This window comes from Anaerotalea alkaliphila, from assembly GCF_010179735.1.
GTDB lineage: Bacteria > Bacillota > Clostridia > Lachnospirales > Vallitaleaceae > Anaerotalea > Anaerotalea alkaliphila.
In genome coordinates this window covers 1-56,706 of sequence record NZ_JAAEEH010000016.1, presented here as the reverse complement: position 1 = coordinate 56,706, position 56,706 = coordinate 1, and the positions used below count along the sequence as shown (strand labels likewise).

The window sequence follows — 56,706 nt, the reverse complement described above, 5'->3', positions numbered from 1 at the left end:
GAGAAAACAATGAAGTGCTTATGGATCCGATCATCTATTCCGACAGGAGGAGCATCCGCCAGGCGGAGCGGATCCAACGGAGCGTGGACCTGGATGCGGTGTTCGAGAAGACGGCAAACAATGTGATGTCCGGCGCGATTTCGGTCACATCCATGTTGTGGATCAAGGAGGAGCATCCGTACATCTATGAAAAGACCCGGTACTTCGGTCATGTGAACACGTTGATGGGGATGCTGCTCACCGGACAGTACGGCATCGACCACACCAACGCCTCCTACACAGCCTTGTTCGAGACGGTCGGCTCGAAACAATGGTCCAAGGAACTGTGCGACCTTTTTGGCATCGACATGGAAAAGCTGCCCCCGGTCCTGCTGTCGACCGACACCGTAGGGCATCTGGACAACAAGGAATTCATCGGCCTGGGCCTGCCGGAGGGGATTCCGGTCATCATCGGAGGGGCGGACACACCCTGTGCCTCCATCACATGCGGCGTGACACGACATGGCGACGCATGCGAATCCGCAGGAACCTCGAATGTGATCACCATCTGTACGGACAAGCCGCGGTTTAGCAAAGGCTTCATCAACCGGTGCCATGTGGTGGAAGGCACATGGGTCTACCAGGGGGCGATGTCGAACACGGGCGCCTCCCTCCGGTGGGCCCGGGACGAACTCTGCAAGGACCTGACGGAAGCGGCAAGCCGTTCGGGAAAAAACGCCTTTGAACTGATAAACGAGGAGGTGGAAGCATCCGCCCCGGGGTCCAACGGCATCGTGTTCCTTCCCTACATGGCGGGAGAACGCTGTCCCATCTGGGACCCCTATGCGAGAGGCGTTTTCTTCGGGGTCTCCCTGGACAGCAAACGCGGCGACCTGCTGCGGTCCATCATGGAAGGATGCGGTTACGGACTCAGGCAGTTGATCGGCATCGCGGAAGACCTGACAGGTACGGAGTACCAGAGCTTTGTCTCCGTGGGCGGTGGTGCGAACAGCATCATCTGGTCCCAAATCAAGGCGGACATCACCGGAAAAAAAGTACTTGTTCTGGACATCAAGGAGGCGGCATCCATCGGAGCCGCGCTGTTGGCCGGCGTGGGATGCGGGATCTTCGGCAGCATCCAGGAAGCGGCCGACAAGGTGAAAAGAAACGTGACACACGTCATCCTGCCCAATGGGGCAACGGAAAGCGTCTATGAAAAAGGATACAGAACCTATCTGGAGCTGTATCCAAGGATTAAAGATTTGTACCAGAATTACCAGAATTGCTAGTGAAACCAATGACTTAAGACAATGAAAACGGGGGTATGGTTCTTATGAAGAAAATTTCTTTTCTGTTGGTTTGCTGTTTGATGGTGGCGTTGTTTACGGGTTGCGGTCAGAAAAGCGATGGAAACACTGCGGTGGCACCGGGTGGGTCCAACGGGCAGGCTCCGGAGGAACAGGCGAAACCGGACAAAGTGTATGAATTGAACCTGTCCGTACCGGATTCGGAAACGTCTTCCGTAACCGTGGCGGCGGAGGAGTTCGCGAAGCAACTGAACGAACGCAGCCAAGGGGCCTTGAAGGTCACCGTATTCCCCAACGGCTCCCTGTATGGAGGCGACGGGTCTGCAGCCATCAAGCAAGTGGGTGCAGGCGGCCTGGACATGCTGGTCCTTGCCGGATCCCTCTATGCGAACTTCAAACCGGAGTTCAACGTGGTGAGCATCCCCTACATGTTCGACGATTTCGACCAGCTTGTGGATTACGTGAACAGCGATGTGGGAAATGAATTGAAGGATTCCGTCAGCACCCTGAACATCGAGCCCCTGGCCCTGTGGACGAGAAGCTTTAGGCAGATCACAAACTCCAAAAGGCCGATCACGGAGCCGGAGGACCTGAAGGGCGTCATCCTGCGGGTGCCGAACAACCCCCTTTGGGTGGAGTTCTTCACCGCCTGCGGCGCCACGGCGACTCCCATGTCCTTCAGCGAGGTCTACAACGCGCTCCAGCTGAAGACGCTGGACGGCCAGGAGAATCCGGTGGACGTGCCCATGTCTGCGAAGTTCTATGAGGTCCAATCCTACATAACGATGTCCAACCATATGGCCGACACCTGGGTGGTGGGGATGAGCTCGACCAAGTTCAACGGCCTTCCCGAGGACCTCCAGCAGCTGGTCACGGAAACCGCCCAAGAGATGCAGACATGGAAGATCGATTACGACACCGAGCAAGATGCGTTGGCGCTGCAGCTCCTCATCGACAACGGCATGGAAATGAACGAGTTGACGGCGGAAGGCCAGGCGAAGTTCGTGGAAGTGTCCAAGGGCTTGTATGACAGCGTGTTCAAAGGTCTGGTCAGCAACGATGACCTCTTCAACAAGACACTGGAGTTTGTTGGCAAGAACTAGAGAAAAGGGGGGATACTGTGGAAAGACTGCGTTCAAGTCAAAGGCTGAAAGTCTTCTTCGAAGTTGTCAACGCCCTGGCTGAGAAGATCCTTCTTCTTACGCTGGGAGGACTGTTCGTGACGGTCATCATCCAAATCATTGGCAGAATCGTCGGAATGCCGGCGCCTTGGACGGAAGAAGGGACAAGATATCTCTTCCTGTGGATGATGTTCATCGCATTGGCCTACGGCTTCCGGTTCGGGGAATCGGCAAGGGTCAACGTGTTCATGGACCTGTTGCCGGCACCGGTCAGGAAACTGTCGGGTTACATCTATCTGGTCGCAACCATCGGATTCTTTGTGTTCATCGCCGTCTATGGGGGCGAGCTGGTCATCCAGCAGGTCGCCATGAACGAAAAAGGAGCAGCCATCATGATTCCGATGGCTGCCATCGGAATGACGCTTCCGGTCTCCGGTGTCCTGGGTGTGATCACCACATTCCAATGCCTGATTGAAACACCGGAAAAAATCTTTGGAGGTATCGACCTATGAGTATTGCCCTGCTTGCCATGTTTTTCGTACTCATGATGGTGGGCGTTCCCATTGCGGTGGCTTTGGGAATAGCCTCGGTCTTCACCATCATGGTCTTTACCGAAATCCCTTTGAGTTCGGTCATCCAATCCATGTTCACCTCCATGAACAGCTTCGTGATGGTGGGCGTGCCCCTCTTCATCCTGGCGGGCAGCCTGATGGATGAGGGTGGGGTCGCCGACAAGATCTACAACTTCTGCGATGCGTCCGTCGGCTGGATCTACGGTGGGCTCGGACATGTGTCGGTAATGACCAGCATGCTTTTTGCGGGGATGTCGGGGTCCTCGGTGGCGTCGATCGCCAGCATCGGGAAAATGAGCATCAATGCCCTGGAAAAAAAGGGCTATCCCAAAGAGTATGCCACCGCAATCAACCTCATCGGCTCCATGCTGGCGTCCATCATACCGCCCAGCATCCTCATGATCATCGCGGCGTCCGTAGCGGACATCTCGGTGGGACGTGCGCTGGTTGCGGGACTGATCCCGGGGATCATGATCGGCCTCATCTTCATGATCTACAATTACATTTACTGCAAAAGGACAGGGATTGGGGACAAGTCGGAATTCGACTGGAAGCGGCTGGGAAAGGCCTTCGTATTGGCGGTCCCGTCCCTATTGGTTCCGGTCATCCTGCTGGTCGGCATGTTCACCGGCATCTACACTCCGACGGAAGCCGCCGGAATCGCCGTGGCCTATACGATCTTCATTTCCATCTATGTCTACAAGGGGCTGCGGTGGGCTGACATTCCAAGAATCATCATATCTAGGGCGAGGGCTACCGGTTCGATCCTGTTTGTGGCCATCACGGCCAAACCCGCCAGTTTCATCTTCAACCTGGACGGGCTGCCTGCAAAAGTGGCTGCCGGCATCTCCTCCCTCTCCACAAACAAGATCGTGATCATGCTGCTGGTATTCGTGTTCCTGATCCTGGTGGGGATGTTCATGGATGCCACTGCCGCCATCTACATCCTGGTGCCCATCCTGCTGCCTGCGGTTGTTGCCGTCGGCATCGACCCCCTGTTCTTCGTGGTGTTCATGATCATCACCCTCTCCTTCGGTCTGATCACGCCGCCTGTGGGTGTCTGCCTGTATGCGGCGGAGAATGTCACCGGACTGAAAATCGAGACGATCGTCAAAGCTACGATTCCGTGGCTGGTCCTTACGACGATCATCATCCTGGTCCTGATCCTTGTTCCACAAATAATAACGGCACCCGTGAACCTCATCTTCAACTTGATTTAGGCTAAGGAAAGGCAAAGGACGGTAGGAAGAATGAAAATTGTCATATTGGATGGATATACGGAGAACCCCGGGGACCTGTCCTGGGAAGGGTTCGAGGTGCTGGGGGAGTTCCAGTGCCATGACCGGACACCTGCAGAAGAGATTGTGAAAAGGATCGGGGACGCGGAGGTCGTCATCGTGAACAAGACCCCCATCACCAGAGAAACCCTGGCCCAGTGCCCCAATGTAAAGTACATCGGCGTCCTGGCAACGGGATACAACATCGTGGACGTGCAGGCGGCGAGGGAGCATGGCATCCCCGTCTGCAACATCCCCACCTACGGCACGGCCGCGGTCGCCCAGTTCGTCATGGCCATGTTGCTGGAGATCTGCCACCATGTGGGCCACCACAGCGATGCGGTGCATGAAGGCCGGTGGGAAAAGAACGCAGACTGGTGCTTCTGGGACCATCCGCTGATCGAGCTGGCGGACAAGACCATGGGGATCATCGGCTTCGGACGGATCGGCCAGACCACGGCCAGGCTGGCCCAGGCCTTCGGGATGAAGGTCCTGGCATACGACGCCTACAGGAATCCCGCCCTGGAGACGGAAACCTGCAGATATGTGGAGCTGGACGAGCTGTACGCCCAATCCGACGTCATCACCCTTCACTGCCCTCTTTTTCCGGAGACGGAAGGGATCATCAACAAGGGGAGCATAGCCAAGATGAAGGACGGCGTGATCATCCTGAACAACTCCCGGGGACCCCTGATCGTGGAGCAGGACCTGTGCGACGCCCTGAACAGCGGCAAAGTGTCCGCAGCAGGAGTGGACGTGGTGTCCTCGGAGCCGATCAAGGGGGACAACCCGCTTCTCAAGGCCAAGAACTGCCTCATCACCCCCCACATCTCCTGGGCGCCCAAGGAGTCCCGGCAACGGCTGATGGACATCGCGGTGGACAACCTGAAACGGTTCCTGGACGGGACCCCCGTCAATGTGGTAAATTGAATGAAAGACCTGCACTTCCCAAGACGGCCCAGGGGCTGTCGACAGCGGGGTGCAGGTCTTTCTTCTGCCGATCGGCAGGAAAGGAGGCAATAGGATGAAGATCGTCATAGCAGTGGATTCGTTCAAAGGAAGCATGTCTTCCCTGGAGGCCGGGGAAGCGGTGAAGGAAGGCATCCTGCGGGCCATGGATGCGGACATCGTCGTGAAGCCCATCGCGGACGGCGGGGAGGGGACCACGGACGCCCTGGTGGCAGGCCTGGGGGGAGAGAAGGTCCCCATCACCGTCACGGGCCCCAGGGGCAACAAGGTGGAGGCGAGCTACGGCTGGCTGCGGGAGACCGGCACCGCCATCATCGAAATGGCGGAGGCGGCGGGCATCGTCCTGCTGGGCTCCGAAAAGAAGGAGCCCCTAAAGGCCACCTCCTATGGGGTGGGGGAGATGATCCGGGACGCCATGGACCGGGGGTGCAGGGACTTCCTCATCGGAATCGGCGGCAGCGCCACCAACGACGGCGGGGTGGGGATGCTCCAGGCCCTGGGCTTCGGATTTTATGACGGGGAAGGGAAGGACGTGGGCCTGGGGGCCCAGTGTCTGGAAAGGATTGTCCGGGTGGACACTGCCCGGCGACATCCGGGCCTTGGGGAATGCACCTTCCGGGTGGCCTGCGACGTGAAGAACCCCCTCACCGGGGAGAATGGCGCCACCCGTGTCTACGGGCCCCAGAAAGGAGTGTCCGGAGACATGCTCCAGGAGCTGGACCGGGCCATGGGGCACTATGCGGAAGTGACCAAGGCCGCAACCGGCAGGGACGAGGCCTTGACCGCGGGGGCCGGAGCCGCAGGGGGCATGGGCTTCGCCTTCCTCAGCTATCTGGACGGGGCCCTGGAACCGGGGGTCGACCTGGTCCTGGAGGCCCTGGAGCTGGAGGAATCCATGCGGGATGCGGATTTCGTGGTCACCGGGGAGGGCTGCCTGGACCACCAGACCGCCATGGGCAAGGTGCCTGTGGGCGTGGCCAGGCTGGCCAAGAAGCACGGGGCGAAGGTGGTCGCCCTGGCGGGCGGGGTCAAGGAAGGGGCCCAGGCCTGCAACAGGGAGGGGATCGACGCGTTCTTTTCCATCAATCCCCTGCTGGTGCCCCTGGAGGAGGCCATGCGGCCGGAGGTGGCCCGGAAGAACATGGCTACGGTGGCGGAGCAAGTCTTCCGGCTGGTGGCGGCCATGCGGTAGCCGATGCTGGATGACGGGAACAAGACGAATTGAAGAAAGGCATCAACAGCGGGATCAGGCCTGCCCTTCGGGGACGGGGGCTGGTCCCTTTTTTGTGGGAGGCCCATCATAATGGCGTGGCCAAAAGTGAACAAATGTGCAAAATAAAATAGATACTGCACAAATGAGTAAAAAAGGTGTATGATAATAGCATCAACTACAAAACACCATGCAATATGAATCAGGAGGATGAATCATGAAAATTCAGAAAACTGTCCTTGGAGAACTGGACCGTGCGTATGCGACGACAATCATGGAGGTGAACGGAAAAACCAAGTACATAGTCGCATCCGAGGGGGAAAGCCAGTGTGTGTCCTATGACATGGAAACCCATGAGAAAACGGTCGTATGGGACGGGCCTGGAGGCACGATGAACATCGTCCCTGTACCAGGAAGGGAAAACGAGTTCATCGCAACACAGAAATTCATCCCCACCTTCAACGCGGCGGAATGCCGGATCGTGCATGCGAAGGCGGACGCGGAAGGCCGGTGGAGTGTTGTGCCGATCATGACCATACCTTACCTGCACAGGTTCGACCTGCTGGAGATTGAAGGCCGGCTGCATCTGATTGGCGGGGTATTGTGCAACAGCAAACAGTTCAAGGACGACTGGTCTGATCCGGGCAGGATCATCGTGGGAAGGTTCAACGAAGACATCACGCAACCGTTCGAACTGACGACCATCCATGATGGAATCACAAAGAACCACGGCTTCTGCGCAAGCGAGTGGAAAGGCAAGAAGGCGTTTTTTGTGACCGGTGTAGAAGGGATGTTCGTCGCATATCCCCCAGAGAAGTTGGAGGGAAAGTGGCAGGTGGAGCAGCTGTTCGACCACGAGATCAGCGATTGCGCACTGTGCGACATCGATGGGGACGGCAAGCCTGAAATCGCCACCATCGAGGCGTTCCATGGCGAAAAAGGGAAGATCTACAAGGAGACCGAGGACGGATGGAAGGTCATCCATGAACACACGTATGAATTCGGACACGTGGTCTGGGGAGGAAAGCTGCTCGGAAAACCGGCCTTCATCATTGCGGGGCGCAAGGGAAAGATGGAGCTGGTGGTCTATACCCTGGATGATAAGGGGAACTTCGTTGAAACGGTCGTGGACAATACGGGAGGCCCCAGCAACATCGCGGTTGCGCATAAGGGAGATACGGATGTGATTCTGGCCGCAAACCGGCAAATAGGCGAAATAGCCATATATGAGCTGAGTCAAGAGGCGTAAGCGGACGAAGTGAACAAACAGGAAGTGAACAATTGTTCAATATATACAGAAGCATAGACAAATGTTCTTGCGAGTGGTATGATATTACTATCAGGAGGACGTCCTTGATAACGTAGAAATGAAAGGGGATAACATGGATTTTATTATTCAATTGTTTTTGGACTTTGTTAACAAGTTTTTAGGCCAGGCGCCCCTGTTGCTTGGAACGGTCGTTTTCATCGGTTATATCCTGCTCGGGAAAAAGGTGTATGAAGCTTTGGCAGGATTCGTAAAGACCTTCGTCGGTTTCAAGATTCTGCAAGTAGGTACCGGCGGACTGGTTTCTACATTCAGGCCGATCATCGAGAGTCTTTCCCAAAAGTACGGAATTGAAGCGTTGGTGATCGACCCCTATTTCGGACAGACATCGGCAACGGAATTCTTGACCACGGTCAACTCCCTCGCATTTGTAGGCTATGTCATGATGATTGCGTTTGCCTTCAACATCCTCTTGGTTGCATTCAGAAAATACACAAAAATCCGCTCCCTGTTCATTACCGGACATATCATGTACCAGCAATCAGCCGTCCTGCTGTGGGCACTGTATTGGGTGATTGAAGGATCCGGAAGGCAACCTGCTACTGTGCAGCTTGTAATCATCACCGGATTGCTCATGGGAACCTACTGGTCCGTGATGTCGAACCTGATTATTGAAGCGACGCAGGAAGTCACGGACGGCGCAGGCTTCACCGTCGGCCACCAGCAGATGTTCGGCGCATGGCTGGCGTACCGGCTTGGAGGAAAAGTCGGCAATAAGGAGCATAACGTCGACCATGTCGAAACACCGGGATTCCTGGCCATACTGAACGACAATGTGGTGGCCAATGCGCTGATCATGACCATCTTCATTGGAACGATCATGGTCTTGCTGGGTAAGGAGACCTTTGCCTATGATGAAAGCAAATATTTCTTTGGATCCTACATTTGGGAAACCTGTGCGTTCTTTGCAGTGTACATTACAATCCTGTTGACCGGTGTCCGGATGTTCGTTGCAGAACTCACGGCATCCTTCCAGGGGATTTCCGACAAGCTGTTGCAGGGGTCCGTTCCGGCGGTGGACTGTGCGGTAACATTCGGGTTTTCTCCCCAAGCACCCACGTTCGGCTTCATTTTCGGCTTCTTCGGTCAACTAGTCGCCATTTTCACGCTAATCCTATTGAAGTCCCCCGTGCTGATCGTTGCCGGCTTCATCTGCCTTTTCTTCGACAACGGCACATTGGCGGTATTTGCCAACAAGTCAGGCGGCAGACGGGCGGCGGCAATCATTCCCTTCATCGCAGGACTCATCCAGGTGTTCGGATCGGCGCTTGTGCTGACTTTCCTTGTGGGACCGCCGGAGGTCATCGGATGGATGGGCATGTTTGACTGGGCCACATTGTTCATGGGAACCACAATCATTTCAAAATACGTCGGGATCGCAGCCCCGGTGGCGCTGATCGTCCTGATGCTGATCATTCCCCAGGTGCAATACAAACGCCATGCGGCGACATACTTTACGACCATGCGGGATGAATAGGATAGAAACAAACGGGAGGTACCATATGATTGAAGGATTCGAATTGACAGAGGAGTTCATCCAATTCTATGATGAAATAGACACATGGGAGGATGCCATCCGGTATTCCTCCGACCCGCTCCTGCAGAAGGGGTATGTCAGACAATCCTACATCGACGGGATGATCGAGTCGGTGAAGGAACACGGCCCCTATGTGGTCATCGCGCCGAACATCGCATTGCCCCATGCAAGGCCGGAAACAGGATCGGTGAAGGTGGGGTACAGCATCATGAAGGTGGAAAAGCCCGTGTCGTTCACACCGGACGGCAACAATGATGCCACGTTTTTCATAGCGTTGTCCTGTGTGGACGCAACGACGCATCTGGAAATGCTGCAGAGGATCGTCACCGTCTTGTCCGATCAAGAGAAGCATGACGCCATCTTCGAGGCGAAAACAAAAAAAGAGATGATTGAGATCTTCAATAATTGATAATCGAACCAACCAAATACGAGAGGAGATTCAAATGGGCAAGATTGATGAGATAACAAGGGAAAGTTGGATTTTGAGCACGTTTCCGGAATGGGGAAGCTGGCTGAATGAAGAGATAGAGCAGACGGTGGTCGAGCCGGGAACATTTTCCATGTGGTGGCTAGGATGCACAGGGATTTGGCTGAAAAGCGAAGGGAACGCGAACCTTTGTGTGGACCTATGGGTGAAGACAGGCAAGAGGAATCATGGAAACGGCTTGATGGCAGACCAACACCAGCACCAGAGGATGATCGGCTGCCTGGCGATGCAGCCCAATCTGCGGAACGTCCCGGTTGTAATCGACCCGTTCAGGATCAAGGATATCGATGCCGTGCTTTCTACCCATGACCACGGCGACCATATCGATGAAAATGTCGCCGCGGCAATCTGCCAGAACACAGACGAGAGCGTCAAGTTCATCGGACCCAAAGCTTGTGTGGACCTGTGGAGGAAATGGGGAGTGCCGGAAGCCCGGCTGGTGACCTTGAAACCGGGAGAGACCTACACGGTCAAGGACGTGGAAATCGTCGCGCTGGATTCGTTCGACCGCACGGAATTGGTCACAGCACCCAAGGGGGTAACGCTCAAAGGGAAGATGCCCCAGGAAATGGACGATCTGGCACTGAACTACCTGTTCAAGACTCCGGGGGGGAGCCTGTACCACAGCGGCGATTCCCACTACTCCAATTATTTCGCAAAACATGGAAACGACCACGAGATCGATGTTGCCCTGGGGTCTTTTGGAGAAAACCCGAGGGGAATGACGGACAAAATGACGGCGGAATGCATCCTGCGGATGGCCGAATGCCTCAATACAAAAGTCGTCATTCCAATCCATCACGACATCTGGACAAACTTCACCGCAGACCCAAAGGAAATCACCACGCTTTGGAACATGAAGAAGGACCGGTTGAAATACCAGTTCAAACCATTCATCTGGCAGGTAGGCGGAAAGTTCACATGGCCGGAGGACAAGGATTCGATGGAATATATGTATGACCGCGGTTTCCATGACGCCTTCGCCATAGAGCCCGACCTTCCCTTCAAATCAGTGCTGTAAGTAAAAAATTGGAAACCATAGCAACGGACGATGCTGTGAAAAGGAGACAAAACCATGTTGAAAGTATTGGCTGCATGCGGTAATGGAATGGGATCAAGCCTCATCATCAAAATGAAGATCGAAAAGGTGCTCAAGGCGATGGGCCTGGAATGCGAGGTGCACCACGCCAGTGTCGGACAGGCAAAGGCCGAGGCCGTGAACTTCGACCTGGTGCTTGTTTCCGAACAGCTTGTAAAGGAATTCAATCCGAAAGGGAAAGCGAAAATCGTCGGCTTGATCAACCTGTTGTCGGAAGAGGAAATCAGGACCAAGGTGGAGAAAGCGCTGCAGTAAAATGAAAATGGAGAGACCTATGTTCAAGTTGACGGACAATCCGCTGGGCATTTACGAAAAGGCGATACCGGAGAAGTTTGACTGGGCAACAAAAATCAAGATCGCAAAGGAAGCCGGCTATGACTTTCTGGAAATGTCCATAGACGAAAGCGACCAGAAATTGCACAGGCTGGACTGGAGCAGGGAGAAGCGGGAATACATCAAGGGGTTGTTGGCCGACCAGGAGATGTACATCAATTCCATCTGCCTGAGCGGCCACCGGAAATACCCCTTTGGAAGCAGGGATGCGAAGACAAGACGAAAAGCGTACGAGATCATGGACAAGGCGATTGTGTTGGCCAAAGACCTGGGTGTGAGGAACATACAGCTTGCCGGATATGATGTGTACTACGAAGGGTCGGACGAAGGGACAAAGGCCGGATTCCTGGAGGGTCTTAGGCATGCGGTGAAAAAGGCTTCCAGTGCCAGCGTCATGCTTTCGATTGAAATCATGGACACGGAATTCATCGGCACCATAACAAGATGCATGGAGTATGTCCGAGCCGTCGATTCGCCCTGGCTGCAGGTCTACCCGGATTTCGGGAACCTCAGCCAATGGACGGATGAACCCGAACGGGAACTGGAGGTGGGGATTGGCCATATCGTCGGCATCCACCTGAAGGATACGCTGCCGGGCAAATTCAAATGTGTCCCCTTCGGTGAAGGGACGGTGGATTTCGGGAAACTGTTTTCAAAACTGGACGCATTGGAATATCAGGGCCCCTTTCTGGTGGAGATGTGGGCGGACAACACCCAGGATGCGACGGTGGAAGAAAGCATCGACCATATCAGAAGCGCCGGCGAGTGGCTGAAAGGAAAGGCGGGTGACAGGTTCAATGTCTTTGGGAAACAAGCTTGATGTGCTGAAGGAACAGGTATTTGAGGCGAACCTGGAATTGGTCAGGCAGGGGTTGGTCATCTATACCTGGGGGAACGTGAGCGGGATCGAACGGGAACTGGGATTGGTTGTGATCAAGCCGAGTGGTGTGGACTATGATTCCATGAAGAAAGAGGACATGGTTGTCCTGGACCTTGAAGGGAATGTCAGGGAAGGGAAACTGAACCCGTCCTCCGACACGCCGACGCACCTTGCTCTTTATAGGGAATATGATACAATTGGAAGTGTCGTACATACGCATTCCGCCTGGGCCACATCGTGGGCCCAAGCCGGAAAGGAAATCCCGTGCTACGGCACAACCCATGCGGACTATTTTTACGGGGACATCTTGTGCACCAGGGTGCTGACGGAGGATGAGATCGGCCGGGAATACGAGCTGAATACAGGCCTTGTCATCATCGAAACGCTGAAGGAGAACAATCGGATGCCGCTGGAAATGCCAGGAATCATCGTGTCCAACCACGGGCCCTTCGGATGGGGCAGCAACCCGGACCAGGCAGTGCACAATGCCAGGGTCATGGAAGAGGTGGCGAAGATGGCATACCGTACCGAAAGGATCAACGGCCAAATCGGGACAATCAGCCAGGCGTTGCTGGACAAGCATTATCTGCGGAAGCACGGGAGCGGCGCGTACTACGGCCAAAACAGATAGATGAAGAGGTGAGTTGGATGTCGGATTATGAGGAGCATCAATTGATGGTCAATGCATCGGTGCTGTATTACCTGGAGGGGATGAACCAAAACCAGATTGCGAAGGAACTGTTCATTTCAAGGCCCAAGGTGTCGAGGTTGCTCAAGAAGGCCAGGGAACAGCAGGTTGTAGACATAACCATCAATTATCAGAACTATGGATTTGACAATCTGCAAGGGGAACTGCGTCGAAGATTCAATGTTCCCAATGTTATCATCGTAAAGACCCTGACCGACGCGAACGAGACGCTGCGCCAGGTGGGGAAGGCGGCGGCAAAGGAAGTCGGCCTGCTCCTAAAGGATGACATGACCCTCGGCATTTCCTGGGGCAAGCACATGCGTGCCATGGCGTCCTACTTGCAGCCCCACCGCTACAATGATATGCGGATTGTGGAACTGTTCGGAGCCATCAGCTATGACTTGGACAACAACGACATGTTGAGCATCGGGAGGACGATTTCCAGGGCACTGAACGGCAAACTGTATCCGCTTCCCTCGCCGATCTATATCAAGGACCCGGCTGCAAGAAATGCGATCATCGAGACGCCGCTCATCAAGAACACACTGGACATGATCGAGAAGTGCGACCTGATCCTGACGGGAATCGGCGCCATCGACGGGGATGCGATGCAAACCCTCTGGGACAGCTATGTCGAACCGGACATGCAGGATACGATCAAACAAAAAGGTGGGGTGGGCTTCATCCTGGCCCATTTTTTCGACGAAAACGGAGACTTCCTGGATATCGATGTCAACGACTGCGTCATCGGAATCCGGACGGAGACCATCAAGAGGAAGAAAATCGTCGCCATCGCTTCGGAAAAGAAGAAGGCGAAGGCGGTACTGGCGGCCTTGCGGGGCGGATTCCTGCATACCTTGGTGTCGGATGAGGAGACGCTGAAGGAAGTGCTGCGGATGGCAGGGAAGTGAATGGAATGAATGGACCTGGAGGATCTAAACAATGATTCAAGGAATCGGAGCCAGCAACGGCATCAGCATTGCGCGGGTCAGAAGATACGAAAAACCCGAAATCACCGTCGTTGAAGACCACAACATAGACATCGAAAATCAGATCGACCGTTTCGAGAAGAGCATGGAGCGCAGCATCGATGATCTGGAAGGCATCCGCAAACGGATGCTGGAAAGTGCGAACCAGGAGACGGCCGACATCTTTGAGGCCCACATCGAAATACTGAAGGACCAGGAACTGGTTTCCGGTGTACGGAACAAAATCAGGGACGAAGCGGTGAATGCAGACTATGCGTTCCAGAGCATCCTGGACACCTACATCACAATGTTCGAAAACATGGACAACGACTATTTTCGCGAACGTGCCGCCGACATGAAGGATTTGGGCCAGCGGGTGGTGATGCACCTGCAGGGGATCGAAATGGAGCCGTTGTCGAACATCCAAGAGGAAGTGGTTTTGGTCGCAAAAGACCTGACGCCCTCGGACACGGCCCAATTGGACCGGAAGATGATCAAGGGTTTTGTCACGGATGTCGGCGGGCGCACGAGCCACAGCGCCATCATGGCAAGGTCCCTGGAAATCCCCGCGGTCGTGGGGACGAAGAATGCCTTTGCACTCCTGCAGGACGGCGACATGGTCATCTTGGACGGGACCGAAGGCGTTGTTCTTGTGAACCCAGGGGAGCATGTCGTCGAGGAGTACCAGGAGAAAATCCTTGCCTTGGGGGAAGAGAAGCATTATTTCAAGACCTTCAGGGACAAAAAGAGCATGACGATGGATGGGCGCCATGTTGAGCTCGGCGCCAACATCGGCGGTGTGGAGGATGTGGACTCCGCCCTTGCCAACGGCGCGGAATGCATCGGACTGTTCCGGACGGAATTCCTGTACATGGAAAGCAAGGTGCATCCAAGCGAAGAGGTGCAGTACGAGGCTTACCGCAGGGTTCTGGAGAAGATGGGGGACAAACCGGTGGTCGTCCGGACGCTGGACATCGGAGGCGACAAGGAGCTGGATTATCTGAAGATGGAGCACGAGTTGAATCCGTTTCTGGGGAACCGGGCCCTGCGCCTGTGCCTTAACACACCGGAACTGTTCCGGACCCAGCTGCGGGCCCTGTTGAAGGCCAGCCGCTGGGGGAACCTGCACATCATGCTTCCGATGGTCGCCACCATCGACGAGCTGCGGGAAGTGAAGGGGCTGCTGGAGGAAATCGAAAAGGAGCTGCTGGAAGAGGACGCGTCCCTGGGAATCGGGTACAAGCTGGGCATCATGGTTGAAATTCCGGCCACGGCAATCCTTGCGGATGTCTTTGCGAAGGAAGTGGACTTCTTTTCCATAGGAACCAACGACCTGATCCAATACACCTTCGCCGCAGACCGGATGAACGAGAAGGTGGCCTACCTTTACCAACCCTACAACCCTTCGCTGCTGCGGCTGATCAAGATGGTTGCCGATGCGGCGCACAAGGAAGGGAAGTGGGTGGGCATGTGCGGTGAGATGGCGGGGGAAGTGCAGGCCCTGCCCCTGTTGATGGGCCTGGGCTTGGATGAATTCAGCATGAGCGCCCCCAGCATCCTGAGAATCCGGGCCCTGCTCTCCAAAGTGCGGATGGAGGATGCCGCGCAGCTTGCGGAGGCTGCGCTTGGGATGGAAAATCAGGAGCAGGTCGGGACGATGATCAAACAGTACATGGATAAATTGGAGGATAGCAATGGTTAGAGAGAGCGTTGTAATTACAAATGAAACAGGTTTGCATGCGCGTCCGGCTTCGGAGTTCATCAAGCTCGCAAACAAGATGTCCGGTGCGGTTTCCATAGTCAAGGAAGGTGTCAAAGTCAATGCGAAAAGCATGCTTGCCTTGCTGTCGCTTGGCATCTGCAAGGGCACGGAAATCGAAATTTGCGTAGACGGAGGCGACGAGTCGGAGGCGCTGGGCATCTTGACGGATTATATCCGGAACCTGGCGGAATGACCCGATGGAAAGAGGAAGCATGGAGCAAAAAACAATAGCAAACATCCGCCTGTTGTCCGCCCAAATGGTGGAGCAGGCCAAGTCGGGCCACCCCGGGCTGCCCTTGGGGGCGGCGCCCATGGCCCACATCCTGTGGTCCAGGCATCTGCAGTTCGATCCAAAGGACACCCTGTGGCCAAACAGGGACCGGTTCGTATTGTCCGCCGGTCATGGGTCCCCGCTGCTGTATGCGCTGCTGCATCTGTACGGCTATGGGCTGAACCGGCAGGACCTGAAGGATTTCAGGCAATTCGGAAGCAAGACTCCGGGACATCCCGAGTACGGCCATACGGAGGGGGTCGAAGCGACCACAGGCCCTTTGGGGCAAGGAATCGCCAATGGTGTGGGGATGGCCATGGCGGAACGCCATCTGGCCGCGAAGTTCAACCGGCCGGGATACCCCGTCGTGGACCACCATACCTTTGTGCTCTCCGGGGACGGGTGCATGATGGAGGGTGTGGCGTCCGAAGCGGCTTCCCTTGCGGGAACCTTGGGGCTTGGCAAACTGATTGTACTCTACGACTCCAACAAGATCACCATCGAAGGGGATACGGACATCGCCTTCCGGGAAGATGTGGGCAAGCGGTATGAAGCCTATGGCTTCCAATACCTCCTGGTGGAGGACGGCGATGACCTGGAGGCCATCGACCGGGCCATCGGGCAGACGAAGGAAAACCAGGAGCAGCCGTCGCTGATAGAAATCCGGACCCGGATCGGTGCGGGCTGCAAAGCCAAGGAGGGAAAAGCTTCCGCCCATGGGGAGCCTTTGGGGGAATGCAATGTGACGCAGATGAAGAAGGACTTCGGCATGGAAGCGCTTCCCGATTTCGAGGTCCTGCCGGAAGTGCGCGCCCATCTGGACGGACCGGTCCGGTCCAAAACGGACCGGCGGGCGGCTTGGCAGGCCTTGTTCGAGGCGTATGCCGAGGCGCATCCGGAACTTGCAAAGGAATGGGAGAAATGGCATGGACCGGTGGACATCCGGGCGCTGCTGGACAATCCCCAGCTATGGGAGTTCGAAGGCTCCGTCGCCACCAGGAGCCGGTCGGAAGCGGTGATCAACAGATTGGCGGATTACATCCCGAATCTGATCGGCGGATCTGCGGATCTGGCCCCTTCCACGAAAACCCTCATGAAAAACAGGGGGGATTACCTGCCCGGCGCCTTCGGAGGGTCGAACCTCCACTTCGGGGTCCGGGAACACGGCATGGCGGGCATCCTGAACGGCATGGCCCTCCACGGGGGACTGCAGGTCTATGGGGCCACCTTCTTCGTCTTCTGCGACTACATGCGCCCCTCCATGCGGCTGGCGGCCCTGATGGGTCTCCCCGTGACCTATGTGCTGACCCATGACAGCATCGGGGTGGGGGAAGACGGACCGACCCACCAGCCGGTGGAGCAGCTGGCGTCCTTGCGGTGCATCCCCAATATGACCGTCTTCAGGCCCGCCGATGGGAAGGAAACGGTTGCGGCCTGGATCCATGCGGTCGGACAGACCGGGGGGCCCACCAGCATCGTCCTGACAAGGCAGAACCTGCCGGAGCTGGAAGGAAGCGGCATCGGCGCCCTGAAAGGCGCCTACGTCCTGGGCCAATGGGGCACTCCCGATTTGGCCATCATCGCCTCAGGCTCGGAAGTCAGCCTGGCCATGGAGGCGGCGGAACAGCTCCACCGGGAAGGACATGGCGTCCGGGTGGTGAGCATGCCCTCCCTGGAACTTTTCGAAAAGCAGCCGGAAGAATACAGGGAAGAGGTCCTTCCCGGCAGCCTGGAGAAAAGGATTGTGATCGAGGCCGGCAGTTCCTTCGGGTGGCATAAAATCGCCGGCGGGAAAGGCAAAACCATCACGATGGACGGCTTTGGAGCTTCCGGGCCGGCGGGGATCCTGTTCAAGGAGTACGGATTCACGGTGGAAAACATTGTGGCACAAGCAAAAGGCATCCTGTAGGAAGGATGCCAGCGGGATCAGGCCTGCCCTTCGGGGACGGGGCTGGTCCCTTTTTCGTGCCCCTTTTTCGGGGGCTTGTTGACCAGGACCACCCCGGCGCTGACCAGTAGGAGGCTGAGCAGGATGTGGGCCGTGAGGTTCTCCTCCGGAAAAAGGAGGGAGGAGAGGATGGACCCGAAGACGGGGATCAGGAAGACGTAGATGGCCACCCGGGAGGCCCCGTAGGTGTGGATCAGCTTGTACCAGACCACGAAGGCCACCGCCGACAGGAGGGCGGAGTAGGTGAGCAGCAGGACGGCGGGGCCGGTCATCTGCAGGTGGAAGCCCCCGGCCCCCGCCAGGCCGATGACCAGCAGGAGGAGGGCCCCCAGCAGGAACTGGTACATGTTCATGACCACCGAGGAGACCCGGCCCATGAGATGTTTGCCGTAGATCACCGCCACGGCGTTGGCCAGGGAGGAGGCGATCAGGGAGCCTTCCCCGATCCAGGTGGAGGAGAGGCTGAGGCCTCCCGCCCCGATGCCCTCCAGGTTGGCCACCAGGATGCCGGCGAAGCCCAAGGCAAGGCCCAGGACCTTGTTCCAGGAGAGCCGGTCCCCCTTGGTGAAGTAGTGGGCCAGGACCACCACGAACAGGGGCTTGGAGGTGTCCAGGAGGACGGCCTTGATGGCTCCGGTGTTGGCGGTCCCCATGTAGAAGAACAGGTACTGGAGGGTGGTGTTCAGGATGCCGAAGAGGAGGATCTGGCGCAGGAGGCTTTTGTCCACCCGGGGGGCCTTGCGGGTCTTGTACATGTGGAACAGGACCAGCAGGACCCCAGAGAGGAAGAAGCGCATCCCCGCCAGGACCATCCGGTTGAAGAAGTCGTCCGCCGGCATCTGCAGGGCGGCGTAGGTGAACTTCAGGGTGGGGATGGCTGTGGCCCAGAGGAGGGCGCAGAATCCGGCCTGGAGGATGAGGTTCAGGTTTTTTTTAGACATTGTATGGCTCCATTTGGTCTGTTGTCGGACAAATTTGGGGTGCTCCCTCTATCATACAATGGAACCGGAGATTTTGCAAACGGGGAGACTGCGTGAAAATAAGGAATAATCAGGGAAAAACGGGGGAATTTTCTATTTTTTCGGGGGCAAATCGGGGAAGTTGTGCTATAATGGGTAGAAGAAAAAACAACCGGCGGTGTTCCGGAAGGGGACCGGGAGTGGCCGCGGGGGATAGAGAGAGAAAAGTGCAGCAAAATGATGGGGCTATAGGGGGACCGGAGTATGGAGATACAGGTCAGGAATTCCTCAAGGGTTGAGAATAGAAGAGGTGCCGGGGTTGCCGGCGGAGAGCAGGGTTTGTGTCCGGGAGGGCATAGGCCCGTTTTGGCGTGGGGAAGGGGGGAGGAGGGGAACCTGCTGCTGGACATGAAGTTCCAGCCTTATCTCCAGGAGAGCCCTCTTTTTACGGAGGGGGACACGGGGCGGATCTGGCAGTACATCCGGAACCACGTGGACAAAGGGGAGGGGATGGAGATCCTGGATCATATCCAGACCTCCATCCCCAGGCCCAGCAGGAAGCTGATCCGGCACATCAATTCCATACTGGACGCCAAGGCGGAGTTCATCCTGATGGAGCAGCAGCTGGTGGTCTACGACCGGGTGATGCAGCTGGTCCGGGAGAAGGCGCTGGACGGCAGCGACGGCCGGTATGTGGTGCTGGTGAAGGGCGGCCCGGGGACGGGGAAGTCTGTGGTGGGACTGAACCTGCTGGGGAAGATCCTGCAGGAGGGGAAGGAGTGCATCTATCTGGCGCCCAACGCGGCCTTCAGGAACGGCATGGCGGCCAGGCTGGATCCGGAGCGGGCCAGGAGGGTTTTCAAACACCCCTACTTCTACAACAAGGAGCTGACCCTTTCGGGGGAGAGCTTCCAGACGGCCATCGTGGACGAGGCCCACAGGATCAGCCTGTCGCCGCCGCCCATGCAGAGAAAGCTTGGGAAAAGCCTGGTGGAGGAAATCATCGACAAGACCTGGCTGTCCGTTTTCTTTACGGACGACAACCAGATGATCCGGCCTTCCGACATCGGTTCCTACGACCATGTGAAGGAGCGGGCAAAGGCCCTGGGCTGCACGGTCTACGAGTACGAGCTGGAGGCCCAGTTCCGCTGCGCGGGGTCCCAAGGATACCTGAACTGGATCGACGACGTGCTGGGGATCCGGGAGACGGCCAATGCCAGCGGCTGGGAGAATATGGACGGCCTGGAGTTCAGGATCCTGGAGGACCCCAACGAGATGCTGCGCATCCTCCAGGAGAGGCAGGAGGAGGGCTATGACGCCCGGATGGTGGCGGGTTACGCCTGGCCTTGGAGCAAGGAGCTGGAGATGGACGGGAACCTGGTGAAGGACGTGGAGATCTTCGAGGACGGGAAGCGGGTATTCGGGATGCCTTGGAATCCCCAGGATTCCTACAAGACCCGGCGGGGGAAGGGGATTCCCGCCAATGGGGGGGACTGGGCCGTGAATCCGGACGGGATCAACCAGGTGGGGTGCATCCACACCTGCCAGGGGCTGGAGTTCGACTATGTGGGGGTGATCATCGGGGAGGAGTTCACCTACGACCCGGAGAGGGGCGGATGGACCGCGGATGTGAAGAAGTGCCATGACAGGAAGATCGGGGCCAACAGCCGGGACAAGTTCCTGCGGCTGGCGCAGAACACCTACAAGACCCTGATGACCCGGGGGATGAAGGGGGTCTACGTGTACAGCGTGGATCCGGCCACCCGGGAGCATCTGAAGCAGCGGCTGAAGGTGGTGCAGGAGTTGGAGGAGAACCGCTTCTACCGGAGGAAGAAGACGACTTTGAGGAAGCTGCTGCTGGGGGATTTCGCCTCGGATGCGGCAGGGGGTTATGTGGGTGAGAAGACAATCCGGATCCAGGACTTCCAGGTGAAGCCCATGGACGGCAGCCATTATTTCTGCGACATCCACCAGGAGCAACAGTTCCTCCAGGAGGTCCGGGAGGTGGCCGGGAACAGGGAGTTGGAGCTGGACCGGGAGCTGGAGGCCCGCTTCAACGGGACACCGCAGATCCGGGGCTACGCCCCGGGGGTGGAGGGGCTGGTGGTGGACATCGGGATCATGAAGATCCGGCCCAAGGCGGTGGTGAAGCGGATGAGCGGGGGGAAGGAACGGATTGCGGTGGTGTTTGGGGGGTAAGTAAGACTTGAGGTTTGCATCCGGTTTTCATGAAAACGAGCTGAAGCGATTCAAGAGAAAAAAGGAACGTGCCGCGCGAAGGCAACGCAGCGCGTTGAAGAGGCTGCGCAGGAGCTGCAGTCCGGGCATCAACTGGCTGGGGGTCCGGCATGTTGTGGTTGTGGCCATCGCCGTCTTCCTGGCGGTGCAACTCTTGATTGCCTATGCCCCCAACATGGTGATGCAGGCGGGGGTTCCTTTGGAGAAGTGGAGCCGCTTCAACAGTGCGGTGATCGGATTCAGGGCGAAGACGTCTTTGGATTTCAGGACGGATGTGGTGCACGAAATCACGAAGATCAATGATCTGGCATGGGAAGTGGATTATCAGGCGATGGATTCGCTGGCCCGTGCAAGGGAAGGATTGGAGGGGATGGCTCTTGAATATGCGGAACCGCTGCGGAAGTTCGACATGGAGATGTACGGCAGGTACCTGGAGTACCACAGGAGCGGAGACCTGGAGCGGAAGGATCAGCTGGGCAGGGCGCTGGTTGGTTCCGCGGAGGAGCGGTTGAAGGTCATCAGGGAAATCTGTTCGGGTCATGGGATCATCGTCACGCAGGAGGAGTATGTGGATGATGAGGGCAGGGACGGGACGATGCTCACGTATAGTTGGTAGGAGGAGCGAAGGGCTTTAGGGCCTGGCCCCAAAATGCAGCAGCCATGTGCTGTAGAATCGGCAAGGGAGGAATCAGATATGAAGTTGGGACCAAGGATGCCAAGCCTCGGCAAGCGGATTGGGGCGCGGACAAGTGTGAAGCGGCAGGCGGTCCATCGGCTGGGGTTGAAGATGCCCCGTGGGTTGGGGTGGATGCGGAACCCGAAGAAGTACGCCTACAACAAGGTGTACAACAGGACGAGCTTCGATGTGTTCGGGATGCTGAAGAAATTGTTCAAGTGAAGGCGGTAGAAACAAATGACCAGTAGAAACCTTATCTACGGCCAGACAAATCCTTTGTTTCCGGAGTTGCAGAGCCGATTCAAAACAGCAGATCGAATCGACATCATCGTCTCCTTCGTGATGAAGGGAGGCGTCCGTCTGCTGTCTGCCGAAATCGGCGCTGCGGTCCGGCGGGGGGTACCCGTGCGGGTCCTGACCAGCACCTATATGGACGTGAGCGACCCGACAGCCCTGGCCATGCTGAAGGAGCTGGTGGGCGAACGGGGGGAGGTCCGGCTGTACAACGGTCCTGCGGGCAGTTTCCATCCCAAGGCCTATATCTTTCATGCAGGAGACGGTGGATGTGTCTATGTGGGCTCCTCCAACGTGTCCAACTCCGCCCTGACGGACGGGGTGGAATGGAACTACCGGATCCTGCGGGAGACGGACCCGGAGGCCTTCGCAGCCTTCACGGGGCGGTTCGACCATCTCTACAGGGAAGAGTCCATGGAATTGTCGGACCAGGTCCTGAAGGAGTACCGGGACAATTATGTGGAGCGGGAGAGGTCTGGTTCCAGGACCAACGCCCACTATAGGAAGTACAAACGGCCTGCGGTGGTTTACCCGGAAGGGGTGCCTTCGTGGGATCAGGCGGCTGATGGGATGTGGAGCCCCAACGATCCCCAGCTGGAGGCCCTCATCGAACTCCGCAAGACAAGGATGGAAGGGAGCGGGAAGGCCCTGGTGGTGGCGGCCACGGGGCTGGGGAAGACCTTCCTTGCGGCCTTCGACTACAAGCAGTTCCGGGAGGAAAAAGGAGAGGGGAGGACGAAGGGGATCCTCTTCCTAGCCCACCGGGAGGAGATCCTGAACCAGGCCCACGAGACCTTCGGGAAGGTGCTGGGACTGGAGGGAATGGGGAAGCTGTACGACGGACAGGAACCGGAGGAGGGGAATCCCTCCCGGGTGCTGTTTGCTTCCATCCAGACGATGGCAAGGCAGGGGCGGCTGGAGAGGTTCGGTTCCGGCGACTTCGCCTACATTGTGGTGGACGAGTTCCACCATGCGGCGGCGGACAGCTACCGCAGGATCCTGGAGCATTTCCGGCCGGAGTTCCTGTTGGGCATCACGGCGACCCCTTTCCGGAACGACCAGAAGGACATCCACGGGCTGTACGACTACAACCTGGTCTACGAGGCGGACCTGTTCACGGCCATCAACCGGGACTGGCTCTGTCCCTTTTCCTATTACGGAATCCACGACTATACCGTGAACTACGACAACATCACCTGGCTGGGCGGGAAATATGTGGAGAAGGAACTGGAGGCGGGGCTGAACATCGGGAAGCGGCACGCGCTGGTGTTCGAGCACTTCCAGAAGTGGCGGGGACACAAGGGACTTGGTTTCTGCGTCAGCATCCGGCATGCGGACGGTCTGGCGGCCTATTTCAACAGCCGGGGCGTCAAGGCCGCGGCGGTCCATTCCGGACAGGGAGGCCCCTTCGTCCTGGACAGGAAGGCTGCGGTGGAGGGACTAAAGAACGGGGAGGTGGAGGTCATCTTCTCCGTGGACATCTTCAACGAAGGGGTGGACATTCCGGAACTGGACCTGCTGCTCTTCCTGCGGCCCACGGAGTCCCCGGTGGTCTTCCTGCAGCAGCTGGGGAGGGGGCTTAGGAAGGCGGAAGGGAAAGAGCGTGTCCGCATCCTGGACTTCATCGGCAACTTCAAGAAGGTGTCCATGATCCCCTTCCTGCTGGGGAGGAAACGGCCGGGAGGGAGCCGAAGGGTTTTGGATACGATCCGGAAGGAGCTGGAGGAGGACGGGTTCCTGCCGGCGGACTGCCGGGTGGAGTTCGAGTTCCAGGTGGTGGACCTGTTGGACAGGATGCTCACGCAGAAGGTCAAGGTCCGGGATCAGATCCGGGAGAGCTTCGACGTGTTGGCGGAGGAGCTGGGCCGTACGCCCTCCAGGATGGAATTCTACGAGTCCATGGACACGGAGTTCTACCGGTCGGTGAAGGCCACCAGGATGAACCCGTTCAGGGATTACATCGGGTTCGCCGGGAATCCGGGCATCTCCCCGGAGGGGATCCGGTTCATCCGCATGCTGGAGCAGACAAACATGTCCCAGCTCTACAAGCTGCCGGTGTTCCTGGCCTTCCACAACCAGGGGGACTTCCGGAGGGAGGTGGGGCCGGAAGAGCTCATAGCTTCCTTCAGGGAATTCTACCAGGACCCGCAGAACGCCAGGGACCTGCTCAGGAACAAGTCGGGCAGGGACTTCAGGAGCTGGGGGGACGACCGGTACGGGAAGCTGGCCTACGACAATCCTGTCCACTTCCTGACGAAGACCCATTCGGACATTTTCGTCCTGGAAGGGAAGCGGATGCGGATCCGGGTGGAGATGGAGGAGGATTTGGGGAACCCGGTTTTTACGGACCAGGTGCTGGATGTGATCCGGTTCAGGAGGAGCGACTTCCTGAACACGCGGGTGGAGAAGTGGGAAGGGAACGAAATTTGAGGAGAGAAGAGGGGGGACTGGAGAATGAAAAAGATATCGGCGTTGGTGTTGGCGTTCATCATGGTTGCGGGATTGACGGGGTGCGGCCTGTTCGGGGTGCGTGCGGAAGATGCGGCGAAGGAGTTCCTGGAGGCGGTGAAAGCGGCCGACAAGGAGGCGATATCCAAGTATGTCAGCTACGAAGAGCTCATGGAGATTTCGGATGAGGAAGCCGCCGACGAGGAGGATGCCACCCAAAGCGAAGAGTTCATCAAGCTCATGCTGAACGGAATGACGTATGCGATTCTGGAGTCTAAGGAGGACGGGGCCGAGGCGACCGTCAAGGTGGAAATCACAAACATCGACATGAAGAATGTGATGGGCGAGTACATCAAAGAGGCGTTCGGGCTTGCATTTGCCAATGCGTTTTCGGAAGAAATGGACGAGGAGGCGATGGAGAAGGAATTGACCGACATGCTGGTGCGGATGATGGAAGAGAACAAGGACAAGACGGTCACCAACACGGTCGACATGAAAATGAAGAAGGTCGACAAGCAATGGAAGGTGGATGCGGACGAGGAGTTACAGAATGCCATCCTGGGGGACCTGGCGAAGGTGGTGGAGGACTTTGCAGATTGGGGAGAGGACGAGACCGCTGGACTGCAGTAGGCTCCATCATGGTGGGGGAAGACGGTGCGAATGAGGTGTATGCGATTGGGTTAAAGCAGAGGGAAGGTTTCGATTCCGAAAGGAGGTGTAGGGGATGTTCAAGGTGTTGTTGTATATCGTGGCGCTGCCGATAATCGTATTGGCTAGATTGATTAAAAGGGCATGATGGGAGATGGGGACTTCGGCAGTATTTTAATTCTATAAGGGAGGAATTGGGATGGAGCGTCTGATCACAGTAAAGGGGATAGGGAAGATAAGCATCAAGCCAGACCTGATTGTCATCACCATGGAACTGGAGTCCACTGCAGATGAGTATGAGAAAACCATGGCACTTGCTGCTAATTCCATAGCAGTCGTTCAAGCGGCAGTCCAATCGGTAGGCTTCGACAAACAAGATTTGAAAACGACGAGCTTCAACATCGGGACCAATTACGAAAACTATCGGGACAAGGAGCAGAACTATAAGAGCAGATTCTGCGGATATATTTGTGAGCAAGGATTGAAACTGGAATTTGAGTTCAACACGGAAATCATGGCGAAGGTGTTGGCTGCAATTGCAAGGGCAACTGTATACCCGAAGTTGAACATACAATTCTCTGTCAAAAACAAGGCTGCCGTCAGTGAGCGGCTTCTGGTCGACGCGACCGAGAACGCGAAGCGGAAGGCGGAGATTCTTGTGGCAGCTTCCGGGGCAGCCCTTGGCGATCTTGTCAGCATCAATTATGATTGGGGAGAACTGCATCTTTACTCGCAGATGAGGTATCATGTGGCAGAGAGTTGCATGTCGAAGTCGGAATCCTTTGCTCCGGACATCGAGCCGGAGGACATTGATGTCCAAGATTCGGTATCCTTTGTATGGGAGATAAAATGACCTTTGGAATCCGTCTGTCAAAGGGCTGATACATGCACAAATTGGATAAGATTAAGGGTGAGGTTGTTGGGGAGGCGAGGGCGTTGACAAGACAATAGAGAGAGTATGAATGAACGGAGGGAAGAGTATGTTTCTGAATGTTGACCAGAAAAGGATTGTAGAGGCGGAGCCCAACGGGCAGATACTCGTCCGGGGCGTTGCAGGGAGCGGAAAAACCACAGTGGCTGTGGGTAGGCTGCCCCTGCTACTAACGCATTATGAACAAGCTTCGTCGGGGCTTTGCATCTTTCGCACGGCCACAGTAAAGGGCCCCTCCTCAGCAAAAGGGTCTGGCCCCGTTACAAAAGCATGACACCTAATGATTTTTCTGTTGATTCAGATGAAGTTTTGATGAATGGATGCGGTGAGAGTTGCGAAAATGAGGCGGAAATCATAAATGCAAACATGAGAAATTAGGTAAAGGGTCCGGGAAAGTGCTGAGGGCAATCCAGTGGGCCATCAAGCAATTGAGAAAGGCAAACAAATGAAGAAAGAGATGATAAGCGTTTTAGCGTTAGCCTTAATAAGTACCCTTTCTCTTATCAGAGGATTTTTGCACTATATTAAGGGGGGGATGCCGGATGCGTTGCAAACCCTTTTGAGTGTGGCTTGCATCATATTTTGGCTTGCTGCATCCTATTATTATGGAAAAGCCGGCAGAAGAAAATTCCTGATCTTCGCTATTTTCTTCTGGCTTTTTGGGCTGACAATCATTTCACTAAACTATTATACAGAGGGATTCCTTTTGATGGGATATATGACATATGTTGTTGTATGGTTGCCAATGTATGGAATAAGTCGCTATTTTCGTTCGATTTCGCTGATGGCCGAACCGATGATTACCACTGTCATTGTTTTGCTTCCAACAATATTTGCCTATCTATTGGGAAGAGGATCTGGCCCCGCTGCAAAGGCATGACACCTAATTTCCGATTGATTTTCACGGATGAAAGTCATCCCTATGGTGCTATTCTGAAGAAAAGGGTGTGTAAGATATGACAGATAAAACACTTAAGCTATACAGCATTATTATTGCCGTGATTGTTGTGCTAACCGCAGCATGCAATATGATCTATGCTTCAATCCAGGTCATACCTGAGCCACTGTTTACGGCAATCAACGATGAGATTGTCTACAGTGAGACGTATGATGAAACGTTGACCATCTCTTATATTACCAATAACAGTGATACAAGGCGGCTTGAATCACTTAGCTTTGATGGATTAGAAACAGTACAGTTGGTAAGTCAAACCGGTTACTTCGACGGAGGCGGTTTTTCGAACGATACAAATGATAATCCCTTTAACGATATTGTTGGCAGATATTATACGTTGAAAAGCGGGTATATTGAGTTGCATTTGACAGAAGCCGATATTGACCGATTGAAAGAAAAGGGCAGCGTGACTTTAGGAACAGGCACCGCAATGATGAGTGATGGTACAGCCTTGCCGGTTTCGTTAGGTCGCATTACCATTCATACCATGGAACACTGGGATGAATGCAGGTTAAGAGAAGGTGGTGGAGGGAGCAATGACCATTTCACTGTTGATTTCAAGACAGAGAAACCAATCCTCATGACATCACTGGACCTGTCGACCTTTGAACAGCATCAGGATGCACTAGATATGGAACTTACTGTGGATTCTGATGAGGTTTATACGTATGATGAACTGATTAATCGAACAGAGCCCATATTGATTAACAGAAATTTTCAAATGGCATGTACTGCTGTGGACCCTGACCTTGCAAGTCAATGGCGATTCAATATGATTTCTATGGAAATGACCTATGAAAAAAACGGTGAATCGTATGATTCTTGGATTTACTACCCTTTTTATGGTACAGGGATGGATGAGACTTCAGTTGAAGAGTATGTAGAATTTTGGAGGACTCAAAATGAACAATAGCTATAAACATCTTTTCAGTGGTTTCCTGCTGGTGATGTTAGATATAAATATTGGAAGTTTTGACATATTGCCGGATGTGGTCGGCTACCTATTGGTTTGGTCGGGACTTGGGGAACTTCGTTCTAATACTAAGATCCCGTCTTTTAGAGTTGCCAGAGGATTGTCAATCGTATTGGCTATAGGTGCTGCTTTTGAAATTGTTAAGGGAACCTTTGGATTGGTTCATTTGAGTGCCTTTATAAGTTATGCTGTGACTATTTTCGGCGGACTTAGCGGGCTGTTGCTAGTGGTTTGCATCTATCATGGCATGACAACGCATATGATGATACTGGAAGAAATCTCATTGTCCAATAGATTCGGCAATGAAAACAAAAGATTTGCGGTGATACAAGGATTGTCCCTGATCGCAATGAGTTTTTCGCTGAATATGCCTAAAGATGGCAGTGGCACCTATATGGTTGCGCTGTTGGCAGTAAGCATTATTATGCACGCAAGGCTGCTCGTCAATCTGAATTATGTGAAGAAACTATTGATTATTGATGAGACAAAGGGGAGTTGATTATGTATAAAAAAACATCAATTATTATTTTTGCAGCATTGCTTTTTTTCTCAGGATGTACAAATGAGTCGGATATAAGTCATATATGGGCGAATGACCATTCGATCATAGAGGATTTGCGTGGAACATATTTTGATTTTGCCATTGAAAATCGCTTGGATTATATTCCTGTTTTTGATGAAGGAAATCCTCCAACAAGTAGTAGCGAATACCTTTTTTACGCCTTTGCAGTGAACTTAGGGAATTGGGGAGACGATAAAGGAACAATGACTCGTGATTATATTGATCAGGTGGTCCACAGTCATTTTGAAGTCGGAAACATTACGCATGCTTCTATGCGAAAGTGCTGGGATTACGATGGCGGGATGTATACGGCTATCCCACAAAGCATTAAGCATAAGCCTATCTATGTATTAAAAGAATACAATGCACATATTGAAAATGACCGTACAGTTCACGAAATAACAATGGATTATTGCAACTTTGGCGATGAAACACCTTCTATGGAGGATATGCCAAAAATAAAAGAAAACATTGTTTCCGGTGATTATTCTGGACTTACAGTTTTACAAACCGAATATTTCAAGTATTATGTGAATCAAACAACTGGAGATGTAGTGTTTTTGTCACATGAAATTGAGAAAAATGATTAAGTTGCATCATATGGATGAAATCCATGGATTTGAATTGGTCTGGAGGTGTAGAGATATGAAAAAGAGAATGATGGAAGCCCTCATTGGTGGGGCATTGCTGGGGATTGTTTGTGTGGTTGGTGCGTACATTCGATCCGGTTTTACCGCTTCACCAGGTTTCGTGTTTTCACTGTGGTATAACCGTGTGATCATCGGGCTCGTTGTAGGCGCTCCCTGGATTGAAAAAGGAAGAAGCAAGGCATTGCTGCGGGGAGCATTGCTAGGGGCATTGGTTTCCTTTGCATTTTACAGTTCAACAGGATTTCAAGATCACATAAGCTTTGCGGCTGGGATTGTGTATGGTGTAATGCTAGAAGCCTGGCTCAGCCGATCCGACAATTAGTTTTCGAATCCATCATCAACAAGGAATTGTCCGGGAAGCTTGCGGCGCTGGAAGCAACGAAGGCGGTGCACAAGAGCAAGAGGGTGGCCCCCAAACCATCGGAACCGTGGCTCCGCCACACAAGAATATCCAGGGGGGGAGACTGGTACGGCTTGCAGGTGGCGAATCGGTTGGTGGATGCCGTGCCGCGGTGCAGAAAACAGGACATGAGGAGAATCGGAATGCACAGGATCTATGTTGACGCGGACGGCTGTCCCGTTGTGAAAGTGGCAATCGAACTGGCCAAGGAGTTCCAGATGCCCATAACCGTTGTAAAGAATTACGCCCACCTGATCCGGGACGATTATGCGGAAGTGGTGACGGTCGACCTGAGCCAGGACAGTGCCGACTTCTACATCGTAAACCATCTTGCGAAGGGGGACGTCGTGGTCACCCAGGACTACGGACTGGCTGCCATGTGCCTGGGCAGAGGGGCCATTCCCATAAACCAGAACGGACTGGTGATGGATGACTCCAAGATCGACGGCATGCTTCTGGGCAGGCATGTGAACAGAGAGTTGAGAAGAAGGGGCATCTATCAATCGAAGGTGAAAAAGCGTGATCGGGGCAAGGACCAGGATTTTGCGAAAGCCTTGAGAAAACTGTTGCAGGAGGTGGCCCGGGATGGGGAAGATACGTTTCGAGACCGAAGTCTATGAAATCAACGCATGGCGGATCCTCCGATTTCCAAAGCGTTTCAGCGCAGAGCTTCCTTCACGGGGAGCGGTGATGGTTGGTGGAACCATCAATGGTGACATGCCAAGAGCGGCGCTGACTCGACGGGAGTCGCACATGCTGCTCATGTTCCACTACACCGTGTTTGGAGAACCGCCTGCAGAGCCGATGGGAGAGCTGACCGTCTACAACATGAACCATATCGACCACCTGCCGAAACCGGTGGCCATCGAGCCGGAAATCGGCCTGAATTGAATAAGCACCTGCAAGACAGTGGTCATGGAAGCTGTCTTGCAGGTGCTTTTGTCTTTTGAAAACGCTTAGGGGTGGTGCCGTAGGATTTCTTGAAGGCTTTCAAGTAGGCGGTGTAGTCGGAAAACCCGCTGTCGAGGCATGCGGCTGTAATCAGGAACCCTTCTTTGATCAGTGTCTTGGAAAACTCAAGGCGCTTCTGAATCAGGTAGTTGTAGACACTTGTGCCGGTATATTCCTTGAAAAGCCTGGAGAGGTAGGCAGGACTCAGGCAGACGCAGGACACGATTTCCTCCATGGACAGATCGGGATTTCTGAAATGACGGTCGATGTAGTCGATGATGCAGGCAACCTCTGTGCTTTTCAGCCCTTCTTCCTCGACTTTTCCTGATTCCATCAAGTCCAGCACGGTGATGACCAGTTCCCTTGCCTGACAGTCCAGCAGGGCGGTACCGATGTTACCGCCTCTTTCGGCTGCGAAGGCCATGCGTTCCAGAAGGCTTCTCAGCCGCCAGCGGTCCTCGTGGTTGCATTCCAGAAAGAAGAGGGACTCCAGGGCCAGCAGCCTGTTGGCGTCGACGCCGAATCGCTGGGTAGCCTCTTCGATGAAAGAAGGCTGAAGATGAATCACGAAGCGCTCATACAAGGTGGTGTCCTTTTCGATGATCGTACAGTGCAGCAGGCCCGGAGGTATGATCACCATATTGCCGTTTTTGACGGAATACTTGGAGCCCTCAGCGGAGATGGATACATTGCCATCCACGATGAGCATCATTTCGATGAAATCGTGGCTGTGCAACAGCAGCTTCCCGGGGGTGGCATCGCAGAAATACAACAGATTCATGCCGCCTTCAGCTGAGATTTTTGGCAGTGGTTTGCCGAAATATTCGAATTCCTGTGGCTTTGCCATTGTTCAATCCTTTCCCGTACCGTTGATGGAGTCTATATGCCATTATACAGTTTGTATAGGAAATGTCAATATTTGCAACTTTTTCTATGCCTTTTGCAAGGATGAAACAAAGTGTGGACGATATAATGAATATAACCTGATGACCTGATTAAGAGGAGGATATGTATGAACATCAAGAAAAGAATTCCGGCGGTGGTCCTGGCCGCAATCCTGGGTGTGGCGACCCTTGCAGGCTGCAGCGCATCATCAAACAAAGCCGACACAAGCGGCAAGGCGGCAGAGGCGCCGAAGGCGGCTGTCTCATCCACATCGGCAGAGGGTGGATACAATCTGGATGAGGTGCAGGAGCGGGAGCTAACCCTCGGAGACCGCATGGGAGAGAACCACATCATGGGACGCACCCAGATAAAATTCGCCGAAACAGTCAAGGAGCTCAGCGGTGGTAAGATCCAATATGTGAAGTTCCTTAGCGGCGAAGTGGAAACAGGGGGCAACCACATCAAGGATATGTACTCCACGGGTGTCATCAATTCTGCAAGGGGACAACTTGAGCTGCTTGGCTATTACGGCTACGACAAAGGGGCGGCATTCGGACTTCCCTATCTGTTTGACAACCGGGACCACTTCTGGAAATTTGCTGATTCCGACCTGGCGGATGAAATACTTGAAGACATCAATAGCCAAGGATGGGGTCTGGTCGCCCTGAGCTACATCGAAGAAGGGGCAAGGCATTTCTTTACAACCAAGGAAATGGACTCTTATGAAGACCTTGCAGGCAGAAAAATCAGGGTCCAGCCTTCAGAAATCTATATCGCCCTTGTAGAGAGCTTCGGTGCATCCGCCACGCCCATGGCTTGGCCGGAAGTCTACGGCGCCCTTTCCACAGGCGTGGTGGATGGAGCTGAAAACCCCTATTCGGGCTATTCGGCCAGCCTGCTGAATGAGGTCGCGCCCTATATCCTGGAAGACGGCCATATCTTTGCAGGCGGATTCCTGGCGGTGGGGGAGAAGTTGTGGAACGACCTGAGCGACACGGAAAAAGCCATTTTCAAAGAGGCGGCCAAAGTTGCCAGCGACTACAACAGGGAAGAAAACCAGTCGGATGAAGAAGAGCTCAAGGTGAAGCTGGAAGAAGAAGGCGTCAAGATCATCACACTGAGCGACAGCGAGAAGGAAGCCATTTTCGAGATGGTTCAGCCCCTCTATGAGCAGTTCGCCGGAGACCAGATGGATCTTGTTGAAGAAATTCGTGCAATGAAGTTAAAGTAAATTCCTGGAGGTGAAAACATGTCACTGGAAAAGGGTATGGACAGGCTTTTCAAGGCAACGAATACCATATGCCGGATACTCCTGCTGGTAATCTTCGTTGTCATGTGGGTTGTCGTTTTCAGCCGGTACTTCTTGAGCAAAACACCCGTGTGGGGTGAGGAGCTGGTGCTGCTTGCCCTGCTGTGGCTTGGTATGCTGAGCGGTGCGGAGGCTCTGAGAAAAGACCTGCATATAAAAATCACCGTCATTGATGGCAAAGTTTCTGAAAGATTCCTGAGAATCCAGGAACGCGTCTATGATGTCGTCATCACTGCGCTTTGCGCCGTCATGCTGTATCATGCTGTGGTGGCCACTGCCGAATCTGTCGGCACAAACTACATGGGCTTGAAAATCCCTGAAGCATTCGCCTACGCCGCGATGCCGGCGGGTTACGGCCTCATGCTGCTGATCAAACTGGAAAAACTGTACCTGGTCCTTGTTCGGAGGAACGGAAGGGAGGGAACTGTCTGATGGAAACGCAAACCATAGGCATGCTGATTCTGCTCGGCGTGTTTCTATTCCTGCTGTTCATGCGCATGGAGATCATTTTCTCCATCCTGATCGCCACGGTATGCACCATGCTCTATCTGGATCTGCCGCTGTCGATCATCATCATGAGAGGTGTTGCCATACTGCGTTCCTATGGCATGCTGGCAATCCCCCTGTTCATCATTGCCGGTGAGGTGCTGTCCGATGGCAGCCTCTCGGAAAAGATCATAGAGTTCGTAGAAACCCTTGTAGGATGGCTAAGGGGCGGCCTGGCTATGGTCAATGTTGCCGCAAGCACCTTCTTCGGCGGCATATCGGGATCGCCATTGGCAGATATCTCGTCGCTTGGCACGGTGCTGATTCCGATTATGAAGAAGCAGGGCTATGATGAGGAATTCGCAACTAACATCACGATTACAAGTGCCCAGCAGGGTCTGATGATTCCGCCGAGCCACAACATGATCATCTACGCCATGGCAGCCGGTGGTGTGGCATCGGTCAGCAAGCTGTTTCTTGCGGGCATCGTGCCAGGCGTTCTGCTTGCCATCGTGCTCATGGCCTATTCCTACGTATGCGCAATCAAGAGAGGTTATCCCAAGGGTGCGCCGTTCAACCTGAAACGGCTTGTCAAGACTTTCTTCTCCTCGTTCTGGGGATTGATGACCCTCGTCATCATCATCGTGGGGGCAACGACCGGCGTCTTCACTGCGACGGAGTCGGCTGCCATCGCCATCCTCTGGGCGCTGCTGGTTACGACCTTCGTCTACAAGGATATGACAGCCAAGCGTTTCTGGGACCTGCTGGGAAGGAGCATCACGACTGTCTCCCGTCTTCTGCTGGTCATGGGCGTTTCAGCGAGCTTCGGTTTCGTAGTTGCCTTCCTGCGCGTGCCGCAGATGCTATCAGGCATGATCAACAACTTTACAGACAACAAGATTGTCATCCTGCTGATCATCAACTTGATTCTGATTCTGCTCGGCATGATCATGGATATGGGCTCCATTATAATCATCACGACGCCCATCTTTCTGCCTATCGCCATGAGCATCGGTGTGGATCCTGTCCATTTCGGCATCATCATGATTTTCAATCTGGCCATCGGCATGATGACGCCGCCTGTCGGTGGAGCTTTGATGGTCGGACATCTGGTCTCGGGTGTGAAGCTTGAACGGATGTATGCAACGCTGATCCCCTTCTTCATCATCATGGGCATCACCCTGCTGGTGCTGACCTTCGTTCCTGCCATCGTAATGACCTTGCCCAATTTGGTGGGTTGACAAAATACTGGAGTTGAAAAATGAACAAAAAAATTGATATTCATCTGCATGTGGCCTACGATGGTCTGGACGGCTACTTCGAGCCGTATTATTTTGCGGATGGCGCGGCGATGAAAAGCTATATGGAGAGCCACGGCATCGCCCATGGTGTCCTCATGTCGGGAGGAGAGATGGAAGCCTCATTTGGAAAGAACATTGACGTCTGTGCCTTGGCCCACAAGTATCCTGAACGTTTTTCCTGGTTGTGCAACATCGACGTGGACAGACAGGAAGACATTGTGGAGCGGCTTGCCCACTACAAGGCCCTTGGTGCCAAGGGCGTCGGGGAATTCACGACGAACTGCAGGCTGGATTCCCCGAAGATGGAAACGCTGCTTGACGGCTGCCAGCAGCTGGAACTGCCTTTTCTGTTCCACATGAGTCCCAAGCCGGGTTTCAACTATGGCGTCATCGATGAGCCGGGTTTGCCGCTGCTGGAAAAAACGCTGTCACGGTATCCCACACTCAAGGTCATCGGCCATTCCCAGCCCTTCTGGTATGAAATTGGAGGGGATATGCCCACGGACTACGAGTCTAGAAACCAGTACCCGGAAGGCAAGGTGAAGCCTGGCGGAAGGCTGCCGGAGCTGTTTGCGGAATACCCGAACCTCTACGGCGACCTGTCAGCCAACAGTGCGGGCAACGCGGTGATGCGGGATCCGGAATTCGGCTATGCCTTCCTGGAGGAGTTCCAGGACCAGCTGATGTTCGGCACGGACATGGTGAATACGGAAATGCGGTTTCCCTTGGGCGCCTTCCTGGATGATGCCGTCGAGACGGGCAGGATTTCGGAAAAGGCCTATGAGAAAATCTGTTGTAAGAATGCCATCCGCATCTTCAACTTGAAGCTGGGATGAGCCATAAGGGTGTGAAAAGAAACAAGCCAGCGGGGCTCTCAAAGGACCTCGCTGGCTTTGCTTGATTCGGGGATAAGCGGATTGCCAGCCGGATCCACTGGGAGTATTCTCCAGAGGGTCCGGGCCCCGAAGCGGATCTGGCGGGCGCCCTACGGGTGACGGATGAATGCCGCAACCAAATGATGAACGGATTACAGCAGTTCCGACAGCCATGCGCCAATCTTGTCCAAGCCAGGCATGCTTCCCTGGTGCAGGATTTTGCCGTTTACCACCAGCACCGGTGTCATCAGGATGCCGGCCTCCTGGGCCTTGTTTTCAAAAAACCTGAGCCGATGGTCCAGTATCCACACTTCCCTCATCAGTTGCGCAAGGGGTTGAAGATGAGGCTCCAAACCGGTCAAATCCAATGTCTCCAGGTCCCTTTCCGCTTCCTTGTCGTGCAAGTCGACCTTCCTGTCCAGGATTCTCGCCACATCTTTGGCGGTTCCGGGCGTCAGGCCGGCTTTTTTTGCGATGGCAACGGCTTCCTCACTAGAATATGCCATGTGCCGGACTTCCGCATCGAGCTCCATATCCTTGACCTTTTCGGATACGACTGCGGTAAGCAGCCTGCATCTGGGACATGCGGGCTGTGTTCCTATGATTACAATCCTGTTCATTCGATTTCCTCCGATGTGCGAATTTTTTCACCTATGCTTGAGGTTACCACAATGCATCAACAAGCTCTATGAGCATTTTGCCATTTTTAGCATTCAAATGCCAAGTGTAGCGTACAATGCAGGGTAAGGGTGCGCTGAACGCACTGCTCGCCCGCCTGACGGAAGCGCCGAGCAAAAAGCGCCGTAAACCCTAAAGGAGAGGGCTATCGGCGTTTTTAATGCTGATCTGGGGTGTTATTGGAGTTGCTCCGTTTTGAATGGGTTCTTCCCGCAGGCGTTTTGTGTTATAATGTCTAAAGGATGCGGGGAATCTCCTGCATTTGAACAGAACAGAGAGGAGGTGTGCCGATGAGAAGAATCGCATTGTTCTTGCGCTTTCCGATTGTGGTCCTGCTGCTTCTTGCCATGCAGGGTCTCCACATGCCGGTGGTGCAGGGGGAAGGTACAGGAAAACTTGTATACGTCATTCCAATCGAGGATGAAGTGGAAAGGGGTCTGGAAGCCTTCTTGCGGCGGACGACCCGGGAAGCGGCAGAAGCCGGCGCGGACCATATCATTTTTGAAATCAACACGCCCGGCGGCGCAGTGGAGGCGGCGGACCATATCGGTCAAATCATGCGGGAGGTCCGGATTCCGAAGACAGCCTACATCCGTTCCCGTGCGTTATCTGCCGGTTCCTATCTTGCGTTGTTTGCGGACCAGATCTACATGAGTCCCCAGGCAACCATGGGGGCAAGCGGAATCATCTCGCTGGACGGCAATGCGGCGGACGCGAAGGCGCAATCCTATTGGCGCGAGGCCATGGGAAGCGCTGCGGAGGCGGGGGGCCGGGAACGCATTTATGCCGAGGCGATGGCGGATGCCAGCATCGATCTGCCGGAATACAATGCACCGGCCGGAGAGTTCCTGACCCTTGGCCCGACCAAGGCGCTGGAAGTGGGCTATTCGGAAGGAACCGTGAACGACCGCACGGAATTGCTTGCGGTTTTGGGCCTGGAAGGGGCAGAGGTCGTTGAAATGGAAATGAAAGCCGCGGAGGGTCTTGCCCGTTTCTTGACGAGTTCGCTGGTCGTTTCCATCCTGCTCTCCCTTGCGGGGATCGGTTTGATTGTGGAGCTGTACTCCCCGGGTTTTGGGGTTGCGGGTGCCATAGGCATCCTTTCCCTGATCCTGTTCTTCTACGGGCATGCGGTTGCCGGTCTGGCAGGGTTTGAGGTGTTGGTCCTGCTTGTCGTCGGAATCGGTCTCATCATTGCCGAAACCTTCGTCCCGGGAGGCATTCTGGGCGGGATAGGAGCCTTGGCCATTCTAGGTGCCTTGTTCATGGCTGCGGAGAATGTCTTTGCCATGGGCATGAGCATCCTGATTGCGCTGGTCAGCACGATCGCCGTGGCTGTTGTCTTGTACAGGCGGATCGGCTTGCAGAAAGGGTTCCTGCGGCATATCGTCCTGTCGGACAGGGAGACGCCGGACCGGGGATATGTGTCCGTGCAAGACAGAAGGGAACTGGTGGGCCTGAAGGGTAAGACCTTGACACTATTACGGCCATCCGGCACAGGCCTGTTCGAAGGAAAACGGGTCGATATCGTATCGGAAGGAAGTTTCATCAAGAGCGGACAACCTGTGCAGATTGTTGAAGTGCGGGGGGCCCGTGTGGTAGTCAGACCAATCGAAAATGAGGAGGTATAATGAGTATGAATCCAGGAATTGTTAGTGTTGCCGATTTTCTGCCGATCGTATTGATCGGTGTCATCGTCATTGCGGTGGCGGTGCTTCTTACATTCATTCCCGTCGCCCTGTGGATCAGTGCCCTGGCGGCTGGGGTCAAAGTCAGCATCTTCACCTTGATCGGCATGCGTTTGCGGCGGGTCGTGCCGAGCAAGGTCATCAGCCCGCTGATCAAGGCCTACAAGGCGGGGGTCAATGTCAACATCAACCAATTGGAATCCCACTACTTGGCCGGCGGGAATGTGGACCGTGTGGTGAACGCTTTGATTGCGGCCCAGCGCGCGGAAATCGACCTCGGCTTTGAACGTGGGGCGGCCATCGACTTGGCAGGCCGTGATGTGCTGCAAGCCGTGCAGATGAGCGTCAACCCCAAAGTGATCGAGACGCCTTTCATCGCAGGGATTGCCATGGACGGGATCGAAGTGAAGGCAAAAGCGAAAATCACCGTACGCGCGAACATCGAACGGCTGGTAGGGGGTGCGGGGGAAGAGACCGTAATCGCCCGTGTGGGGGAAGGGGTCGTAAGCACCATCGGCAGCTCCAAATCCCACAAGCAGGTGTTGGAAAATCCGGATTCGATTTCGCACAACGTCCTGAACCGTGGCCTGGATGCGGGAACGGCCTTTGAGATCCTTTCCATCGACATCGCCGATGTGGACATCGGAAAGAACATCGGTGCGATCCTGCAGACGGACCAGGCGGAGGCGGACAAGAGCATCGCCCAGGCGAAAGCGGAAGAACGGCGCGCCATGGCCGTCGCACTGGAACAGGAAATGGTTGCCCGTGTGCAGGAAATGCGCGCGAAAGTGGTGGAGGCGGAAGCGGAAGTGCCGAAGGCCCTGGCGGAAGCGTTGCGTTCCGGGAAAATGGGTGTCATGGACTACATGAACTATCGCAATATCGGTGCGGATACGGAAATGCGTGGTGCGATCGGCAGGATCACGGAACGCGATGCGGACAATGAATAAGCCTCTTGGGAAGGGAGTGGGAAAATGGAAGACTTTCTAGTCCTGGCGCTCACCTTTCTTCTGGTGGTCGGATCCGGCATCCTAAAGAACCGTTCGGCAAAAAGGGAATCCACGGTTTCCGATGCCGGGAAGAAGCCCCTGCCGGATCCGGCAGGGGCCCGGGCAACAACAGAAAAGGTGGCGGTGGAAGCGGACTGGCGGACCAACCGGACCGATGCCCAGGCCAGGGAGACCCCGAGAAGGCCGGACCGGAAACAAGCGGCGCCAGCGGCGAAAAAAGTCCGGTCCTCCAAGCCTGCATTGAAAATGCGGCTGGATAAAAGCGGCTTGCGTCAAAGCATCCTTATGGCGGAGGTGTTGGGGCCGCCCCGGGGAAAGCGTTCCCATGCGCAATCCAAGCGGTAGCCTGCCGGCATGGAAAAGAAGTTTGAATCTACCGGACCTCCTTGGCGACATGCCGCAAGTGGAGGTCCTTTTTCAACGAGACCAGTCGGACGGCCAGGGTGATGCCGAAGCAGATGTAGAGGGCGGCCCTGGGAGGCAGGAATTCCATGGACAGGAGGTAGGCGATGACCCCGATGAAGGAGGCCACGGCATAGATCTCCTTTTGGAAGACGTAGGGGATTTCCTTGGCGAACACGTCCCGGAGGGTGCCGCCGCCGGTGCCGGTGAGGATTGCCAGGGTGATGACCACATAGGGCTGATCGAAGCCGTGGTCCAGGACGTACTTGGCCCCGCTGGCGGTGAAGGCGGCCAGACCGAAGGCGTCGAAGATCTGCAGGACCTTGGACAGGCGGCTGATCTGGTTGTAAAAAAGGATGGCCACAACGGCGGCCAGCAGGCTCAGCAGGGCGTAGAAGGGGTTGGCCAGGGACACGGGGAATTCGTTGATCAGGATGTCCCTGACGATGCCGCCGCCGGTGGCGGTGATCAGAGCGAAGATGGCGATGCCGTAGTAGTCCAGGTCCTTTTGGACAGCCAGGATGGCCCCCGACATGCCGAAGGTGATGACGCCGATGATTTCGATGATGGAAATGATCTCCATGATTGACCCTACCCTTTCCGGTGCCTTGGATGGATGCGGCACCGGCTTCATTATACAACGCTCCCGGCTCATGGGGCAAGGGGTGCAAAGAAAGGAAGGAGCTATGTCCCTATGGACCGTCTGATATTTCATGTTGATGTGAACAGCGCCTATCTTTCGTGGGAGGCTGCACGGCGTGTGGCCGAAGGAGGCGAGGACCTGCGGCTCATCCCTTCCGCCATCGGCGGGGACAGGGACAAGCGTACCGGGGTCATATTGGCCAAGTCCATCCCTGCCAAGGAACTGGACATAAGGACGGGGGAGCCGGTTGCGATGGCGCTGCAAAAATGCCCCGACCTGTTCCTGGCCAGGCCGGATTTTTGCCTGTATGAAAAGAGCTCGGAAGCCTTCATGGACATATGCCGGAAATACGCGCCGGTCGTCGAGAAGTATTCCATCGACGAATGCTTTTTGGACATGAGCGGTACGGGGCATCTCTACCCCGACCCCCTGGAAACCGCCACAAGGATCAAGGATGAAATCCGGGATTTGCTGGGCTTTACGGTCAACATCGGCATCGGCCCGAACAAGCTGCTGGCAAAGATGGCAGGCGACTTCGAGAAGCCGGACAAGGTGCATACCCTTTTTGCGGAAGAGGTTGTTGCGAAGCTTTGGCCGCTGCCCGTAGGGGAGCTGTTCACCGTCGGCCGGGCCACGGCGGAGCGGCTGGAAAAGGGCCGCATCTTCACCATCGGCGACCTGGCCAAGGCGGACCTTCGGCGTGTCCAGGCGCTGGCCGGCATGAAGCTTGGGCAGCAGATCCATGCCTATGCCAACGGGGTCGACAACACCCCCGTCCTGTCCGAGGCCGAGGACGCGAAAGGGTACAGCATCTCCACCACGCTGGAAGAGGACGTGGAAACGGCCGAACAGGGGTGCAGGGTGCTGCTCGCTCTGGCCGACAGCGTGGCGTCAAGGATGCGGGCGGACGGTGCGAAGGCCTTCCGGGTCTTGGTTGCGATCCGGGGGAACGACTTCAAGAACAGGTCGCACCAAAGGAAGCTGGCCGAGCCGACGGACGTCACCGATGAGATTTACGCCGTCTCCAAGAGGCTCTTCGCCGAACTGTGGGACAAGAGGACCCCCCTGCGGCTGCTGGGGATCTCCCTGACCGACGTCACCCGGGAGGGGCATGTGCAGCAATCCCTTTTTCCGGACGAGAACAGGGAAAGGGCGAGGAAGCTGGACAAGGCGGTCGACAGGATCCGCAGCAGGTTCGGTTCGGACACCATTGTCCGGGGCTCCGCGCTGCAATCCAATGAGGAGGTCGGCAAGAAATACAAGGCCCAGATGGACAGCAGGGGCAGTGAGGCACACGGCAAACAAGAAAGGAAAGAATGAGATGAATCCTACAGGTCCATTCAAAAGAATCGATTACCATATCCATAGCGAACATTCACCGGACGGCTTCGAGAGCCTTGCGGCAATCTGCAGAGCGGCTGAAGAAAAGGGGTTCCATGAGATCGCAATTACCGATCATGTCGATTTCTATCGGGGGGAGCCTCCCAGGGAAAAGTATGGCCAGGAGTATGTCCGGAAGTATGTCGAGAAGGTGGAACGGTTCAAGGAGACCTATGAAGGCCCCGTCGCAATGCGCCTGGGTGTCGAATTGGGACAGCCCCACGAAGACCTTGAAGGGATGAAGCGCATATTGGACCAGGGCCCGTTCGATTTCGTCATCGCCTCGCTGCATGGCGTGGATGACATCGATTACTCGGAACGCAGATATGATGCCTCGAACATCGATGCATTGACCAGACGGTATTTCGAGAGCATGTACGGGATGGTCGCCAAGGCGGACTATGATGTCGTCGGTCATATGGACTACATAAGACGCTACATATGGAGAAGCGGCCAGGATGTGGATGTGATGAAGTATGAACCTGAAATCAGGGATGTCCTCAAGGAAATCATCCGACGGGGCAAAGGCATTGAAATCAACGGATCGGCAGGGGGCCAAAGGGAAAAGGCCACCTTCCCGTGCAAGGAGATAGTCCGGCTTTTTGTGGAGCTTGGAGGTTCGAAGATCACCTTCGGCTCGGATGCCCATCGTGCCATCCATATCGGCAACGGTTTTGAAACGGCACGGGAGATTGCGGAAGAACTGGGATTGAAGGGGTTTGCCAGATACGAAAAAAGAAGGTGCTTAAGTGGAGTCGGTGGACAAGCCGAACCGGGAGGGGATGACACGTATGGGCGATATTGAATCGATGGTCCGCAACCACAGCCTGTGCGTCCTGTGCACCGAGGGAGGCGGAAAACCCTACGCCTCCCTGATGACCTATCTGCCTGGAGACGCCCCGTGGGTCCTGTACATGGTGGCCACCAGGAATTCCAGGAAGTATAGGAACCTCCTGGAAAACCCCAACGTGAGCGTGCTGATCGACACCCGGCAGGATGTGGCGGAGGCTCCCGGCGGGGACATCCAGTCGGCGACCATGGAGGGGACCTTCAAGGCGACGGAAACGGAAGAGGAACGGAAGCTGAAGGAACGGTTTGCGGTCTCCCATCCCGAACTGGGGGACATCCTCCAGGAATCCGGGTGTGTCGTGTTCCAGGTGCGGCTGGATTCCTATCTATTGCTGCGGGGGCCTGTGCATCAGGAAAGGGGAAGCTTTCCGTGACCGACGACCGCATGCTTCCATGCCCCCGTATGGGTCAGGCCATAGGCGATGGCTGCGGCGACGATGTTGCTCACGGCGATGCCGTACCAGATGCCCTTGATTCCCAGCGTGGGCGATCCGGCCAGAAGGACGATGAGGGGCATCCGGATCGCCCACAGCCTGCCGGCCTCCAGGAACATGCTGTAGCGGGTGTGGCCGGAACCGTTGAACAGGCCGATGGAGCAGTTGAAGAAGCTGATGCTCCAGGTGGTGGAGGCCAGCGCCTTCAGATAGAAGGAGCCGGCTTCCACCACCTCCGGGGTGTCGGAGAAGATGCCCACCAGCTCCCGGGAGAAGAACCACAAGGCGGAAGAGGTGAGCGCGAGAAAAGCAAGGGCCAGCCCGATGGAGGTCAGGAAGGCCTTTTTCACCCTGGGGATGTTCGCGGCCCCCAGGTTCTGCCCCGCGACGGTGGAAAGGGCGGCTCCGATGCCGACTGCAGGCATGAAGGCCAGCCCGTTCAGCCGGTTGCCGATGCCCAAGGCGGTCACGGCCACATCCCCGTAGGAGGCGACGACGCTGAAAAGGACGATGAACCCCAGGGCGACCCCGGAATTCCCTAGGGACGAAGGCACCCCGATGCGGATCAGGTCCAGCATCTTCTCCCTGTGGATGGAGAGGCTCTGGGGACGGATCCGGATGCCCTTCTTGCTCCAACCCATGTGGTAAACGCCGTACAAGGCGAAGGGGACCTTGGAGAGCACCGTGGCGATGGCGGCGCCTTCCATACCCAGCCCGAAGGTGAAGATGAACAGGGGGTCCAGGAGGATGTTGAGCAGGGCGCTTGTGCCGTTGACGATGGTGGGGGTGACCGTGTCGCCCTGGGCCTGGTTCACCGCAAGGAAGATGTTCATCAGGAACAGGAATGGCATCTCCAGGAAGAGTATCTTCAGATACCCCACGCCGGCGTCGTAGAGCTGGGGCGATGCGTTCATCAGCTTCAGGATCGAGGGCGAAAGGAACCATCCCAGGAGGCTTGAGACGACACCGAAAAGGACGCCGAACACGTAGAGCTGCTGGGCGGTCTCTTTGGCATCCCCGTGCTTGCCAGCGCCGATGTACTGGGAGATGATGGCGCCGCCTGCGATGGAGATGCCCATCGCGACGGACAGGGTGAAAAAGGAGACGGGCCAGACGAAATTGATGGCGCCCACCTGGATATCGCCGAGCCGGGAGACCCAATAGGCGTCGCCCAGGTTGTAGAGCGTGCCGATCAGGTTGTTCAGCATGATGGGGAAAGCGAGCAGGAGGATGGCCTTATGGAGGGGGCCGCTTAGAATCTGGGGGTTTTTCATAGGAAGCACCTTTCAATGATCGGTTGTCAAGCCAATGCGCACTTGGGGTCTGTCCCCAAGTGCGCATCATGTGGTCTCCCGCAGGATCAGTTCATAGGGGATTTTCCGGTTCTTCTTCTCGGGGGCTTTCCGGTCCATGAGGTCGATGAACAGCCTTGCACCCTCTTTTCCCAAGGTCATCATCTTCTGGTCAACGGTGGAAATTCCCGGATGGACAAGTTTCGAGATTTCCATGTTGCTGTAGCCGAAGAGGGAAATCTCGTCCGGCACATGGATCCCCTTTTCCAGGAGCGTCTTCAGCACACTGGCGGCGATCATGTCGGAGGAGGCGAATATCGAAAAGGGGACGCCGGGATTCCTGGATAGGATCTCATTTACGGCGGCCCTGCCGCTTTCATAGTTGTAGTTGCAGGGGATGACCAGGGACTCGTCGAATGCGTAACCCTTCTCCAGGAGCTTCTCCTTGAATGCCTTGTACTTGTAATGGGTTGTCCTCCAGGTGACGTCCCCAAGGAAATAGACCGTTTTGGGGTTCTTTGACAGAAGATGGTCCATGACTTCCAGGGAGGCCTGCTTCTCATCGATGTAGACGGAATAGAGCTTGTTGCTGCCCCGGATCTTGCTGTTGACCAGGACCACGGGATATCTTTCCGAGAGCTCCGCAAGGTAGGCGCTGTTGTCGTCAACGGTGGGGCGGCTGCCCACGATGATGAACCCCTCCACGTTCTTGCGGGTCAGATTTTCGATCTCCACGCGCTCCTTCACCGGGTTGTTCTCGATGCTGGACAATATGAAGCTGAACCCCTGTTCCTGGCAAATCCCATCGATCCCCTTCACGACCGTCGTGAAGAAGGGGTTCATGATGTCGTTGATGATGACGGCGATGGTTTTCATGCTTTTGTTGTTCAGCCCCCGGGCAAATGGGTTGGGGTTGTAGTCCTTTTCCTCCATAAGCTTCAGGATCTTTGCGCGCGTCCGGTCTTTCACCGGGCCGCTGTTGTTGATGACCCTGGACACGGTGGTGGAAGAGACGCCGGCATCCCGCGCAAGGTCGTGTATGGTATACGCCATGGTTATTGTCCTTTCGTGATCAGTCTGCACATCAGCCTTATTATAGTACAAAACCGGGGAAATTGCTTCAATGAATTTACAACCGACTTCATGCCGAAGAAAATATGTAACTAGTTACATATTTGTTCTTTACAAACCTTGTGGGATGTGTCATAATGTACTTGCAATCAAACACGCGATTGTTCCATTATACACAAAAGTGTAACTAGTTACATAATTTAAGGAGGATGCAAAATGAAAAAGATCTTATCCATTGCCCTGATGGCAATCCTGGCGCTGTCCGTTGCCGGCTGTGGTCAAAAAACCGATACGGGAACAGGAAGCGAAGCCGAAGCGGTGACAATGAAGCTTGCGCACAACCTGAGTGAAACACATACGGTCCATCTGGCCCTGCAGGATTTTGCGGACCGCGTCAAGGAAAAGACAGGTGGCGAAGTGGAGATCCAAATCTTCCCCAACGGCCAATTGGGATCCGAGACGGAAGTGTTGGAGCAGCTCCAGGCGGGCGCGGTGGATTTCACCAAGGTTTCCGCTACGGCACTGAGTGTCTATGATGCCGGTTACGATGCGTTCTCCCTGCCATACATCTTCAGGGACCAGGACCACTACTACAAGAGCATGGAAGCGGACGTCGTCCAGGACCTGTACGAAAGAACCAGCGACAAGGGATTCCTTGGGCTTACCTTCTACACCTCGGGAGCCAGGTCCTTCTATACGATCGACAGACCCATCCTGACACCTGCAGACCTGCGGGGGCTTAAAGTCCGGGTCATGGGCTTCAAATCCCAGACGGACCTGATGAGCGCGCTTGGTGGGACCGCCGTGGGCATGCCCTATGGGGACATCTACACTTCGCTGCAGTCGGGCATCATCGACGGCGCCGAAAGCAACGAAACGGCCCTGACCACAGGCAAGCACGGAGAAGTCGCCAAGGTCTTCAGCCTCGATGAGCACACCATGATCCCGGACATCCTTGTGATGAGCGCGGCGTCCTGGGGCAAGCTTACAGAGGAGCAGCAGGCGCTTGTGAAAGAGGCCGCAGTGGAATCCACAGAGTACCACAAACCCCTGTGGGACGAGGCGATCGAACAGGCGGTTGTGGAAGCCAAGGCGATGGGCGTGGAATTCCATGAAGTGGACAAGGCCCCGTTTGTGGAAGCCACAAAAGACATGGTGGAAAGCTACAAGAACGAATTCCCGGAGATCAAAGTCCTTCTGGATGGATTTGACCAGGTGAATTAGCATCCGCACCCATAAGGAGAACTCAATTTGAAAACAATGAAGATTTTCTTGAACAGACTTCTCTCCTATCTGGTATCCCTGCTGTTCCTGACGATGACCTTTCTCGTCCTATGGCAGGTGTTCACCAGATACGTATTGGGAAATCCCAGCATGTTCACGGAAGAGCTCGTCCTGATCATCCTTGTCTGGACGGCGTATCTGGGAGCAGCATATGCCTTCGGGAAAAGGGAGCACATGAGCCTGGTATTCCTGAAGGAGCGCATGACAGGGACCAGAAGGAAAATCGTGATGGTGGTCATCGACGCCAGCATAATCGCCTTTTCCCTTTTGATTCTGATATACGGTGGGTATATGATCAGCGAAAGTGTGTTTGCGGTCAAGACCCCCATCCTTGGATTCTCCAGGGGGATGATCTACATCGCCACGACCGTGTCGGGGGTGATCATCACCCTGCTGCAGGTCATCAATATCGTGGAAGACATACAAGAAGAAGAGGAAGCGGAGGTGAAGGGCTGATGGATGTGACGGTACTGGTTCTTGTAGTTGTTTTTGCGGTGCTGCTGTTCATCGGAGTCCCCATCTCCGTAAGCATCGGGATCGCCTCCATCGTGACGGCCCTCACCGTCATGCCCTTCGAGACTGCTGTATATACAATGACCCAAAAGATGGTGACGGGAATCAGCAGCTTCTCCCTTCTGGCGGTACCGCTGTTCGTGCTGTCCGGAAACATCATGAACAACGGCGGCATCGCGAAAAGGCTCGTGAATTTCGCGAAAGTGATCGGTGGACGCATTCCGGGATCCCTGGCCCATGCGAACATCATCGGCAACATGTTTTTCGGTTCCCTCAGCGGATCCGCCGTGGCGTCGGCTGCGGCGATCGGCGGGACGATGGAGCCCCTCATGCGGGAGGACGGGTACGACCCGGCGTTCTCCACCGCGGTGAATGTGGCCTCCGCCCCCACGGGAATGCTGATTCCCCCCAGTGGCGTCCTGATCCTGTACTCGCTGGTCACCGGAGGGGTGTCCATATCGGCGCTCTTCATCGCGGGTTACATCCCGGGATTCTTGATGGGGCTGGGGTCCATGATCGTTGCGTTCATCTATGCCAAGAAGAAGAAATACCCGCTGACGGAAAAGACGACCATGTCCTATAAAGTCAAGACATTCCTGGAGGCGGTGCCCAGTCTGCTGCTGATCTTCATCGTCATCGGCGGGATTGTCGGCGGGGCGTTCACAGCCACGGAAGGCGCTGCCATTGCCGTCGTCTACCCGTTGATCCTGAGTGCGGTCTACAAAAGCATAACGCTGCAAGACATCAAGATCATCGTCCTCAGGACGGCCTCGACGACAGGGGTGATCCTTTTCCTGGTGGCGGCGTCCTCGGCGATGTCCTGGATCATGGCCTATACCGGCATTCCAGGGGCGATCAGCAATGCGATCCTTTCGGTTTCCGACAATCCCATCGTCATCATGATCATCATCAACATCACCCTGCTGATCGTGGGGACCTTCATGGACTTGACGCCGGCCGTGCTGATTTTCACACCCATTTTCTTCCCGATTGCAATGGAACTCGGGTACCATCCGGTACACTTCGGAATCATCCTCGTGTTCAACCTGTGCATCGGCATCATGACACCGCCGGTGGGCAGCGTGCTCTTTGTGGCCTGCGGCATCACAAAAGTGTCCATCGAGAAGGTTGTAAAGCCGCTCATGCCGTTTTTCCTTGTGCTGATTGCGACACTTTTCCTGATCACCTTTGTTCCCTGGTTCAGCCTGGTGCTGCCGACCCTCTTCAAGCTGATATGATAATGGAGCTGTGCAATGATAGACAATGCGTATAATTTTCGTTTCGACAATAGAGAAGGCAGCCTGATCCGTCTGAAATCAGAAACGGGTAGCGCCTGTTTTGAAATCATGGTGCTGGAACAGGACCTGGTGCGCGTCAGGATGTATGAAGGCGCACCGAAAGCGGACCGCACCTTCATGATTGCGCCAGGCATGGATGACATCCCCTATGCGGGAAGGAGCAACATGGACCTGACACCGTTTGCGTGTCCGGAATTCGAACTTGCAGTGGAGGAAGGACGGATCGTCCTGCGCACCGAGGAAATCGAACTCCATGTGCAGCTGGCTGGAATCCAGCTGACGTGGATCAACCGTAAAAATGGGGAAGTGTTCCTTCAGGACCGCAAGACACAAAGCTATTCGTTCAACCGGGCGTTGGGCGAAGGGGTCTTCCATTACATCGAAAGGTCCTATGACGAGGCGTATTTCGGCCTTGGGGAGAAGGCGGGCGATACCAACCGGTATGGCAAGAGCTACAGGATGATGAACTTGGACCCCATGGGGTATGACGCGGAAACGACAGATCCCCTGTACAAGCACATCCCTTTCTACATCGTCAAGAAGTTCGGCCAGGGAAGCACCTACGGCATCCTATACGACAACCTGTCCGACAGCACCTTCGACATGGGCAAGGAAATGGACAACTACCACGGGCAATACCGCTACTATCAAGCCAAGGGCGGCGACCTGGACTATTATGTGATGCTTGGGGAAGGCATCATGGATGTCACAAAAACCGTCTCCCACCTGACGGGAAAGACAATCCTGCCTCCCAAATGGACCCTGGGGTATTCGGGTTCGACGATGCACTATACGGATTCTCCGGAGGCGGAGAAGCTCCTGCTGAGCTTCGTCAGCCAGTGCAGGGAGCACGACATCCCCTGCAGCTCCTTCCAGCTTTCTTCCGGATACACCAGCATCGGCAACAAACGCTATGTGTTCAACTGGAACAACGAGAAGTTCCCGGATCCCAAAAGGGTTTCGGATGCGTTCCGGGAAAACGGAATGGAACTTTGCGCCAACATCAAGCCGGCGCTCCTGAAGGACCACCCGATGTACGGGGAGCTGAAGGAGAAGGGGCTGTTCGTCAAGAACCGCAGCGGGGAGAGCGAGGAGCTGGTCCAGTTCTGGGACGATACCGGCGCCTATGTGGACTTCACCAACAAGGAGACCTTCGACTGGTGGAAAAGGGAAGTCCGGGAGAAGATTCTGGAATATGGGATCCTCTCCACATGGAACGACAACAACGAGTTCGAGATCTGGGATGAGGAAGCGGTGGTCGACTGGTTCGGAGAGAAGCGGTCCGTCCGCGACATCAAGCCGGTGCTGACACTTCTGATGATGAAAGCGTCCTACGAAGCGCAAAAGGAATTCCTGCCGGACCAGCGCCCCTATCTGATCTCGCGTTCCGGAACCCTGGGGATGCAGAAGTACGTCCAGACATGGTCGGGGGACAACAGGACATCCTACAAGACGATCCGCTACAACACGAAAATGGGCATCGGCCTGAGCCTTTCCGGCGTCTACAACATCGGCCACGATGTGGGAGGGTTCTCGGGCAACAAACCCACGGAGGAAATGTTCGTCCGCTGGATCCAGAACGGCATCTTCCATCCCAGGTTCACCATCCATTCCTGGAACGACGACGGTACGGTCAACGAGCCCTGGATGTATCCTGAAGTGCTGCCGATCGTCCGGAAACTGATCAAACAAAGGTATGCGCTGATCCCCCACCTTTATGACCTGCTGTACAAGGCCCATGCCCATTATGAGCCCATCATCCGTTCCACCTTCATGAACTACGAATCAGATGAGAAAACCTTCGAGGAAAACGACGACTTCATGGTCGGGGATTCCCTGCTTGTGGCGACGGTCATGGACGAAGGCGTCAGGGAGCGTAGCGTCTACCTGCCGAAAGAGGACAGGGGCTGGTATGACATGAATACCGGACTGCACTATGCCGGCGGACAGACGGTGACGGTGCCTGCGCCCCTGGACGAAGTCCCTGTAATGGTAAGGGGCGGAGCGGTGATACCCATGAACACGGGGGACATCACTTTCGACACGAAAGACAAGGATGCCCGGACCTTCCTGGTCTATCCGGTCAAAGGCACCGGCACCACGGAATGCTGGATCTATGAAGACGACGGGATCAGCATGGACTATGAGAAGGACCTCTTCAAAAAGATCCGGTTCACTGTCGAGACCACACCGGAAGAGATCCGAGTGGACATCAAGGCCGAAGGGGACTACAAGCTGCCCTACGACACGTTCAGCGTCGAATTCCCCAAGCAGGAGCTGCGGGAAATCGCCATCAACGGACAAAGACAGGAAAAGAGCCTCAGCAAAAGATACCAAACCTCCTTATGAAAATAGACGATACCAAAAGGCACAGCTTCCGCTGTGCCTTTTGGTATGGAAGGGGGGATAGACATTTTTTGCAATCAAATCCCCAGTTGGTGTATGCTTCACGATTGTACCAACTCGCGGATGTTTAGCCGGTAATCCGGAATATGGGGATTGCGTAGTAGCGTATCTTCTGGAATCCGCCGGGCAAGACATGCGTGAGGAACCGGCGGATGAACTCTTCGTGTGACAAGGTCACGGTCTTCTTTTGGCCCGTTTTGTAATCGTTCGCCCAGAAGGAGACCTGCGAATCACCGACAGAGACGATCCTGGCGTTGCTGATGGAGGTCCGGTAGGTGGAGCGCCCCAGATAATCGATGGCGTTGCCAAATCCATTGAAGGTTTCCTTGATGTAGGGGATCCAGGTCTTCCCGTAGAGGTTGTTCCTGAATCCACTCCATTCATGGGAATTCCTGAGCCGGTCGAAGGAGGAGGGGAACCGCAACTTGTTGCCTGAATGAAGCTTTTGGAGCTGCTCCATAAACTTGCCGCGGAACACTTTGCCCAACACCCTGACGGGAATGAAAAAGTTGCGGCTGCTTTTTTGCAGGCGCATGGTTTGGGTCAGGCCGGCTCCGGTGACGATGCAATGGATGTGGGGATGGAAGTTCATCTCCTGTCCCCATGTGTGCAGCACCTGGATGATGCCTGGGGTGGCGCCCAGATATTTCTTGTCCGCAGAAAGGTCCAGCAAAGTCCTTGAGGCGCAATGATGCATCAGTCCATAAAGAAGGGACTGGTTGACATAGACCAAGGGATTGAGTTCAGCGGGCAAGGTAAAGACGACATGAAAGTAGGGAGCGTCGATGACCTCCGCCTTACGGGCGTCGATCCAGAGCTCCTTGAGGATGCCCTGGCAACAGGGGCAGTTGCGGTTGCGGCAGGAATTGCTGTGGGTCTCCAGGTGTCCGCAGTCGATACAACGGGAAAAGTTGTAGCCGAGCCTGCCGGATTTGCAGTTCATGATGGAGAGAGGGGCCTTCTGCTGGACGGTGGAGGGATTGAACTGCCGGGCATACTCCGGATAGGAAGCGTTGAAGACCTCTTGAATCTTGTGCATGTCAGAAGCCCTCCAGCGTATCGAAAGGGCTGACAGCCTTGCCGATGCCGCCATTGGCCAGCTGGACATAAATCGTGGTCGAATTCAGGGATTTATGGCCAAGCAGGGCTTTGATGGTCAAAAGGTCGGTGCCGCTTTCGTAAAGGTGGGTGCCGAAGGCGTGGCGGAAGGAATGGCAGGTGAGCCGGTGCTTCCAGCCCAAGCGGACCTCGTGGGCATGGATGTGGCGGGAGAGGTAGGACGGTCTGATCGGCTTGTCCAGTCTTGATTTTTGGGGGAACAGGTAGCTGCCGGGCCTGCCGCAGGAGCGCCAGCAGTCTTCCAGCAGGGACAGGGCCTTGGGGGACAGGATGGCATAGCGGTCGGAGCGGTTCTTGCTGCGGGCGACATGGATGCACATGCTCTTGCGGTCGATGTCGGAGCATTTGAGGTGGCAGACCTCACCGATGCGCAGACCGGCAGAATAAATGAGCGAGACCATGGCTTTAGGCTTCAGGTCGGGAATGGATGAAATGAAGACCTGTGTCTCCTGTTTTGTAGGGACAAAGGGAAGGTAGGAATCGAATTTGCGGGAAGGAAGCTGGTACGGGTCCCAAGGCTTATGGAGAACGTAGAGGGTGAAAAACCGCAGCTGGGAAATGCAGGTATTGACCGTGCGGTCGGCCAGAGAACGCCTTGCCTGGATGAAAAGGACGAAATCCCGCAACTCCTGCCAGGTCACATCCTCGGGTTGCTTGCCCAGGATGTTTTCCAGGTAGTCGAGGTAAGCGCGGATGTAAGTGGCATAGGATTTGAGGGTGTGGTCAGTCAGGCCACGAAGGGAAACCATCTGCTTGTAAGAATCAAGATAATGTTGCATAGCAATCCTCCTAAATCATGCAATGGATGAAAGGCAAAAGTAGACAAACATTGCATAGGAGGGCCACGGACAAGAGAAAAGATGAATATGTAGTTGTCGAGTTGGGAATCACATAGTATAATACGCATAGTAGTAGGCTGTTTTTGTCTGTGTGTGTTGTTTTGGGTGAGAGCTTAACAATATAACACATATTCAAAAACAGCTACTATTTTTTGTTCTCAAAAAAAATAGCTGCGGGAAAGACTGAAGGTTTGAGAAACAATGTACCTTGCCTAGCCATCGCGCCAGCGATTTGGTACAATGAAGGGCAGCACAACCGTTCCAAAGCGGTTGAAGAGGAAGGAGAGGACCTATCCGATGTTCAGGGAAATGAGAAGATGCAAGCAACTGCTGTCGGCGGAAGACACCGCGGCGGTCATGGAAAGATGCACGAATGGCGTCCTGGCGTGCCTGGGGGACGGGGAGTATCCCTATGCCGTCCCGCTCAGTTATGCCTATTCCAACGGAAGGGTGTATTTCCACTCTGCGAAAGCGGGCCACAAGATCGACGCCATTCTGAAGAACCCCAAGGTGTCCTTCGCGGTGGTTGATGAGGATACGGTCGTGAGCAAGGAATACATCACCTATTTTCGCAGCGTAATCGCCTTCGGCAGGGCGAGGGTCGTGGAAGGGGAGGAGCGGTCGGAAGCCTTCGGGGCCCTGGTGGAAAAGTATTCCAAAGACCAGCCGGAAGAAGCCAAAAGAAGGGCGATAGCCGGATGCACCCAATCCCATATCATCGCCATCGACATCGAGAACATGACCGGCAAGGAAGCCATTGAACATGTCAACGCAAAAAGAGTCCAAGAAAAGTGACACATAGAGGTGGAGAGAATGGAGATCAGGCAAGAGGAACTGGAAGCGCTGCTGCAACAAATGACGGCGTATGAAAAGATGTACGATCAGACAAGGCTGGTCGACCCGTTGGGCAACAAGGTGCTGCATGTGGTGGGTGAAAATGAAAACAGCCGGGAGCATGTGGAAGCGGCCGAACCCTGCTACGGCGTATGGGGAAAAAGCGAGGCTTGCAGGAACTGCATTTCCATGCGGGCCTACAATGAAGGGGACACCATCATCAAAATCGAGTCCTCCCCCAGCGAAATCATCATGGTCACGGCCATGCCCGTGAAGATCGGGGGAAGGACCCTTGTGGTGGAGTTGCTGAAGAACGTCACAAAAAGCATGGTTCTGGATGGCGTGCAGATGACGGACAACATGGAAATCAAGAAATTGCTCGAGCAGGCCAATGCCGCTGCGGTCACGGACGAGCTGACCCGGGTCTACAACAAACGGTACATCCTGGAGAAACTGCCTGTCGAAATCGCGCTGGCTCGGGTTGAGGGTCGTCCGCTTTCCCTGCTGATGGCAGACATAGACCACTTCAAGGAAATCAACGACACCTGCGGCCATCTGGCTGGGGACCACATCCTGCGGGAATTCGCTTCGATCCTGAAGGGGGCCATAAGACAGGAAAGGGATTGGGTCGCCCGGTTCGGCGGAGAGGAGTTCCTGCTCTGCCTGTCCCATACCGAGGAGGACGCGGCCAGGGCCATCGCCGAAAGGATGCGAAAATCCGTTGAAGATGCCATTTTTTCCTATGGGGGGGAACAAATCAGGCTGACCGCAAGCTTCGGACTCTACACCGTGAAAAACGGGGAGGTCCAGGATTATGAAACGCTGGTCCGGCATGTGGACGGCAAATTGTATGAAGCCAAGAAGGGCGGAAGGAACAGGGTGGTAGGATGAGGAAGGAATGGAAAAGACTGATTGCTTTGCTGCTGCTCCTGCCAGTGCTGCTCTTGGCGCCGGTCCTGTCGACCGGCTGCAGCCGGGGAGACGATGGCATAAGGGTCGGGATGCTGCTGACGGACTTCACCAACCACAGCCAGACGCTGGTGATGGAGGGGGCCCAGCGGGCCGTTGCGGCCATGGCGGCTCGGGGGGAAGAAGTGGAAGTCCTGTACTACAATGCGGAGCAGGACCAGAACAAGCAGCTGGAACAGGCGGAAAACCTGGTGGTCCAGGGGGTGGACGTGGTTTGTGTGATGGTGGTGGACCAGGAGGCCTCCAGGCCCATGGTCGACATGCTGCATGCGGAGGGCATCCCCCTGGTGGCCCTGGGGGTCCCCTTCGCAGACCCTTCCCGGGCGGACTGTTATGTGGGAGGGATGGAAACCGAGGCGGGGGCCCTGGCCATGGAAGCCGCGGCCGATGCCCTGGGCGGCGCCGGAGGTGTGGTGGTGCTGGACGGACGGTATGGCCAGGACCGGCAACGGCGGATCCGGGAAGGCATGGACCGGGTGCTGGAAGCCAACCCCGGGCTGGAGCTTCTGGGGGACGGATCGGGGGACTGGTCCCGGGAGGATGCCCTACGGATGATGGAGAACTGGCTGCAGTCTGACATCGGCGGCCGGATCGATGCGGTGGTGGCCGCAAACGACCAGATGGCGATCGGGGCCCTGGGAGCCATAAAGGAATTGGGGCTGGAAGGGCGCATCCTGGTGGGAGGCATCGGTGGGACTCCGGAAGCAAGGGAGCTCCTGGAACAGGGGACATTGGCCTTCACCGTCGACCAGGACGGTGCAAAACTGGGGGAGAAGGCGGTTGAAGCCGCCGTGCGGTTGGCTTCCGGGGAACAGGTCGAACCGGAGGTCCGCATCCCGTACCGGCTGCTGGATTCGAGCGACGCGGCAGACTAGGGTAGCAACAGCATAATGAGCAGGCAGGAAGGCCCCGATTGGGGCCTTTTGCCATTGGTTTCGGGCGAGTGCCCTTTTGCCGGGGATATCCATTATCCATCCCGGTTGCCATTGTGCAGAAAGCATCAAATTGAAAAGAACAACAGGTGCCATTTGTATATCATAAACAAAGACTTTGGCCTCCAATTATTATAGACTATACGTGGGGGGTGGATATGGTAGGGTTGATGAAAAAGATACCGGCGGCCATGATGATCGGGGCGATTGCCGCAACAGCGGTTTTGGATCTGACGGTATTCCCCATGGAGTTGCCGGCATGGTTTCTGACAATGATCAAGATTTTGGCAGGCACCTACATTGGGCACCGGTTCACCTACCAAACGGTGCTGGAGCTCAAGAAATATTTGAAGGTCAGCGTCTTTGCCATCGTCTGGTTTCTTGCAACGACCTTTGTGCTTGGAGGCGTTATAAGCGTGACCAGCGGGGAGAGCCTGACGACCGCCCTGTTCGCATCGACTCCCGGGGGAATCAGTGATGTCATATTCATCGCCAATGATTTGGGAGGCGAGATGACGGCAATCACAATCTTCCAGATCGCCAGGTTGTTCAGCGTGTACATGATTTACCCGCCCATGGTCCGGTATTTCGCAGCGAGGGCGAAGGGAAGGAAAACCGATGGTGTGGGGGCTCCCGTTGCCGTAGGGGTTCCGGCAGGACAAAAGGACCAAAGCGTAGGGGGTACGCTGTTGATCGCCGCCTTGTTGGGGCTGGTGTTTGAACAGCTGGCCATACCTGCAGGAGCCATGTTGGGAGCCATGTTGGGAAGCGCGCTCTACAATGAAACACGTGGTGCCCGGCTGCCGAAAAACACAAAATATCTGGTCCAGATAGGTGCGGGCATTACGGTCGGGAACAAACTCAATGTCGAGATACTGGGAGGCTTCAGCAATCTGCTGCTGCCCATCGGGGGATTGGTTGTCGGACTGTTCGTGTTCACCCTGGTGCTGGCGTGGCTGATCAACAGGATGAGCGACATCGATTTCGTCACCGCTTTGATGGCTGTGACCCCAGGAGGGATCCAGGAGGTTGCGGTCATCGCAGAGGATGCGGGCTGCGACATCGCAACGGTCATGCTCATCCATACGGTAAGGCTCATGGCGGTTGTGATGGTCTTTCCTACAATCATCTTTTATGTAGTGTCTATGCTGACACAATGAGCAAGAAGACATCGGCATGTTACTAAGCTGAAAATATGTTTATGGATTGGAGATCCCGTTATGGAAAAGATGACTGCAAGAATGCTCCTGCCGGTTGCCACACTGCTCATTGGAGCAACATGGCTGTGGCTTGGAATCTACGAATACGGATTTTGGTTGAAGGGGCCGGGCGGTGGATTTTTCCCCGCGATTGTCGGAGGACTGATGATCCTGGCCAGTGTCGTATCCTTGTTTCAGGAAATGAACAAAAAGGGATTCGGGTACAAATGGGTGACGGCGCTGCCGCTGGCCGCATGCGTTTTGATCCTGGTTTTTTCCCAGGTGTTCGGCATGCTTGTTTCCGTTTTCGTCTACCTGATCGGATGGCTGAAGCTGTTTGAAAAGTATTCCTGGAAGAGCACGATCGCCGTATCTGCAGGAACGATGGCGTTCATTTATGGGGCGTTTGTGAAATGGCTTCAGATTCCGTTCCCCAAAGGCCTGGTTTTCCAATTGCTGCAGTAAAGACTTGTGGTAATAAGTCAATATGAAGTTTTATAATTATTTTACGTATTTTCTTAAAGAAGGCAACACTTAACAAACCCAATTGGATTAGTTGTTTGAAAGGATATGCGCATCGATCATTTCGT

The 56,706-nt window shown here is 55.2% G+C and carries 58 protein-coding genes (1 of these 58 only partly in view); 50 read left to right on the top strand and 8 right to left on the bottom strand.

Translation table 11 applies throughout. The features are described 5' to 3' along the window. The 17 genes from GXN74_RS07370 to tkt all read left to right on the top strand — a co-directional run. Positions 1–1,268 carry the 3' portion of a xylulokinase gene (locus GXN74_RS07370; RefSeq protein WP_162370291.1) on the top strand. It extends 265 nt beyond the left edge of the window, so the window shows 1,268 of its 1,533 coding nt (coding positions 266–1,533); the start codon falls outside the window, past its left edge; the stop codon is at positions 1,266–1,268. 131 nt (positions 1,269–1,399) lie between these two features. After that, positions 1,400–2,389 (top strand): DctP family TRAP transporter solute-binding subunit, encoded by a 990-nt coding sequence (locus tag GXN74_RS07365; protein WP_343032804.1) that lies wholly within the window; start codon positions 1,400–1,402, stop codon positions 2,387–2,389. A gap of 17 nt (positions 2,390–2,406) precedes the next feature. Beyond that, on the top strand, positions 2,407–2,919 hold the full coding sequence (locus GXN74_RS07360) for a TRAP transporter small permease subunit (RefSeq protein ID WP_162370290.1): 513 nt from the start codon (positions 2,407–2,409) through the stop codon (positions 2,917–2,919). After that, positions 2,916–4,199 carry a TRAP transporter large permease gene (locus tag GXN74_RS07355; protein ID WP_162370289.1) on the top strand — a complete coding sequence of 428 codons (1,284 nt, stop codon included), beginning with the start codon at positions 2,916–2,918 and terminating at the stop codon, positions 4,197–4,199. Before GXN74_RS07360 ends, GXN74_RS07355 begins: the two co-directional genes overlap by 4 nt. Before the next feature lie 30 nt (positions 4,200–4,229). Then, complete coding sequence (locus GXN74_RS07350) at positions 4,230–5,186, top strand: D-2-hydroxyacid dehydrogenase (protein WP_162370288.1); 957 nt, start codon at positions 4,230–4,232, stop codon at positions 5,184–5,186. A 94-nt stretch (positions 5,187–5,280) separates the two neighbouring features. Then, a complete protein-coding gene (locus tag GXN74_RS07345) occupies positions 5,281–6,417 on the top strand; it encodes a glycerate kinase family protein (protein ID WP_162370287.1) in 1,137 nt (378 codons plus the stop codon). Positions 6,418–6,652: 235 nt separating this feature from the next. After that, positions 6,653–7,684 (top strand): hypothetical protein, encoded by a 1,032-nt coding sequence (locus GXN74_RS07340; protein ID WP_162370286.1) that lies wholly within the window; start codon positions 6,653–6,655, stop codon positions 7,682–7,684. 118 nt (positions 7,685–7,802) lie between these two features. Then, positions 7,803–9,239 (top strand): PTS sugar transporter subunit IIC, encoded by a 1,437-nt coding sequence (locus GXN74_RS07335; RefSeq protein WP_343032803.1) that lies wholly within the window; start codon positions 7,803–7,805, stop codon positions 9,237–9,239. A 25-nt stretch (positions 9,240–9,264) separates the two neighbouring features. Beyond that, on the top strand, positions 9,265–9,708 hold the full coding sequence (locus GXN74_RS07330) for a PTS sugar transporter subunit IIA (RefSeq protein ID WP_162370284.1): 444 nt from the start codon (positions 9,265–9,267) through the stop codon (positions 9,706–9,708). Positions 9,709–9,742: 34 nt separating this feature from the next. Continuing rightward, positions 9,743–10,807, top strand: a complete 1,065-nt coding sequence (gene ulaG, locus GXN74_RS07325) for an L-ascorbate 6-phosphate lactonase (RefSeq protein WP_162370283.1) — start codon at positions 9,743–9,745, stop codon at positions 10,805–10,807. Positions 10,808–10,861: 54 nt separating this feature from the next. Further along, entirely contained in the window at positions 10,862–11,140 is a 279-nt protein-coding gene (locus tag GXN74_RS07320) for a PTS sugar transporter subunit IIB (RefSeq protein ID WP_162370282.1), read from the top strand. A 19-nt stretch (positions 11,141–11,159) separates the two neighbouring features. Then, the gene (locus GXN74_RS07315) at positions 11,160–12,038 is read left to right on the top strand and encodes an L-ribulose-5-phosphate 3-epimerase (protein WP_162370281.1); all 879 of its coding nucleotides are present in this window, start codon (positions 11,160–11,162) and stop codon (positions 12,036–12,038) included. Then, a complete protein-coding gene (locus GXN74_RS07310; protein WP_162370280.1) occupies positions 12,016–12,729 on the top strand; it encodes an L-ribulose-5-phosphate 4-epimerase in 714 nt (237 codons plus the stop codon). Before GXN74_RS07315 ends, GXN74_RS07310 begins: the two co-directional genes overlap by 23 nt. 17 nt (positions 12,730–12,746) lie before the next feature. Then, entirely contained in the window at positions 12,747–13,697 is a 951-nt protein-coding gene (locus tag GXN74_RS07305) for a sugar-binding transcriptional regulator (RefSeq protein WP_162370279.1), read from the top strand. Positions 13,698–13,728: 31 nt separating this feature from the next. Beyond that, on the top strand, positions 13,729–15,456 hold the full coding sequence (gene ptsP, locus GXN74_RS07300; protein WP_162370278.1) for a phosphoenolpyruvate--protein phosphotransferase: 1,728 nt from the start codon (positions 13,729–13,731) through the stop codon (positions 15,454–15,456). After that, positions 15,449–15,709 (top strand): HPr family phosphocarrier protein, encoded by a 261-nt coding sequence (locus tag GXN74_RS07295; RefSeq protein WP_162370277.1) that lies wholly within the window; start codon positions 15,449–15,451, stop codon positions 15,707–15,709. Before ptsP ends, GXN74_RS07295 begins: the two co-directional genes overlap by 8 nt. 19 nt (positions 15,710–15,728) lie before the next feature. Next, positions 15,729–17,696, top strand: coding sequence for a transketolase (gene tkt / locus GXN74_RS07290; protein WP_425481835.1), 1,968 nt, complete (start codon positions 15,729–15,731; stop codon positions 17,694–17,696). 17 nt (positions 17,697–17,713) lie between these two features. Here the strand turns inward: tkt and GXN74_RS07285 are convergent, their stop codons facing one another. Next, positions 17,714–18,676, bottom strand: coding sequence for a DMT family transporter (locus tag GXN74_RS07285; RefSeq protein WP_162370275.1), 963 nt, complete (start codon positions 18,674–18,676; stop codon positions 17,714–17,716). A gap of 92 nt (positions 18,677–18,768) precedes the next feature. Here GXN74_RS07285 and GXN74_RS07280 point away from each other — a divergent pair, with 92 nt between their 5' ends. The 14 genes from GXN74_RS07280 (at position 18,769) to GXN74_RS07215 (ending at position 30,360) form a co-directional block, all read left to right on the top strand. Beyond that, on the top strand, positions 18,769–18,993 hold the full coding sequence (locus GXN74_RS07280; RefSeq protein WP_162370274.1) for a hypothetical protein: 225 nt from the start codon (positions 18,769–18,771) through the stop codon (positions 18,991–18,993). Between the two features lie 67 nt (positions 18,994–19,060). Beyond that, positions 19,061–20,893 carry a DUF2075 domain-containing protein gene (locus GXN74_RS14730; RefSeq protein ID WP_162370273.1) on the top strand — a complete coding sequence of 611 codons (1,833 nt, stop codon included), beginning with the start codon at positions 19,061–19,063 and terminating at the stop codon, positions 20,891–20,893. Between the two features lie 7 nt (positions 20,894–20,900). Beyond that, positions 20,901–21,548 carry a hypothetical protein gene (locus GXN74_RS07270; protein WP_162370272.1) on the top strand — a complete coding sequence of 216 codons (648 nt, stop codon included), beginning with the start codon at positions 20,901–20,903 and terminating at the stop codon, positions 21,546–21,548. A 78-nt stretch (positions 21,549–21,626) separates the two neighbouring features. Beyond that, complete coding sequence (locus GXN74_RS07265) at positions 21,627–21,830, top strand: hypothetical protein (protein WP_162370271.1); 204 nt, start codon at positions 21,627–21,629, stop codon at positions 21,828–21,830. Between the two features lie 15 nt (positions 21,831–21,845). Beyond that, complete coding sequence (locus GXN74_RS07260) at positions 21,846–24,332, top strand: DEAD/DEAH box helicase family protein (RefSeq protein WP_162370270.1); 2,487 nt, start codon at positions 21,846–21,848, stop codon at positions 24,330–24,332. A gap of 24 nt (positions 24,333–24,356) precedes the next feature. Further along, positions 24,357–24,980, top strand: a complete 624-nt coding sequence (locus tag GXN74_RS07255; protein WP_162370269.1) for a DUF4878 domain-containing protein — start codon at positions 24,357–24,359, stop codon at positions 24,978–24,980. A gap of 217 nt (positions 24,981–25,197) precedes the next feature. Continuing rightward, complete coding sequence (locus GXN74_RS07250) at positions 25,198–25,851, top strand: SIMPL domain-containing protein (protein ID WP_162370268.1); 654 nt, start codon at positions 25,198–25,200, stop codon at positions 25,849–25,851. A 523-nt stretch (positions 25,852–26,374) separates the two neighbouring features. Further along, on the top strand, positions 26,375–26,809 hold the full coding sequence (locus GXN74_RS07245; protein WP_162370267.1) for a hypothetical protein: 435 nt from the start codon (positions 26,375–26,377) through the stop codon (positions 26,807–26,809). A gap of 76 nt (positions 26,810–26,885) precedes the next feature. Beyond that, positions 26,886–27,797 (top strand): hypothetical protein, encoded by a 912-nt coding sequence (locus GXN74_RS07240; protein ID WP_162370266.1) that lies wholly within the window; start codon positions 26,886–26,888, stop codon positions 27,795–27,797. Continuing rightward, positions 27,787–28,356 (top strand): hypothetical protein, encoded by a 570-nt coding sequence (locus GXN74_RS07235; protein WP_162370265.1) that lies wholly within the window; start codon positions 27,787–27,789, stop codon positions 28,354–28,356. Before GXN74_RS07240 ends, GXN74_RS07235 begins: the two co-directional genes overlap by 11 nt. Before the next feature lie 2 nt (positions 28,357–28,358). Continuing rightward, positions 28,359–29,009 (top strand): hypothetical protein, encoded by a 651-nt coding sequence (locus GXN74_RS07230; protein WP_162370264.1) that lies wholly within the window; start codon positions 28,359–28,361, stop codon positions 29,007–29,009. 55 nt (positions 29,010–29,064) lie between these two features. Beyond that, a complete protein-coding gene (locus GXN74_RS07225; protein WP_162370263.1) occupies positions 29,065–29,391 on the top strand; it encodes a hypothetical protein in 327 nt (108 codons plus the stop codon). Positions 29,392–29,612: 221 nt separating this feature from the next. Further along, positions 29,613–30,089 carry a YaiI/YqxD family protein gene (locus GXN74_RS07220; protein ID WP_162370262.1) on the top strand — a complete coding sequence of 159 codons (477 nt, stop codon included), beginning with the start codon at positions 29,613–29,615 and terminating at the stop codon, positions 30,087–30,089. After that, entirely contained in the window at positions 30,055–30,360 is a 306-nt protein-coding gene (locus GXN74_RS07215; protein ID WP_162370261.1) for a hypothetical protein, read from the top strand. Before GXN74_RS07220 ends, GXN74_RS07215 begins: the two co-directional genes overlap by 35 nt. A 22-nt stretch (positions 30,361–30,382) precedes the next feature. On the opposite strand, the gene GXN74_RS07210 is transcribed toward GXN74_RS07215, so the two are convergent. After that, the gene (locus GXN74_RS07210) at positions 30,383–31,201 is read right to left on the bottom strand and encodes an AraC family transcriptional regulator (RefSeq protein WP_162370260.1); all 819 of its coding nucleotides are present in this window, start codon (positions 31,199–31,201) and stop codon (positions 30,383–30,385) included. A 231-nt stretch (positions 31,202–31,432) separates the two neighbouring features. Here GXN74_RS07210 and GXN74_RS07205 point away from each other — a divergent pair, with 231 nt between their 5' ends. The 4 genes from GXN74_RS07205 to GXN74_RS07190 are packed head-to-tail and all read left to right on the top strand — an operon-like array spanning position 31,433 to position 35,237. Further along, positions 31,433–32,536: a TRAP transporter substrate-binding protein gene (locus GXN74_RS07205; RefSeq protein WP_162370259.1), complete on the top strand. Its 1,104-nt coding sequence runs from the start codon at positions 31,433–31,435 to the stop codon at positions 32,534–32,536. 18 nt (positions 32,537–32,554) lie between these two features. After that, complete coding sequence (locus GXN74_RS07200; RefSeq protein WP_162370258.1) at positions 32,555–33,046, top strand: TRAP transporter small permease; 492 nt, start codon at positions 32,555–32,557, stop codon at positions 33,044–33,046. Next, positions 33,046–34,341 (top strand): TRAP transporter large permease, encoded by a 1,296-nt coding sequence (locus GXN74_RS07195; RefSeq protein WP_162370257.1) that lies wholly within the window; start codon positions 33,046–33,048, stop codon positions 34,339–34,341. The genes GXN74_RS07200 and GXN74_RS07195 overlap by 1 nt, the downstream gene beginning before the upstream one ends. 20 nt (positions 34,342–34,361) lie before the next feature. Then, positions 34,362–35,237: an amidohydrolase family protein gene (locus GXN74_RS07190; protein WP_162370256.1), complete on the top strand. Its 876-nt coding sequence runs from the start codon at positions 34,362–34,364 to the stop codon at positions 35,235–35,237. A 191-nt stretch (positions 35,238–35,428) separates the two neighbouring features. Here GXN74_RS07190 and GXN74_RS07185 read toward each other — a convergent pair whose 3' ends face one another. Continuing rightward, positions 35,429–35,896 (bottom strand): thioredoxin family protein, encoded by a 468-nt coding sequence (locus GXN74_RS07185; protein WP_162370255.1) that lies wholly within the window; start codon positions 35,894–35,896, stop codon positions 35,429–35,431. Between the two features lie 348 nt (positions 35,897–36,244). On the opposite strand from GXN74_RS07185, the gene GXN74_RS07180 reads away from it, so the two are divergent. Genes GXN74_RS07180 through GXN74_RS07170 form a run of 3 tightly spaced genes read left to right on the top strand, consistent with a single transcriptional unit; the run spans position 36,245 to position 38,997 of the window. Then, positions 36,245–37,585 (top strand): NfeD family protein, encoded by a 1,341-nt coding sequence (locus tag GXN74_RS07180; RefSeq protein ID WP_162370254.1) that lies wholly within the window; start codon positions 36,245–36,247, stop codon positions 37,583–37,585. 5 nt (positions 37,586–37,590) lie between these two features. Beyond that, complete coding sequence (gene floA / locus GXN74_RS07175) at positions 37,591–38,592, top strand: flotillin-like protein FloA (RefSeq protein ID WP_162370253.1); 1,002 nt, start codon at positions 37,591–37,593, stop codon at positions 38,590–38,592. A 24-nt stretch (positions 38,593–38,616) separates the two neighbouring features. Beyond that, positions 38,617–38,997 carry a hypothetical protein gene (locus tag GXN74_RS07170; RefSeq protein WP_162370252.1) on the top strand — a complete coding sequence of 127 codons (381 nt, stop codon included), beginning with the start codon at positions 38,617–38,619 and terminating at the stop codon, positions 38,995–38,997. A gap of 28 nt (positions 38,998–39,025) precedes the next feature. Here GXN74_RS07170 and GXN74_RS07165 read toward each other — a convergent pair whose 3' ends face one another. Further along, positions 39,026–39,637, bottom strand: coding sequence for a trimeric intracellular cation channel family protein (locus tag GXN74_RS07165; RefSeq protein ID WP_162370251.1), 612 nt, complete (start codon positions 39,635–39,637; stop codon positions 39,026–39,028). A 111-nt stretch (positions 39,638–39,748) separates the two neighbouring features. Here GXN74_RS07165 and GXN74_RS07160 point away from each other — a divergent pair, with 111 nt between their 5' ends. From GXN74_RS07160 to GXN74_RS07150, 3 genes are read left to right on the top strand one after another with little or no spacing between them, the layout of a single operon-like run. Then, the gene (locus GXN74_RS07160) at positions 39,749–41,017 is read left to right on the top strand and encodes a DNA polymerase Y family protein (RefSeq protein WP_162370250.1); all 1,269 of its coding nucleotides are present in this window, start codon (positions 39,749–39,751) and stop codon (positions 41,015–41,017) included. 1 nt (position 41,018) lies between these two features. After that, positions 41,019–41,882, top strand: coding sequence for a histidinol-phosphatase HisJ family protein (locus tag GXN74_RS07155; protein ID WP_162370249.1), 864 nt, complete (start codon positions 41,019–41,021; stop codon positions 41,880–41,882). Then, on the top strand, positions 41,869–42,300 hold the full coding sequence (locus tag GXN74_RS07150) for a pyridoxamine 5'-phosphate oxidase family protein (RefSeq protein ID WP_162370248.1): 432 nt from the start codon (positions 41,869–41,871) through the stop codon (positions 42,298–42,300). The genes GXN74_RS07155 and GXN74_RS07150 overlap by 14 nt, the downstream gene beginning before the upstream one ends. On the opposite strand, the gene GXN74_RS07145 is transcribed toward GXN74_RS07150, so the two are convergent. Both GXN74_RS07145 and GXN74_RS07140 read right to left on the bottom strand, forming a co-directional pair. Beyond that, entirely contained in the window at positions 42,276–43,634 is a 1,359-nt protein-coding gene (locus GXN74_RS07145; RefSeq protein WP_162370247.1) for an MATE family efflux transporter, read from the bottom strand. The two genes, GXN74_RS07150 and GXN74_RS07145, sit on opposite strands and share 25 nt — an antisense overlap. A 66-nt stretch (positions 43,635–43,700) precedes the next feature. After that, positions 43,701–44,705: a LacI family DNA-binding transcriptional regulator gene (locus GXN74_RS07140; protein WP_162370246.1), complete on the bottom strand. Its 1,005-nt coding sequence runs from the start codon at positions 44,703–44,705 to the stop codon at positions 43,701–43,703. A 234-nt stretch (positions 44,706–44,939) separates the two neighbouring features. Between GXN74_RS07140 and dctP the strand changes: the two genes are divergently transcribed. The 4 genes from dctP to GXN74_RS07120 are packed head-to-tail and all read left to right on the top strand — an operon-like array spanning position 44,940 to position 50,167. Continuing rightward, entirely contained in the window at positions 44,940–45,947 is a 1,008-nt protein-coding gene (dctP, locus tag GXN74_RS07135; RefSeq protein ID WP_162370245.1) for a TRAP transporter substrate-binding protein, read from the top strand. Positions 45,948–45,983: 36 nt separating this feature from the next. Continuing rightward, positions 45,984–46,463 (top strand): TRAP transporter small permease, encoded by a 480-nt coding sequence (locus GXN74_RS07130; RefSeq protein WP_246208636.1) that lies wholly within the window; start codon positions 45,984–45,986, stop codon positions 46,461–46,463. Then, complete coding sequence (locus tag GXN74_RS07125; protein WP_162370243.1) at positions 46,463–47,758, top strand: TRAP transporter large permease; 1,296 nt, start codon at positions 46,463–46,465, stop codon at positions 47,756–47,758. Before GXN74_RS07130 ends, GXN74_RS07125 begins: the two co-directional genes overlap by 1 nt. Before the next feature lie 15 nt (positions 47,759–47,773). After that, positions 47,774–50,167: a glycoside hydrolase family 31 protein gene (locus GXN74_RS07120; RefSeq protein WP_162370242.1), complete on the top strand. Its 2,394-nt coding sequence runs from the start codon at positions 47,774–47,776 to the stop codon at positions 50,165–50,167. Positions 50,168–50,291: 124 nt separating this feature from the next. Here the strand turns inward: GXN74_RS07120 and GXN74_RS07115 are convergent, their stop codons facing one another. Together GXN74_RS07115 and GXN74_RS07110 are read right to left on the bottom strand one after the other, a co-directional pair. Continuing rightward, positions 50,292–51,263, bottom strand: coding sequence for an IS91 family transposase (locus GXN74_RS07115; protein WP_162370241.1), 972 nt, complete (start codon positions 51,261–51,263; stop codon positions 50,292–50,294). 1 nt (position 51,264) lies between these two features. Beyond that, a complete protein-coding gene (locus tag GXN74_RS07110) occupies positions 51,265–52,122 on the bottom strand; it encodes a tyrosine-type recombinase/integrase (RefSeq protein ID WP_162370240.1) in 858 nt (285 codons plus the stop codon). Between the two features lie 357 nt (positions 52,123–52,479). Here GXN74_RS07110 and GXN74_RS07105 point away from each other — a divergent pair, with 357 nt between their 5' ends. The 5 genes from GXN74_RS07105 to GXN74_RS07085 all read left to right on the top strand — a co-directional run bounded on the left by GXN74_RS07105 (position 52,480) and on the right by GXN74_RS07085 (position 56,581). Next, positions 52,480–52,977 (top strand): pyridoxamine 5'-phosphate oxidase family protein, encoded by a 498-nt coding sequence (locus tag GXN74_RS07105; protein ID WP_162370239.1) that lies wholly within the window; start codon positions 52,480–52,482, stop codon positions 52,975–52,977. Positions 52,978–52,995: 18 nt separating this feature from the next. Further along, positions 52,996–53,907: a GGDEF domain-containing protein gene (locus GXN74_RS07100; protein ID WP_162370238.1), complete on the top strand. Its 912-nt coding sequence runs from the start codon at positions 52,996–52,998 to the stop codon at positions 53,905–53,907. After that, entirely contained in the window at positions 53,904–54,860 is a 957-nt protein-coding gene (locus GXN74_RS07095; protein WP_162370237.1) for a substrate-binding domain-containing protein, read from the top strand. Before GXN74_RS07100 ends, GXN74_RS07095 begins: the two co-directional genes overlap by 4 nt. Positions 54,861–55,075: 215 nt before the next feature. Next, the gene (locus GXN74_RS07090; protein ID WP_162370236.1) at positions 55,076–56,077 is read left to right on the top strand and encodes an AbrB family transcriptional regulator; all 1,002 of its coding nucleotides are present in this window, start codon (positions 55,076–55,078) and stop codon (positions 56,075–56,077) included. 60 nt (positions 56,078–56,137) lie between these two features. Next, positions 56,138–56,581 carry a tripartite tricarboxylate transporter TctB family protein gene (locus tag GXN74_RS07085; protein WP_162370235.1) on the top strand — a complete coding sequence of 148 codons (444 nt, stop codon included), beginning with the start codon at positions 56,138–56,140 and terminating at the stop codon, positions 56,579–56,581. The last annotated feature ends 125 nt before the right edge of the window (positions 56,582–56,706 follow it).

Coding starts and splice junctions, on each gene's coding strand:
- GXN74_RS07355 (WP_162370289.1), top strand. CDS start 2,916: ATGAGTATTGCCCTGCTTGCCATGTTTTTCGTACTCATGATGGTGGGC.
- GXN74_RS07350 (WP_162370288.1), top strand. CDS start 4,230: ATGAAAATTGTCATATTGGATGGATATACGGAGAACCCCGGGGACCTG.
- GXN74_RS07345 (WP_162370287.1), top strand. CDS start 5,281: ATGAAGATCGTCATAGCAGTGGATTCGTTCAAAGGAAGCATGTCTTCC.
- GXN74_RS07340 (WP_162370286.1), top strand. CDS start 6,653: ATGAAAATTCAGAAAACTGTCCTTGGAGAACTGGACCGTGCGTATGCG.
- GXN74_RS07335 (WP_343032803.1), top strand. CDS start 7,803: ATGAAAGGGGATAACATGGATTTTATTATTCAATTGTTTTTGGACTTT.
- GXN74_RS07330 (WP_162370284.1), top strand. CDS start 9,265: ATGATTGAAGGATTCGAATTGACAGAGGAGTTCATCCAATTCTATGAT.
- ulaG (WP_162370283.1), top strand. CDS start 9,743: ATGGGCAAGATTGATGAGATAACAAGGGAAAGTTGGATTTTGAGCACG.
- GXN74_RS07320 (WP_162370282.1), top strand. CDS start 10,862: ATGTTGAAAGTATTGGCTGCATGCGGTAATGGAATGGGATCAAGCCTC.
- GXN74_RS07315 (WP_162370281.1), top strand. CDS start 11,160: ATGTTCAAGTTGACGGACAATCCGCTGGGCATTTACGAAAAGGCGATA.
- GXN74_RS07310 (WP_162370280.1), top strand. CDS start 12,016: ATGTCTTTGGGAAACAAGCTTGATGTGCTGAAGGAACAGGTATTTGAG.
- GXN74_RS07305 (WP_162370279.1), top strand. CDS start 12,747: ATGTCGGATTATGAGGAGCATCAATTGATGGTCAATGCATCGGTGCTG.
- ptsP (WP_162370278.1), top strand. CDS start 13,729: ATGATTCAAGGAATCGGAGCCAGCAACGGCATCAGCATTGCGCGGGTC.
- GXN74_RS07295 (WP_162370277.1), top strand. CDS start 15,449: ATGGTTAGAGAGAGCGTTGTAATTACAAATGAAACAGGTTTGCATGCG.
- tkt (WP_425481835.1), top strand. CDS start 15,729: ATGGAGCAAAAAACAATAGCAAACATCCGCCTGTTGTCCGCCCAAATG.
- GXN74_RS07285 (WP_162370275.1), bottom strand. CDS start 18,676: ATGTCTAAAAAAAACCTGAACCTCATCCTCCAGGCCGGATTCTGCGCC.
- GXN74_RS07265 (WP_162370271.1), top strand. CDS start 21,627: ATGAAGTTGGGACCAAGGATGCCAAGCCTCGGCAAGCGGATTGGGGCG.
- GXN74_RS07260 (WP_162370270.1), top strand. CDS start 21,846: ATGACCAGTAGAAACCTTATCTACGGCCAGACAAATCCTTTGTTTCCG.
- GXN74_RS07255 (WP_162370269.1), top strand. CDS start 24,357: ATGAAAAAGATATCGGCGTTGGTGTTGGCGTTCATCATGGTTGCGGGA.
- GXN74_RS07250 (WP_162370268.1), top strand. CDS start 25,198: ATGGAGCGTCTGATCACAGTAAAGGGGATAGGGAAGATAAGCATCAAG.
- GXN74_RS07245 (WP_162370267.1), top strand. CDS start 26,375: ATGAAGAAAGAGATGATAAGCGTTTTAGCGTTAGCCTTAATAAGTACC.
- GXN74_RS07240 (WP_162370266.1), top strand. CDS start 26,886: ATGACAGATAAAACACTTAAGCTATACAGCATTATTATTGCCGTGATT.
- GXN74_RS07235 (WP_162370265.1), top strand. CDS start 27,787: ATGAACAATAGCTATAAACATCTTTTCAGTGGTTTCCTGCTGGTGATG.
- GXN74_RS07230 (WP_162370264.1), top strand. CDS start 28,359: ATGTATAAAAAAACATCAATTATTATTTTTGCAGCATTGCTTTTTTTC.
- GXN74_RS07225 (WP_162370263.1), top strand. CDS start 29,065: ATGAAAAAGAGAATGATGGAAGCCCTCATTGGTGGGGCATTGCTGGGG.
- GXN74_RS07220 (WP_162370262.1), top strand. CDS start 29,613: ATGCACAGGATCTATGTTGACGCGGACGGCTGTCCCGTTGTGAAAGTG.
- GXN74_RS07215 (WP_162370261.1), top strand. CDS start 30,055: ATGGGGAAGATACGTTTCGAGACCGAAGTCTATGAAATCAACGCATGG.
- GXN74_RS07210 (WP_162370260.1), bottom strand. CDS start 31,201: ATGAATCTGTTGTATTTCTGCGATGCCACCCCCGGGAAGCTGCTGTTG.
- GXN74_RS07205 (WP_162370259.1), top strand. CDS start 31,433: ATGAACATCAAGAAAAGAATTCCGGCGGTGGTCCTGGCCGCAATCCTG.
- GXN74_RS07200 (WP_162370258.1), top strand. CDS start 32,555: ATGTCACTGGAAAAGGGTATGGACAGGCTTTTCAAGGCAACGAATACC.
- GXN74_RS07195 (WP_162370257.1), top strand. CDS start 33,046: ATGGAAACGCAAACCATAGGCATGCTGATTCTGCTCGGCGTGTTTCTA.
- GXN74_RS07190 (WP_162370256.1), top strand. CDS start 34,362: ATGAACAAAAAAATTGATATTCATCTGCATGTGGCCTACGATGGTCTG.
- GXN74_RS07185 (WP_162370255.1), bottom strand. CDS start 35,896: ATGAACAGGATTGTAATCATAGGAACACAGCCCGCATGTCCCAGATGC.
- GXN74_RS07180 (WP_162370254.1), top strand. CDS start 36,245: ATGAGAAGAATCGCATTGTTCTTGCGCTTTCCGATTGTGGTCCTGCTG.
- floA (WP_162370253.1), top strand. CDS start 37,591: ATGAATCCAGGAATTGTTAGTGTTGCCGATTTTCTGCCGATCGTATTG.
- GXN74_RS07170 (WP_162370252.1), top strand. CDS start 38,617: ATGGAAGACTTTCTAGTCCTGGCGCTCACCTTTCTTCTGGTGGTCGGA.
- GXN74_RS07165 (WP_162370251.1), bottom strand. CDS start 39,637: ATGGAGATCATTTCCATCATCGAAATCATCGGCGTCATCACCTTCGGC.
- GXN74_RS07160 (WP_162370250.1), top strand. CDS start 39,749: ATGGACCGTCTGATATTTCATGTTGATGTGAACAGCGCCTATCTTTCG.
- GXN74_RS07155 (WP_162370249.1), top strand. CDS start 41,019: ATGAATCCTACAGGTCCATTCAAAAGAATCGATTACCATATCCATAGC.
- GXN74_RS07150 (WP_162370248.1), top strand. CDS start 41,869: ATGGGCGATATTGAATCGATGGTCCGCAACCACAGCCTGTGCGTCCTG.
- GXN74_RS07145 (WP_162370247.1), bottom strand. CDS start 43,634: ATGAAAAACCCCCAGATTCTAAGCGGCCCCCTCCATAAGGCCATCCTC.
- GXN74_RS07140 (WP_162370246.1), bottom strand. CDS start 44,705: ATGGCGTATACCATACACGACCTTGCGCGGGATGCCGGCGTCTCTTCC.
- dctP (WP_162370245.1), top strand. CDS start 44,940: ATGAAAAAGATCTTATCCATTGCCCTGATGGCAATCCTGGCGCTGTCC.
- GXN74_RS07130 (WP_246208636.1), top strand. CDS start 45,984: ATGAAGATTTTCTTGAACAGACTTCTCTCCTATCTGGTATCCCTGCTG.
- GXN74_RS07125 (WP_162370243.1), top strand. CDS start 46,463: ATGGATGTGACGGTACTGGTTCTTGTAGTTGTTTTTGCGGTGCTGCTG.
- GXN74_RS07120 (WP_162370242.1), top strand. CDS start 47,774: ATGATAGACAATGCGTATAATTTTCGTTTCGACAATAGAGAAGGCAGC.
- GXN74_RS07115 (WP_162370241.1), bottom strand. CDS start 51,263: ATGCACAAGATTCAAGAGGTCTTCAACGCTTCCTATCCGGAGTATGCC.
- GXN74_RS07110 (WP_162370240.1), bottom strand. CDS start 52,122: ATGCAACATTATCTTGATTCTTACAAGCAGATGGTTTCCCTTCGTGGC.
- GXN74_RS07105 (WP_162370239.1), top strand. CDS start 52,480: ATGTTCAGGGAAATGAGAAGATGCAAGCAACTGCTGTCGGCGGAAGAC.
- GXN74_RS07100 (WP_162370238.1), top strand. CDS start 52,996: ATGGAGATCAGGCAAGAGGAACTGGAAGCGCTGCTGCAACAAATGACG.
- GXN74_RS07095 (WP_162370237.1), top strand. CDS start 53,904: ATGAGGAAGGAATGGAAAAGACTGATTGCTTTGCTGCTGCTCCTGCCA.
- GXN74_RS07090 (WP_162370236.1), top strand. CDS start 55,076: ATGGTAGGGTTGATGAAAAAGATACCGGCGGCCATGATGATCGGGGCG.
- GXN74_RS07085 (WP_162370235.1), top strand. CDS start 56,138: ATGGAAAAGATGACTGCAAGAATGCTCCTGCCGGTTGCCACACTGCTC.